This is a genomic window from Vibrio sp. 10N.222.52.C3, from assembly GCF_041474195.1.
Classification (GTDB): Bacteria; Pseudomonadota; Gammaproteobacteria; order Enterobacterales; family Vibrionaceae; genus Vibrio; species Vibrio crassostreae_C.
The window spans coordinates 1-53,830 of sequence record NZ_JBFRTQ010000041.1; the positions used below are offsets into that span (position 1 = coordinate 1).

The following is a 53,830-nucleotide window of genomic DNA, read 5'->3' on the forward strand; positions in this document are numbered from 1 at the left end:
TCTGAAATGATGCAAATCTTATATTTAATAACGCTTATTTAGTAACCTTTGTTGAGTCCCATATCAAATCAAGTGGCTGATTTTATTGGGTATCGGAGAAAAGTCTCAAAAATTATTATTTAGTTCGCTAAAGTTTTAAATTCTATTAATGGTTGTTTGTATGGAATATAACTCCATTTCGTTACTGTTGAGTAGATGGTTTTTAGCTATATATGTGAAATTTGAAGCGAGTTATCTTTCTGATTTGAAAGAATAATTAAATAGTTAAGATAAAAAAGTTGGCGAAAATCAGAAGCTTGGCATACACTTTCCTTGTAAATGACCTTATCTCATTGATTGAATAGGGTAAATGCTTTGGCGCTACTGGCGATGGTAGCAATGTTTAACATAGCTTTGAGGAAAGTTTTATGGCACTCACGAAGGCCGATTTGGCTGAGAACCTGTTTGAGACACTCGGATACAGCAAGCGGGATGCCAAGGAAACGGTGGAAGTGTTTTTCGAAGAAGTTCGTAAAGCGCTCGAAAATGGCGAACAGGTAAAACTGTCTGGTTTTGGTAATTTTGATCTTCGCGAGAAAAACGAGCGACCTGGTCGTAACCCGAAAACTGGTGAAGACATTCCAATTTCTGCTCGACGTGTTGTTACTTTTAGACCGGGACAAAAACTAAAGGCCCGTGTCGAAAATATTAAAATCGAGAAGTAGCCAAGCAATAGACCACGCCTAGCGTGGTCTTTTTGTATCTGCATAGAGTTTAAGCTAAACGCATTTCTTTAATTTTTAGTAACCTTTCTCAAACTCCATCTATTTACTGTCCGGTAAGAACTTGCTTTAGATGCGAAAACAGAGGCTAGGCCTCTGACTTTGAATCTTCACTCTAAAGGGCTTGTTGAACCTTACTTGCGATGTCTTCAGACACCCAAGGCTTCCATACCTGTGGTGAGCTTTCTAGAAAGTAATACATGGCTTCTTCGGCGTCGGCTTGGTTGTCTTCCATCCAGGCCAGCAACTCACTCATTTGTTTATTGGTAAAACCACGCTTTTCAAAGTATTGGTAGGCAAGAGGTTCGTTATTAGCAAAGGCTTCTGTGGTGATTGTGTGAACCGGTGCTGGTGGATACATGGTCACTTTAGGAGATTCACAATCAGGTTGTGTCGTACAGTTACGGAATTCCTCAATGTCAGTACCACTTCCGAAATAAACCTTCACCATTTCATACTTACCTAGCACAGGCGTAGGCGACCAGTAATATCCAAACCATGCTTTTTTGCGTTCGTAAGCTTTCGCTATCGTACCTGCTAAAGCGGCGCCTGAGCCGGGATCAACCATTTCAAAATTGTGATCTTCTAACTTAAGCGCATCGAACAGGTGACCGGAGGTAATCTGACAAGTCCAACCCGCAGGGCAGCTATAAAACGCAAACTTCTCATCATCTTCTGGGTGTTCAAACAGCTTTGCGTTTTTAATCACACCTTCAATGGTTGTAAGCTCTGGGTACTGTTCAACAAGGTAGTTTGGTACCCAGAAACCTTCTTCACCGCCGTTGACCAAAGACTTGCCCGCGTAACGTAGACGCTTATCCGCAACACCCTTATCCAACGCTTCTTTGATGCCATTAGTCCAAAGCTCTGGCGCAACATCAGGTTGACCTTTTTCAATCATTGACGTGCCCGTAGGGACGCTATCACCGGGGATTAAGTCCGCTTCACAGCCGTAGCCGTTATTCAAAATGAATTGGTCGACATGAGCAATAAGGCTCGCCGAGTTCCAGTTCATGTCTGCAATGGTGATCTTTCCGCATTCGTCAGCACTAGCGTGTACAGAAAACGCAGCAAGTAGCGCGATGGAAAGCATGGATTTGTTATTCTGCATTGACGTAATTCCTTTTCTTGTCAGAAGCTTATTCGCTATAGAAACAGAAATGTTCGACGGAGAAAAGAGACTGAGATCTAAATTTAAACGATCTGATTATTTGGGATAGGAAGTGGAGAGGCTACTCAACAAGTACTAAAAAGGGCTGCGAGTGCAGCCCTTGTGATGTTTATTGGAATAGCCTATCTATGTGTTAAGCCGCTTTAATGTGCGTTGTAATGTACGGTTGCCATGCTTGTTGGTAAAGCTCTAAAGATTGGCGTCGTAGGCTATTGATTTGTGCCGCTTCGATATCGTTGATTGGGCGATGTTCTGCAATTGCGTGACGCTCAATACCTTGGATAATTTCGTACAGCTCGTGCTCAGGACCACTTTTCACATCAGCAATCGCTTTTAAGTGAAGTTGAACCTCTGCAATGATGTTGGTTTTAGGCAAACGAACCAACAAGTTAAGGTCACGGTAACCAGAGTCAGCCGGCGATTTAAACTTATTTTTCAGCTTAACAACGTCTGCTTCACGGCTTAGCGCTTCGTAAACTTCAACCAAGCTCTCTACATCGTTCGCGATGATAGTTGCACGGGCTAAGTCGGTAATTTTTGTCACATCACCATCAAGCTCAAGGGCGATTTTTTCTTCTGCGCGAGCTTGAGATTTAACGCCAGCAAATAGCGCTTCAGAATTGGTGAGTAGGGCAGTACTTTTACAGATAGTTTCTAGTTCAGCTTGGCCTTGATGCGCTTTGCTGTACAAAATATCGAAGTCGGTGTAAGGCTGAGTCGGGCGTGAGTCGAAGGCCTTGATGCCGTAAAGGCCGCTCAAACTATGACGGAATACGTTTGAAGATACTTGGTTTTGCGCAGGAGTGCGCGTTTGATCTGTTGAACTTGTTGAAACAGGTGCTGCTGCGAATGCAGGCGCTCGGCTCAATACCAAAAGCATTAGGGCCGTCGTACGGAGAAATACACTCATTCAAACTCCAAAATACAAGGTTACAAAAAACGGGTAGTCAAAAGGGGTAACCAGTAACGCACAAGAGTAAAAACAGCTTAACTAATTTCACTACATATTAAATGAGGCTAGCTAAGACAGAAACCAATTCTAACGTTTAATATTGCTTTAAAATGTGAAGATATAGCCAAATAACCCAACCGTTAGTTCCGCAATTATCAGAACTTTGAACTTAGCCAGTTTCTGATTTTATCGAAATCAATTTAGTACTTTAAACCAAGCTAAGGTTGCTCTTACCTCTCTATACTGTACCCTTGCATTATGACTGTTTAACATGAACGAAAGATGAATAATCCTGAATTTTGGCACAATAAATGGGCAGCCAACCAAATTGGTTTCCACCTCGAAGATGTAAACCCACTTCTGATTAAATTTTGGGAAAAGACTGAGCCTAGCTACGAGAAGAGTGTGTTTGTTCCACTTTGTGGCAAAAGTGAAGATCTGATTTGGCTAGCTTCAAAGCATGAAGATGTTCAAGGTGTCGAGTTAAGCCAGATTGCGGTTCGCGCATTTTTTGCAGAGCACCTTTATACCCCGACTGTGACTCAAATTAGCGGTCAGCACGAGCTCTACCAATTCGATGAACTGAACATCTACACAGGCGATTACTTCACAGCGCCAATCCAGCCTGTCGATACCATTTATGATCGCGCGTCTTTAGTCGCATTGCCTGAAGAGATGCGAGTGCAGTATGTAGAGCGTTTGAAACAACTGCTGAAACCGGGTGGTAAAGTCCTTCTGGTAACTCTAGATTATGACCAAAGCGAGATGGCAGGGCCTCCGTTTAGCGTACCTAAACTAGAGATCGATCAGTTGTTCTCAGGATACAAAATCACATTGTTGAATCAAGATATAGCGGACGATGAACATCCGAAGATTGCTAAGAAAGGCTTGTCTCGATTCAGTGAAGAAGTGTATTTGATTGAGTCAGACGCTTAAGTTCAGTTTGCTTAGTTAAGCCAACAGATAACACCAACAAAAAGACGGGCTCGATCGCCCGTCTTTTTATGGTTCAGATTTGAACTCGTGATTGTTCAGAATTGAATAGCAGGTTAGTAAATCACTTTTACTTTTGACGCGCTCTCAATGGCATCTTCAATCGCTGTTTCTGTGCTGTTACGACGAGTAAGCGCCACACCAAGACGACGGCGACCATCGATATCGGGTTTACCAAACAAACGAACTTGCGTTTGTGGTGCGTCTAGCGCCTCTGTAAGACCTTCAAAACGAATGTTGGTTGAAGTGCCTTGGCCAAGGATAACCGCTGATGCACAAGGGCCGTATTGCGTGATAGATTTGATCGGCATACCGGTAAACGCGCGTACGTGCAGTGCGAATTCCGATGAGTCTTGAGACATCAGAGTCACTAAGCCAGTATCGTGTGGGCGAGGGGAGACTTCGTTAAAGATAACGTGATCGCCTTTAACAAACAGCTCTACGCCGAAGATACCGTGACCACCTAGTGCATTAACCACTTGTTCAGCCGTGTATTGCGCGGCTTTAAGTGCGTTGTCTGACATCACTTGTGGCTGCCATGATTCACGGTAATCACCGTCTTCTTGGCGGTGACCGATAGGTGCACAGAAGTGAACACCGTCGACTGCGCGAACGGTTAGAAGCGTGATCTCGTAATCAAAGTCGATGAAGCCTTCAACGATCACACGACCCGCACCAGTACGACCGCCTTCTTGTGCGTAGTCCCAAGACTTCTGAATGTCTTCTTCTGTTTTGATAACGCTTTGACCTTTACCTGAAGAGCTCATTACTGGCTTAACAACGCAAGGCATGCCCACGAATTCAACAGCGGCAGCGAAGTCTTCAAAGGTGTCTGCAAAGCGGTAAGGAGAAGTGCTCAGTTTTAGCTCTTCTGCAGCTAGGCGACGGATACCTTCGCGGTTCATCGTTAGCTTAGTCGCATTTGCAGTGGGAACGACATTTAAGCCTTGCGCTTCTAGTTCTACCAACTTGCTGGTGGCAATAGCTTCAATTTCAGGAACCACATAATCTGGTTTTTCAAGTTCAATGACTGCTTGCAGTGCATCGCCGTCTAACATGTCTAATACATGACTACGATGTGCAACTTGCATTGCGGGTGCGTCTGCGTAACGGTCACATGCAATAACTTCCAAGCCTAAACGTTGGCACTCGATAGCAACTTCTTTGCCGAGTTCACCTGAACCTAATAGAAGTACACGAGTAGCATTTTCACGAGTAGCAGTACCAAACATAGAAATTCCTTCCGATCTTTTGAGCGATTGATTGAAAACGGGGTGATCATACTTATTTCAATGACAAAAGCAAACGTTTGCGCAAGTTGTTGCGTTAATTACAGGTATAAAAAAAGCAGCCCCGTTAAATAGGGCTGCTTATTTAAAATTTTGTTAATTAGATGTACTTAGATTGCTAAGTAAGTCACTGGAATGTCGGGATTAATCGCTTCTAATGTAGATTGCGTATCCGCTAGGTGACTGATGCTACCTTCGGCAATTTCAACCAACGCTGCACTTTCAATCTGTTCAAAATCGAAGCCAGCCAGTTTAAGTTGAATCAACGCCACTTGTAGAGGAGGTAAGCTCGGGTTGAACGCTGCGTTTTCAGCGTAAGCACCGGTGAAAATCTCACCCGACGTCAATTGCAGTGAAACACCACTTAGGTTTTTGGTGTAAGGGGCATGGCTGCGGTTTAGTGCTGCTAGCGCTTCTATAACAATAGGCGTTGTTTCTTCAGTCGTGTGCTTATGATCAAGCTTAGTCATTAGGCCAGTCGTCACACCTAAGTCAGCAGGGCCGAATGAGTCTGGTAGGTACTCTTGCAGAGACATTTCATCACGTTGTGGAAGCTGAACTTTAAGTTCTTTTGCTGTGGTCAGTTCGTTCATGAATTGACGACAGTGACCACAAGGGCTGAAATTGATTGTGATATCAGAGATACCTTGCTCGCCTTTCATCCAAGCGTGGCTGATTGCAGATTGCTCAGCGTGTACTGTTTGGCCAAGTTGAGCACCAGCAATTTCAAGGTTTGCACCAAAATACAGAGTGCCAGATAAACCACGCACGATTGCACCAACATAAAAGTCAGATAACGGAGCGTAAGAATAAGCTGCGGCAAAAGGAAGTAGCGCAATACGTAGCTCGTCATCCGCTAAACCACTTGCTTGCAGTAGGCTAGCAAATTGTTCTGGAGACAATGTCGCGTCAAAGTTGTCTGCTAATACGATGTCACTCAAAAGTGCTTTGATTGCTGTTGGAGCACTTTCCAGCGCCAGGGTAATACGACTGTTCATGTTGAATCCTTAATTGACCTTAGGCTTTAATTCTATGCAATGCTCAGGAATTTTCTGTGACTTTGATCACTAATATGTTGTTGTTGTTACATTGGTTTGCATAATTAGAGTGAGGTCACAGATGAAATCGATTGCAAGAGTAAAAACTACCATTGATATCCCACTTATTGGCCTAAACAGGGCGCGATTTGACTGCTATTGCCGAGTAATTGCGAGAAAAAAGCCCAAGCTATCACTGAAATAATCAGGTTATGCTTGGGCTTATTGATATCTGTAACGCCTAAAAGTCGCGAACCAGTGAATTTAGCTATTTACCAACTCATCTATTAGAGCGCGTATAAACTGTAATCAAAGTAGTTAAGAATAGAACCAAACCACGAGCGAAAATATACTCGGTGCAATGATTGAGGTGATAACCCCACAAAGAACCAATGCCAACGAACTGAATGCAGCATCTTCCTGATTCTTTTCAGCACAGGTTGCCGTGCCTAAAGCGTGAGACACAGTACCCATGGTTAAACCACGCGCGATAGGGCTCTTAATACCAGTGAGATTGTAGATTGGGTAAGCAAAAATTGCCCCAAACAGACCAACAATCAATACCAGTATTGCCGCAATTGCTGCTTCACCACCTAAATGGCTCGATACTTCCATTGCAATTGGCGTGGTGACTGATTTGCCTAACAAGCTCGCAATCAAAGTTAAGTCCGCTTTAAATGCTACTGCGATCACTGCCGTTGTTGTCATCGACATCACACTGCCTAGCGTGCACGCAAAGGTAATGATGCGCCAGTTGGCTCTGATTTGAGGTAGCTGCTCATAAAGTGGGTAAGCAAGTGCAACAACCGCAGGCTGCAGCATGTAGGTAATCCAAGTGTTGTCAGCATAGTAAGTCTCAAACGGTACTCTAAAGAACGTGAGAATCGGAATGATGATACCAATGCTGATAAGCAGGGGATTACACAGCGGTGAGTTTACTTTTTGACTTACCCAGCGAGCAAACAGGAATACCACGATGGTGAGTAGAATCCACATGATCAGTTACCTCTCGAAAGCAAGCGGTCTAAAAACCATGATAAGGACACCAACACCAGCAACGTGCCACCAACGGCGCTCGCCATAATTGGCAATGCGTTCGCGATGAGCATGTCGAAGTGATCCATCAACCCAACACTGATCGGAACAAACAGTAAGATCATTAGCCGGATAATCAAGCTTGCACCGGGTTGTACCCAGTGCGAAGGAACAATACCAATCACCATGGCGGCAAACAGAATCAACATGCCAAAAATACTGCCTGGGATTGAGGTATCCAAAAAGTGCTGTAACGCGTTACCTGCTGTAAGTGCACCTATGATTAAGGTGAAGGAGATTAAGCAGTAAACCAGTTGGATCAATCTTTCTTTCAAAGTGTTACGTCTCTTGATAATGGAATTAGCTAGCTAACTTTTCTACGTATTGATAAACCGCCTTCAAGATAGCCATTTTCTTCTCGTCGCTTTCATGTTCATGCGCGAGGTTTTCAAGGTTGAGCATGTACTCTTCTAAACGGCTTTCATAAAACTCACGACAATGGTTCGCCCATTTCAATTGCTCAGCTTCGTCGAGCGTCCATGGGAAGTTACGCGCACGGTAACGGAACAGTAACGGTTTAATACGTTCATCACCGAAGGTGATATCTAAAGCTGCCAAGTTATTTGGGTCAGTTTCGCGAATGATGTTCATCGCTGTTTTATCAGCAGGTGAGAAGAAACCGTCATAAAGGTGTGTATCAACATCATCACTCTTTTTGTACTCTCGCTCTTGTGAGTACAGGCCGATCAGTTTTTCGCGGATCTCTGGGTGTTCGCGCAGCAGTGCCAAGTTCTTCAAGCATTGTTGGCGATCAATACCGATGGTTTCAGCATTTTCAGCCGTTAGCGTTTTGGCTGGAGCAAGAATAGGGCACTTGTTTAGCTGAACCAATTTGATGGGTACGGGTAGTTCGTCTTCACCCAGTTCACTGCGTTTGGTATAGAGCCTTTCTCTGAGTTCATCAGCGTCCAGTTCTAACAGTGGGCTTGGATCTTTGGCTAAATCAACCACGATAACGGCATTTTGATTGGTTGGGTGCCAAGCCATAGGCACAATCCAACTTGTGTAGTTGCAGTCACGGCCAAACATGCCCGAAACGTGCATCAATGGTGTCATGTTTACGATATCAACCAGGTCATTCAGCTTACGCTTATGACGCATGTTGTAAAGGTAATCGAACATCTTAGGTTGCGCAGCTTTCAGCTTCTTCGCTAACTCGATGGTCGCAATAACATCGGCCATCGCATCGTGCGCGTTCTCGTGTTCAATGCCGTTTGCCACAGATAGGTGTTCCAGTTTGAAGCTTGGGTAACCTTCTTCGTTCTCTGGCCAAACAATGCCTTCAGGACGCAGTGCGTGAACAGCGCGCATTACATCTAATAAATCCCAACGAGAGTTGCCATTCTGCCAGCTCCACGCATATGGGTCGATGAAGTTTCGGTAACAGGTGTAACGCGTTACTTCATCATCAAATCGAATACTGTTGTAGCCAAGGCTTGTGGTGTTAGGTTTCGCTAACTCAGCATGGATCTTAGCGATAAACTCTGGCTCAGGGAGACCTTGTGAAGCCGCTTTTTGTGGTGTGATACGGGTGATCAGTGCAGCTTCAGGCGCAGGGAGGTAATCAGCGGGAGGTTGGCAATAGATAACCAGAGGCTCTCCAATAACATTGAAATCTTGGTCGGTACGAACACCCGCAAACTGACTCGGACGGTCTTTTGCTGGGCTAACGCCCCATGTTTCGTAATCGAAAAAGAAGTAGGTTGGCTGATTATCTGAACTCATTGAATTTCCTGAACAGCAAGCGCGGAACGTTTACTGTGGCTGAAGGTTAGTTTTGTTCAGTATCTGATAGTATGCGGTACGCGTGCAACCCAGATCACAAATAAATTGCCGGAAAACGGTGCTTTACTATTCAATCGAGTCGGTGGGGAAGGTTTTGAAACCAATTGAGGCGGTTTCTTAGTTAATACAATCTGTCTATCGTCCGTTTAATCCGATGGAGGCGAGAGTATCAACTGGACTTTCTGCTTCATGGTTAACTCTCGGTTCTTCAAATCTTTGAATATGGCCTTCCATTCTTGAAAGGTGACCACTATCGGATTAAAACTGTTCACGGGTTTGGTGACGCCATAACGTACAGTTTCAACTTCAGGTTCGAATGTACCAAATAACTTATCCCAGATAATAAGAACGCCGGCGTAGTTCTTATCAATGTATTGCGGGTTTTTGCCGTGATGTACTCGATGATGCGAAGGGGTATTAAAGATGTATTCAAGTGGCCCCAAGCTTCGTATCCATTGTGTATGGACGAAGAACTGCAAACCTAGATTGAGAAGCACCACAAAGATGACCCACTTAGGGGCAAAACCTATGATGACCAACGGTATCCAGAAAAGCCACATCCCAGCAAGTGGATACATTAAGCTTTGACGGAAAGCCGTACTGAAGTTCATGCTTTCTGAACTGTGGTGTGCCACGTGTGCTGCCCACATCCAGCGAACACGATGGCTTGCTCTGTGGAACCAGTAATAGCAAAAGTCTTGCAACACCATCAATACAACAAAACTCAGCACGCCCATTTCAATGTCCATTAAGCGCCAACCAAACATCCAGAGATACAGCTGCACGACCAATAACCCGGTGAGCAAATCGGAGAGTTGATGCATTCCCGCCAGCGTGAAATTACACATCACTTCTGAAAGCTTATAGCTGGAATTATCTGGTAGTCGACTTTGCTTCTGACCGATAAAATACTCAGCCAACATGCACACCACGAACAAGGGCGCTAATACCAGCAGTAGCCATTCTGGGTAATTGATTAATGCGTCGATATTCATGTTTTATCCTTGTTGAGACGCCATACGCGTTCTTAGTATCAAGTTTACTTAGACTTGCTCGCCTGAAATTCAGTTAGCAAAATTTCGCTACCAGCGAGCAAAGTGATCTTCTGTTAGGCCAAGAACACCATCGAGTTGATGTGTCACTCCATTGTTGTCTTCAATCGAGCCAGAAAAGTGACCAATGAACTGACGAAAGTTACTTTTTAACAGCCATAAATTGAGCTTTTCGCTGCGATTATTTAAGGGCGTAAAGGTCAGGTTTATACGTCCATCTTGTGATGTTATCTGCCAAGGTAAATTGGTGTCTTGGCGACTAAACGCAAACTGTACCGGGTTAAGTAAGTGCCGAGTTCCATTGATCCATAAAACGTTCTCGCAGCCTCCGGTTTCATTGACGCCTGCTGCGAGGTTCAAGCCAATATCTGTCCCATTGGATTGCGTGTTGATGCTTGCCCAGCGCCAACTGGTTTCACGTCTCATGTAACCCGCTGAAAAGTCATAACCGGCACGAGCTTGTTCGAGAACGAGTGATTCTCCCTTGATTTGGATTTCACCGCTGATGCGCAAAGCATTGTGCTTTTGGGTGTAAGTCCAACCTGAATAACCCGTTGGGCTGCACATCGCCATGGGCAAGCTGTCGGTTTCAGGCTCTAAAGAAATATCGGCCTTGATGAATTTCGTATTCAAGCGAACTCGCCATTGTCCGCCCTCGATATAGAAAGCAATGCTTTGATCTGCAATGCTTGTCTTTCCTTCAAATGGTGAAGGCGTTACATGCTTATCAAACCCTAATGGCCTCAACCAAGATGACTCTTGCAGATGGTTGTTTTCTATGTCGTACAGATAACAAAATGCCGAGCCTAAGTAGCGAATATCCGCGATAGCGACGCCGATAATGTGTGTGTCGGTGACGATGCTGACAAACTGGAATTGCTTATAGTGGAAGTGCTTCTGCCAAGGGTTTGCTTTTGAATCCATCGAGTTTCGGTAGTCAAAGTTCTCGATGTTTAGGTGTTTAAGGATGCCATCGAAATGCCCAATGATCGGCTGACCATTAGAATTAATCAAACTGTGTGGGGCTGGGTTGGTTTTTATCATTGCGATGGTTCACATTATTTTAACAACTAAAGCCATTGTGCGATGAGTAGCGTAGAATTGGGAGGTCATATTCGGACAAGAGCGCGTTACCAATCACGATTTTGTCAGCATGTGTTGTTAAGGCTGAGTAGTCATGTTGATGGGAATGGGCTCGATATAAGGAGAGACGATTGGAGATTATCGCGGAGTATAAGCCAACCGGACATAGGCACCAGTTGGGTACATTAGATATCGCGCTGCTGTTGAATACGCTAGAGCAACGAGGTATCGATATTGAAAGGCTACTCAATGATGTGGGTTTGCCGAACATGGATTGGCGAGGTCCGAATGGAAAACTGACTTACGCTGACAAGCTTTCGTTGTTTAGCGCGGCTAATCAGAGTTTTCCTCACGATGGTTTGGGGCTTTGGTTGGGAGAGCACGCTAGCTTGAGCCACTTTGGTGTGTTGGGTTATGCGCTATCAACCAGTCAAAATGTCGGGGAGGCCATCAAGTCGGGCTTCAAGTATTTGCGCCTGAACGGTCCTATCTTCTCGGTTAAATTGTTTCTAGATTCCGAGCAAGCAGTGATTCAGATTGAGAACACATTGGAAGTGGGCGATCTGCTTCCTTTCTGCAGTGAATATTTCTTGAGTTCAATCGTCTCTTTATTCAAAGAGCTGACTGGTCATGAGTTGGATATTCATATTTTGGCTTTGCCTTATACACGCACTAATTACGCCAAGCTCTATGACGATCGTTTCCAGTGCCCTGTAGTTTTTGAGCAGAGCCATTGTGAACTGCGTTTTGATGTATCGGTTTTGTCGCAAACCTTATTGACTCATGATGCAGCGACACTGAAGCGCTATCTTGCGTCTTGCCAGTCGATAATGGAAACGTTGGACTCTGAGCATCTGCTGACTAACCAGATCAAAACGATCTTTTATCAAACCGCAGGCAGTTTCCCGAATATTGAACAACTCGCGGATGAGTTTGGTTGTAGCTCTCGTACACTCAGGCGAGAGCTAGTGACCCATGAATCCAGTTACCAAATATTGCTTACCGAAGTTCGAGTGGAGCTGGCCAAAGAGCTATTACTCGGCACAACCATGAGCATTGATGACATCGGTGAAAGGCTCGGTTATAGCGACCCTGCAAATTTCAGAAGGGCGTTTAAAGGTTGGCTCAATAAAACGCCCGCTCAGTTTCGTGATGGTTTAAGTTAAGGCGTTACTTGCTAAAGAACTGTTCTCTGAAATCGGTGACTTGCTGCTGATAGTAACTGTCCCAATCTTGTTGAGTCCAAGTGGCATAACTTGATGAACGTTGAGAGCCTAAGGTCGCTTTGAGCTGATCCAGTTGCACGTGATAACTCATCACGGTTTGTTGCTGTTGTGCGACTTGTTGTTCTCGCGCGGCAATGTTGCTGGCCTGCGCTTCATCTAAGTAGGCATCTTGAAGGTCGGCTTTGACTGATGCTACTTCAGCAGGGCTATAGCTGCTGGGTATCAAAGATACTGCCAGTTCATATTTTTGAAGCTGTGTTTCGGCGTTTAACGTGCCCGTATTGTTTTGCCATTCACTAAGCAAATCTTGATAGTTGGCCAAAAACTGGCTCGCTTCGTTCTCTTCAAGGGTGTTGGCGTCAAGCGTAAAATCCAGATGAGCAAACTGGTCAGCGAATAGCTGGTGGGCCAACTCTCCCCATACTTGCTGTGCAGATTGCTTGAATAAGGCAACACGATCTTCAAGAGTCTCTATGGATTCAAGTGGGATAGTGCTTTGTGTTAATTGCCAGTCAGCCGATAGCTGCGGATAGTCGCTCAGTAATTCAAACCATATACTCGGCAATTCTGATTTCAATCGTGCTAGTTGCTCAGTGCAGTCATCACGTTGTTGGCAAAGCTTCCAGAACCCATCGAGTTCATCGAACAAAGCCTTGCCTTCAAGCTCACTCAAGTTTTCAGCAAGAATTTTACCGTCCAGTGCTCCGGCTTGGGCTTGATTGCTGTGCGATGCGGAGTTTTCCGAACTAGCGGTTGCAGTAGGCGTGGAATTATCGTCATTAGTTGTCGTAGAAACACGCGGCTTAGGTTCTGTGTGTTGAGCAGAAGATAGCGCTGTTTCGTTCGTTTTTGATGACCACGAATAGCAAATAATGCTCGCCGTTAAGACGAGCATTAGGATTAATATAACTCGATGCATTATTGGTTCACCGAGTTACTTGATCACGGCGCTAACAGGGAAGTGGTCTGAAAGGTTGTAGTGCTTCCATAACTCACTGCTTGTTGATCTTGGGACATCCACGCGATTGTAGTTATGCGCTTTAGCGGCATACTCTGAGCTCACTACCACATAATCGAGATACTCAACGTTCTCGCCACCCGACATAGGCTCTCCCGCAAAGTTGTTGATGCGTGGGTCAAAGGTAGAAGCGGTGTAACCTGAGTATGTTGGTTCATCAGCCTGCAGGTTAGCAAACATCTGTTGATAGTCGCTTGGGAACTTGAGCTTGTTCACGTTGAAGTCACCGCTGTAAACCACAGTTTCTGATGCCGGGATATTCAGAGACTGCGCCAGTGCACGCATCTGCTTGAATTGACGTTGTCGGTAATCACGAGCGGTGTCCGTATCGAATGATGCCGTGTGGGTACCGAAAACATGGTAAGCCTGACCATTCTTGATAACTTCCGCGTAGTTAACACCTTTATCAGCAAAGCAATCTGTGCCTGTACAATCAGGGAAAACATACTGAGCTTCGTTAACGATAGGGTAGCGGCTGACAATGATCACGCCGCCGTCATAGATGTTAATCCCATCTTTATCGAGCATTTTGGTTTGATAAGGATACTCTTTTGCAAGTTCACGCAAGAATTCATCTCTGCCGTTAGCAAACACCTCTTGAAGCGCCAACACGTCGTAGCCTTTTACGTATTGAGGGAGAAGATCGTAGCGATCACCAATATGCGAAGCGATGGCAGGCAGCGCCCAGATGTTGTAGGTCATGACCTTGAGTGTATTGGCATCCGGCTCTGGTTGCTCATCCACTTTTGGAGGGGTGATGGTGTAATAAATATCATCGTAGCGCGCTGTAGAATCGGCTTTGAGGGCTAGCTCTGCGTTGACCCCGAAGGCATCGGTTGTGCTGCGATGAATATTACGATCGTCATGCAATGTTAGGTTGACGTCTGCAGCACTCAAACCATGTTGCAGTGTCGAGTTATACCAATGTCCCTTCATGGTTTGGTTGAGCGTGACACTTTCGCCCACAGCGTTTGATACCACAGTGTCAAACTCATAGGTCTTCCCAGATTTCACACCAGTCCAGCGGTTGAAACTTATCAGCTTCTTCGTCTCCCAAGGACCAATCTGTTCAACATGCTGTTGCCACTCATCACCGAGTTGAAGCAGGTCGGTACCAGTGTGGTTGGCTTGAATGGTCATCACTTGATTGGTGTTATTGGTGAGATACACGTCGGTGTCTGCGATCGCAGAGGTCGAAGCGATTGATGTGGATGCCACAAGTGCAGCTAACCAAGTCCATTGAGTTTTCATCGTTTACGTTATCCTTATTGATTGATGTCTAGAATAACGTAGTCAAGAGTTATGACATTGGAGTTATAACTCTATGGCATTTATTCAAATATGAGATATATGCCAAGGTTTTATAAAATTGATTAACCATTGAAAATTAACATATTGTCTTATCGGAATGATAAGTGGTACGCGCGCGAATAATAGGGTCAGTTAATGCTTTCGAGTCGGTGGAACAGCCAATATTGGCGTGCTTAAGTGAAAACTGTGTGTCGCGGTAAAGTGGAGGTTGTGAGCAACAAGAAGGGAATATGGACACAGCTTAGAGCTATCAGCATAAATTTTGCGATTGTTCTGTAATTTACTCTTGTTCAGTAAACAGAAACCTCAAAAACAGGTATGATAGTGCCGTTTTTAATCCTGAACTGGGAAAGTCATGGCAAAGTTAACACTCCAAGAGCAGATGCTTAAAGCTGGCTTGGTAAATGAGAAAAAATTAAAGAAGGCGAAGAAAGGCTCTAAAAAGTCTCGCGTTCAGTCTCGTGAAGCAAAAGCGGCAGCTGAAGAAACTAAACTGGCGCAGCAAGCGAAAGACAAAGAGCTAAACCAACAGTTGAAAGAACAACAGTTGAGCAAAGAAATTAAAGCTCAAGTGAAGCAACTGATTGAGATGAACAAGATCGAACAGAAGAACGGTGAGATCAAATACAACTTCACCGACGGTACGCTAGTTAAATATCTTTACGTAGAAGAGCTGACTCAAAAGCAACTAAGTAAAGGCATTCTAAGTATTGCTCGTCAAGGTGAGAGCTATGTTGTTATTCCAACAGCAGTAGCGAACAAGATTGCTATGCGCGACGAAGAATCTATCGTTGATACGCAGGCAGGTAGCACAGACGAAGTAGACGAAGATGACCCGTACAAAGACTTCGTGATCCCAGATGATCTAATGTGGTAATCCGTTTTACCTAGCTCCATTTTAATGGTTAGCTAAGTTTACAGGATCTAAGAATGCAGCGAACAATCACTCGATTGGCGCTGCATTTTTTTTGGCGCGAAATGACTTCAACAAATCTTGAATAAAGCTTAGTGTTCTGACATGCCGTAAACAAGGCTATCATTGGCACTTGCATGATCGATAAAATCGGTATTAGCGCGCTGTTCGTGTTGGTCATAGCCATCGAAGTAACAGTCGCCAATTTCATTGCGCGGGCAAACGTGAATGTGGTCTTTGATGACCAGTTCGGTAGAGCAGCATGGGCAGTGTTTTACATGTCCAGTGAGTACCGTAGATCGATTTGGTTTCATACATCCTCCTGATAGGCACTGTAATCTGATTGTCTATTTGCATCCTAAGTTACGCAAATTAGTGTGTCGTTATGATTTCATTTTTAAGTCAATGAAAAACGATTCAGAAAGTGAATACTTAGCGGCTAATACAGATGTATGACTGAGAGAATGTAAGACGAATCAAGCCCAGAGCAGACGCAATGGGCTTGGAATAACAGCTGAAACTTTCTATGGGCTTATGGCTGCATTGGGGTAAGCGTTAGCTGAGCGCTGTTATAACCCAGTTGCGCTAGGGCTGCAGGGTCGAAGTCAGTCAGAACCTTGATGTCACCAGCGTAGTAGGGTGTGTAATCGCCTGAAGGTGTCATGGCGTTAAATGAATCAATAGAGTGCTCGGTACCAATATCGATCATTCCAGAATATTGTGACTCCGCACTAAACTGGCCTGAAACATAGGTGTAGAAAGGACGGACACTGGCACCTGCGGCGTACTGCATGCTACTTAAACCATTGGTGTTGATTGCCCAGCTCCAATCCCACCATTTCATCTCTCCAGGAATATAACGGTGATCCCATTGGTAGCGGATATTGGCTTGATCTTCGCTGGTGGTTCCCATGGTAAAGGTGTGAGAGACCGTCGGGCGGTTTGTTGGGTGTGAGCTTAGCGCATTGCCGCTATAACGAAGGAAACCTGTGAAGTTCACGTCGTAACTCATGCTGGTTTTGATACGGTATGGGTAAGTGATGGTAGAGCGTAAGAACTCTACTTGAAAAGGAAGTACTGAGTGAGCAGGCACGGTGATGATGGCTTCCAGTTCTGTTGGTTCAAAACGAGCACCATTGTTGGTATCGGAGAAACGTTGGCCATCTTCTAGCGCTACTCTTACTTCTGTCTTTCCAACTTGTGGCCAATGAAAGGTTTCATCAATGACGACTGAATCAGCAAGGTCGAAGCGTTGGGTTTTACTCCATTGTGTGGATTGCTCAAAATGAAGGTCAACGACGATTTGTTTAGACTGATCGTCGTCATTGATTGCATAAGCCGAGACGGTTTCAATCAGTTCTTGGTCGGTCTCTGTCATAGAACCGTGTAAAAACGATGTGTTATCGAGCGTGTAAGCGAAGTTATCAACAGTGATGCTTGTCTTCTCATCACAGCGATCACCGGCACAGCTTCCATCGTTATTGCCTTTAATCTCCCAACCATTGTTAAGCGGTTTTATTGCCATGTCTTGGCCGACGTAACGCGCGCTATCGCCTCCAACCCAAGCGTAACCGAGGTTATGGGCCAAGTAACTCAGTGGCCTGATAAAGTTCGTGTTGTCGCTGACTAAGGCGCGTTGAATATCAAGGTTATTGTTCGTTTCGATAGCTTGCGCTTCGTAGTAAGGCAGGCCTGCGTCTGGGGTATTGGGGTAGCACCAAGTATTGTCACTTGGTTGTCCTTGTTTGATGAGCCCGTGGTAGCCAGACCCCATGATCACCCAGTCATTTTTAAGGCCAGCAATGTCCCACACATTCATGCGAGATAGTAGGGCGGTTTTGTGTTCTTGAGCTTCTGTATTACTGAGCGGACGATAATCGGAACGGCAGATATCTTCACCGAGGTTATCCAATACGATTTGGTCTGAATATATCTTGGCATGAGTGGCAAAAGAGATGAAACAGAGGGCAGAGCTAAATAGAACGGTTTTACTGACGTTAAGCATGAATAAGTTCCTAAATGCCATTATTTGGCTATTTTTATTAGAATCGAGTTATTAGATTTTATTGATATTATTTAAAGCCGAGGGGCTCTAGCGGGGTGTACTTTGTCATATAAAACAATGCCAAAAATACTGAAATGAATTGAAAATAAATACTTATAGATATCAGGAGGTTGTACTGATCAACTTGTTGTTTGATAAAGACTTATCTTGATGACTTCAATTAGTTTCAACAATCCAATCTATGGGTGATTAATTGTTGAACGTTTCTGTTTTTGAAGCCTCGTTATTTGGTATGTTGGCTTGGAAAATTTAGGCCAGCAAGATGGATTAGATAGGTTTATTGTTTAAAGGAGGGGGAAGTACTGAGTAAGCCAAATAAGGAGGGATGTTGTGATAAGCAAGATCGAAAAATGCAGCCAACAACCGTTCGATTGCTGCTGCATTTTTTATTGTTCGAGTTAACTTAATTGGAAGAGATTAAGCATCCCTGGTTTTTCGCGTTTGCTGTTCCAACCCATAAAGTTGTAAATGTTGTAACGAGCAAAGCCAATCTGTTCATGCAAAGCAAAATCTGTGACCGCAAAGTTGTACCACAATGGCAACCATGAAATTTGAGCAGCCATATAGTCGGCTCTCACTGGAATAACATTCAAGCCGAAGTGGTTGAAGTAGAGCTCGCTACGACGAATATGTAGGCCAGATGAAACCAACACAATGTTGTCGAATTTATGATGCTTCATTAGGTCACTAGTCAGCTGAGCGTTCTTCCAAGTGTTGACGCTATTTGGCTCTTGAATGATGTCACCCATCGGAACGCCAAGTCTCAGCAATTGTTGCTGATAAACTTCTGCTTCGGCAACACCGTTATTTTGTGCATCGCCACCACTGATGATCACTTTGCATGTGGTTTGGGTTTTGGCGCAATCTTTATATTGGCTGGCGGTTTCACTGATTCGGCCAAAAGAGAAAAAGGCTGGCTCGAACTCTTGCGTGCTTTTAATTAACTGCGTTCCCGCACCCAGAAGAACAATGGCGTTATTGTCAGACCATTGGATATCAGGCTTATTTTCGTAATCGGCTTGCAGATCGTTCAGTAAATAACGAGGAATTAAACCTGAACCAATCAGCACAAATGACGATATAAGAACAAGAGATAAAAACAGAGAGGTTTTTCGCCACTGAAGTAAACGTGTAAAGCCTACGAATAGCAGAAGAAGTAATAATATAATAAAGCTCATGAGGATCCTGTTATCGAACTGGTGCCAAGATGATGTGACATACTGAAGCGGTGCATCATATATCAGTTATGTTAATCATTTATAGGTAACTCATTGTATTATTGAACAAATGCACGATTTCTTTCTATCAAGAACAATCATCGATGAGAGCATTCGAAAAATCGCTTTATTATTGTTCGATAATCCCATTTTAAATATAGGTATATAAATCAAGAGGGTTATTTAAACCTTATTTCGTGTTATTTGATTTATCTGTTCATCGGTTTCCGTTTCTTCAACTCGTTAACTCAGCTTTCATATTCTTAAACTACCAAATCTTCAAGCTCTTAAATGATCGAGCTCTCCAGTTTTCAAGATCTTAAACTATCAAGCTCTCAAGTTTTCAAAGTAATGCTGAACAAATTTAACGAACACTTGGTGTTTCTTTGCCGGATAAATAACTTGCGGATAGAACAGATAAATACTGTTGCCTTGTTGCAGACATTCATCAGGCAGCACTCGCTCTAATTCTCCCAGTTCGACCTCTTTCGCAACGTAGTAACTTGCAATACGGATGATGCCACTGCCTGCCATGGCTTGTTGCTTAAGCAGGTGGTTGTCATTACTTGAAAGCCAGCCGGACACATCAATATTTACCGATTTTAAAGGCCACTCGGTTTGGTGCAGAGTTGCTAAGCATTGATGATCACTTAAGTCACTCACATTGGTAGGGCGACCAAATTGGTTAAGATAACCGGGAGTCGCGACTAAATCATGTTGATAGCTAATCAAGTGTTTCGCCACCATGTTGTCAGGTGGCGTATTGGTGGCACGAAACGCGATATCGATATCATCTTGATTGAGATTAAAGTTGGTGTAGCTACTGTTTATCTCGAAACGAATCTCAGGGTATTGCTGCCTAAACTGTTGGCAGATATCGAATAGATATACCTCAGTAAACATCTTTGGCGCAGTGAGGCGTAATAGGCCTTTGACGATGTCGTGTTGCTCAGAAACACTGCGTTCAAGCTGTAAGACTTGCGAGCGAATCGTTAAGCCTTGTTGTAACGCGCGTTCGCCTTCTTGGGTTAAACGAACACTGCGAGTGGTTCTGACCAAAAGCGGGCACTGTAAATCGTTCTCTAAACGTTTGATCTGTTCAGAAAGGTAGCTCTTAGAGATACCGAGCTTTTCGGCTGCCTTGGTAAAGTTGAGTTGCTGAGCAAGTTCTACAAACAGGATCAGTCGTTCTATTCTTTTGTGTTCGTTCATTCGCGCGTTCCTACCAATCTATTGTTCGTCATATCAAACAATCATTTCGTAACTAGCATATTCTGTTTTTTAAAAAGAACAATATGATAGAGGCATATTTCTGGTCAGCAAATCTTCTAAGCGAGAATCGATATGACGAACAGCACTGAATCTACAAACAAAACGAATGACAAAAAACGTATCCCATTATCAAATTATCTACCGAATGTTGGGCAAATTGCCTATGGCTGCATGGGGTTAGGTGGTGGATGGAATGATAATCCAGTGACGAGTGCGGATGTTGCTCAAACACGAAGCGTAATCGGCACCGCACTAGAATCGGGCATTAACTTATTCGACCATGCGGATATCTATACCTTCAGCAAAGCTGAGCAAGCCTTTGGTCAAGCATTACAACAAGCGCCTGATCTGCGTGAACAGATGTTCATTCAATCTAAGTGTGGGATTCGTTTTGAAGGCGAGGGCAATGTTGGTCGTTATGATTTCTCGGCTGATTGGGTAGGCCAATCGGTAGACGGTATTCTCAATCGATTGAATACTGAAAAGCTTGATGTGCTGTTATTGCACCGCCCTGATCCTTTGATGGAACTCGATGAGCTAGCAAGAACGTTAGAGAACTTAAAAGCGCAAGGTAAGGTCGATTATTTTGGTGTGTCGAACATGAACAGCCATCAAATTCAGTACCTGCAATCTGCGCTTGGGCAACCCATCGTCGCGAATCAAGTTGAGATGAGCTTAGCCAAATTGGATTGGTTGAATGATGGGGTGATGATTAACTCGCAAGGGCACCATCAATCAGACTTCGCCGCAGGCACTCTTGAACATTGCCAATTGAATAACATCCAACTGCAAGCTTGGGGCTGTTTGGCACAAGGCCGATTTGCTGAGCAAGGTTTGTATTCAGAACATGAAAACGTGAAAAAGACAGCGCACTACGTGGCTCAGTTAGCGAACCAATATGGCGTAGAAAGTGAAGCGATTGTGTTGGCATTTTTGCTTCGTCACCCTGCTCGTATCCAACCTGTAATTGGCACCACAAATCTAGAGCGAATCAAAGCTTCGGCAGTCGCGACTCAGATAAACCTGTCTCGTGAAGAGTGGTACAACCTATACGTGTACTCACGTGGTCAAGCACTGCCATAAGGAATGAATATGTTGAATCAAAAGATCGCGCAACAACTGGTGTCTAACGCTCTAGACATTGCTGAGCGTAATCAACAAGCAATCGCGGTGAGCGTGTGTGATACGCACGGTGAGTTACTGGCGTTTATTCGCATGGATAATGTGAGTGTTCAAGCCGGATTGTTAGCACAGAACAAAGCTTATACATCTGTAAGAGATAGACAGCCAAGCGGTAACTTAGGTGCTTGGGCGAGAGAAACTGGTAAAGACATAAGTTACTGGACTGACCCAAAGATCACTGGCTTTAAAGGCGGTGTTCCCATTGAATTAAATGGGCAGGTGATTGGCGCTATTGGTGTCAGCGGATTAAGTGAAGACGACGATGAAGCACTTGCCGAAAAAGTCATTCAACTTGTGTTCTAAGCTGTTGCTCGTGAAGTAATGGAAGTTAGAAGTAACAGATAATAAAAAACCGATGCATGTGCATCGGTTTTTTTGTTTAACGAGACTCAAGTGCTTGAATCAATCGAACCCATTAAGCGTTCGCTTGTTCCAGATCTTGTTGCTTGTCTTTCTTGCCTAATAGGCGGCTTGTGATCGTACCGGCTGTCATAGCACCAGATACGTTAAGCGCCGTACGTGCCATGTCGATAAGTGGCTCGATAGAGATAAGCAGTGCTGCAATCGTTACAGGAAGGCCCATAGCAGGAAGTACGATAAGCGCCGCGAACGTTGCACCGCCACCTACGCCAGCAATACCGAATGAGCTCACTGTGATAATAGCAATCAGAGACAGAATGAAGTTGATGTCCATTGGGTCGATGCCAACCGTAGGTGCAACCATGACTGCTAGCATTGCAGGGTAGATACCCGCACAACCGTTTTGACCAATCGTTGCACCGAAAGAGGCAGACAGGTTAGCAATCGCTGGTGGCACGTTTAGCTTAGTGATTTGAGCTTCAACGTTCAGTGGAATCGTTGCTGCAGAACTACGAGACGTGAAAGCGAACGTCAGTACAGGCCAGATCTTTTGGAAGTACTCTTTCGGGTTTACACCAACAAAAGAAACCAACACACCGTGTACGACGAACATCAGTAGAATCGCAACGTAAGATGCAACGATGAAACCCAGTAGGCTGAGGATGTCAGAAGCACTTGATGTTGCAACTACCTTCGCCATTAACGCTGCGATGCCGTATGGCGTTAGTGCCATGATCATCTTAACTAAGCGCATAACGATAGATTGTGACGCTTCAACGAAAGTACGGATTGGAGATTCTAGTTCTTCTTTCTCTGCCATCACTTTACGAGCAGCGATGCCCGTTAGCACACCAAAGATAACAACCGCGATGATAGACGTAGAGCGAGCCCCCGTTAGGTCTGCAAATGGGTTAGTCGGAATAAAGCTGATCAGCATTTGTGGAATTGTTAGGTCTGAAACGCTACCGATGCGGCTTTCAAGTGTTGCGATACGTGCTGTTTCGCGAGCGCCTTCTGTTAAACCTTCAGCAGACAGGCCGAATGCTTGCGTTACAACAATACCAACAATCGCAGAAATCGCGGTTGTTGCTAACAGTACAGAAATGGTGATACCAGAAATCTTGCCCAGTGAGCCGCCTTTTTCAAGCTTCACTACTGCTGCAATCATTGAAACCAATACTAATGGCATGATCACCATTTTCAGTAGGCCAACATAACCACGGCCAACAATATTTACCCAGTCTAGTGTTTCGTTGATGACCGGATTGCCTTCACCAAATAACAGCTGTAGACCAAGACCAAATGCGCTACCAAATACTAAACCGAGTAAAACGAGGCGAGAAAGTGTGTTTTCTTTTTTCTGCTGTCCGTAGAGAAAAAAGAGGATACCAGTGAATACCGCTAAGGCAGCGATAGCTGAAAATGACATTTGTTTTCCTTATGAATCTCTTTAAATCGATAGGGCGCTTAGATATATGGGCGCAAATACTGTTAGCTACAGTAGCGACCTGTAACAAAACGTAAAATAAGGAAAAGTAATTTATTAGAACGATTAGTAATATCCACTCAATAGGATGGGTGGATATTCAACATTGTGATGAATAGGTGAGCTTTTTAGCGATATTTTGCCAATAAATTGAGCATGTCACTTGACGAGTAAATTTCGATATTTTGGAAATTATTTTCGAATAACCGGAACAACATTGCTTTGGCTACGTCTTCCGACTGAATAGGGCGTAGGTTTTTGAACTTACCAAGCATAAATGGAGACAGCAGAGGAAAGACACTTTGCAGGAGTTTTTCATCAGCTCTAGGTTCATCACGCTCACCCACCAGAGGCCCAGGGCGTGCGATGAAAAGCTGCTTGAAGCCAATACGTTTTAAATTTTGTTCCATTTGTCCTTTACAGCGAAGGTAGTGCGAATAGGAATCTGGTGAAGCGCCATAGCTAGAAACGACCGCTACGCGTTGAACCCCAAGAAACTTCATCGACTGTGCGACTTGGCTAACCAGTTCCACATCGATTTTGCGAAGCGCTTCTTTTGATCCTGCCTTTTTCTTAGTCGTACCTAAGCAGATAACGCCAAGATTAGGCGTCGCATTCGTGTCATCCCAACTGGTAACTTGCAGGTCGCTGTGAATGAGTGTGTGGAGCTTGTTGGAATCAAACTGTGAATCTAACGCTCGGCGAGATAGGGCATAGATATGATCAACGGCGGGTTCATCGATGAGAAACTTCATCACATGATGACCAATTAACCCGGTTGCACCAGCCACCACGACCGATGTTTTGTCTCCAGAAATGCTCATTTTAATCCCTTCTTCACTCCACAAGTGCTTGTTTAATATAAACAGTGTTTGAATTTTAAGCGAATAAAAGTTTGTTAAACGAGTGGTCAGTAGTATGTGGGGAGTCGCCTGTTTATGGAAAAAGAGATGATTTAGTTTGGCTCGACGCATAAGTACGGTCTGAAGCATAAGTACGATATGAAACATAATGGCGGTGGGAAAGATAAATGCGGTTTGAAACTTAAGTTAGGCGTTAAACATAACAAAGCCCGCTGGGCGACGGGCTTTGTTACTTTTCTTTCTTCTTACTAGGTAAAGGACAGTGGGATTTTCCTTACCTTTTTGCTAGCTTTCTTACTTGATTTATTTGGTTTTCTTTTACTTGAATTTGGAATCATAACACCTCCTAAATCGTTGTTCTGTTTTGTCTTTCTTCGTGTAGCGTCAGTGTTGTGGGCATTCACTGTATGGGTACTTATCAATAGAGAGATTAATAAGTAATTTAGATAAGGCATAAACGATGCCAAAATGTAAGTTATTGATAAATCTATTATCAGTATTATTTGTGTTTTAGGGTTCGTCAATTTGACTGTCAATCTGAGAAAAAACCAGTGTGATCTGTTTAAATTAAGAACACTCTCTGCGGTTTCTGCCACATAGCCATAGATACAGCCTTGCTTAACACGTAAACTGAGTCGTAATTCACATAGACCAAGGACGTGCTATGAACCTCAAGCTTGATACTCTTGCTCCCACTCAGATTTATCACCTGATGACACAAACCGTTGTTCCTCGCCCGATTGCGTGGGCATTGACGGAATCTTCTGACCAAGAGTACAACCTCGCGCCTTTCTCTTATTTCACGCCTGTTTCTAGTAATCCGCCGTTACTGATGTTATCGGTTGGGAAGAAGCCGTCCGGCGAAATCAAAGATACCACTCGTAATGCCCTAGAAACGGGTAAGCTAGTGATTCACATTGCTTCTTCAAGTTCTGCCGAAACCATGACGGCGACAGCAGCTACCCTTGAACATGGTGATTCGGAAGTCACCGCGAATAACATTGATCTGGTTGAATTTGAAGGCTTCTCTTTACCGAGATTGAAAGAGTGCGCGGTCGCTTTTGGATGCACCTTGTACGAAGTAAAAGAGGTTGGAGAAGTGCCACAAAGCCTTATCTTTGCTCAAGTCGAAACCGTGTACATTTCCGAAGACGTGATCGACAAAGAGAGTGAGCGTCTTAAGATCGACGCGTTAGCACTTGATCCTTTATCTCGATTGGGTGGCGGTGAATACGCCACGCTTTCCAATGTGTTTTCTGTCGCACGCCCTAAGTAGCAGCCCTATATCAACGTACCCAGAATAAGCGTTTTTAAAAACTATGTTAGATACCCAATACTCGCAGTACATCCAACACCGAATTGACCAAAAAACCAAGCCACTCGGTGCCCTTGGTTTACTCGAAAAAGTCGCACATCAACTGGCATTGATTCAGAGCCAAGGCAAAGAAGCGGCGGTTGAACACATCGAATTGAATAAGCCAAGTATCATCATTTTTGCTGGCGACCATGGCATTGCTGACGAAGGCGTGAGTATTGCCCCAAGTGCCGTCACACAACAGATGGTGTTGAACTTCTTAAGCGATGGCGCGGCGATCAATTGCTTCTGTGCGGTGAATAATATCGATATCACGGTAGTCGACACGGGGATATTGTTGCCTGTGGAATCAGACAGTGACATGTTGATCTCTCAGCGTTTGGGTACGCGAACCAATAACTTTGCCAATGAAGCGGCAATGAGTTTAGAAACGGTTGAACGTGGGATTGAACTGGGTACAGATCTTGTATCTAAAACCATTTCGAATGGCACCAATATCATCATGTTTGGTGAAATGGGTATCGGAAATACCAGCAGCGCATCAGCGATCTTAAGTGCATTAGCGAATCGTGCTGCAGCGGAGTGTGTTGGCCTAGGCACTGGCATCAACAATGAACAGCTTGCACGTAAAGTGGCTGTGGTTGAGCAAGGTGTCGCGCGTTGCAAAGGTTTAGAGCTTACAGATCTTAAAGATATTAAAGGGCTTAAAGATATTAAAGAGGTACTCGCACAAGTCGGTGGCTATGAAATCGTTCAAATGGTCGGTGCTTTCCTTGGCGCTTACCAAAACAAAACCCCAGTATTAGTCGATGGTTTTATCGTGTCAGTCGCTGCGTATGTTGCGACCTTAATTGAACCGAATTGCCGTGACTACATGATCTTCGCGCATCGCTCAGAAGAGTCAGGACACAAAATTCTATTAGAACTTCTAGACGCTGAGCCGTTGCTTGATCTTGGCTTGAGACTAGGCGAGGGCACGGGCGCTGCACTAGCCATGCCAATCATCCGAGCGGCCGCTGAGTTCTATAACAACATGGCGAGCTTCGAGAGCGCCGGAGTCACAGTTTAATGAGTGATACGCCGAACAGATCTTTGAAAGATCGCGCTGCTTATCAGTGGGAGCTGTTTTCGTTGGCTATGGGCTTCTTTTCTCGTTTGCCAATGCCAAAGAATACGCCCTATTCAGAAGAGCGTATGAACCGTTCTGGTCGTTACTTCTCAACAGTCGGCTTGTTGCTTGGCGCCTTGTGCGGCGGTTTGTTCCTGTTGCTTGATACTGTGTTACCAAGCTCGATTGCCATCTTTTTGATGATGAGTTTTAGTTTGATGCTGACCGGTGCTTTCCATGAAGACGGCTTAACTGACATGGCGGATGGTATTGGTGGCGGCATGACCCTAGAACGCCGTTTGACCATCATGAAAGACAGTCGAATCGGTACTTATGGTGCGTCTGCTCTGATTATGGCTCTGCTTGGTAAGTGGGTGCTGTTGAATGAACTCATAAGCATGACGGGACTGTTTATGGTAATCGTGACCAGTTATACCTTTAGCCGCGCGATTGCTGCATCGCTAATTTACGACATGCCTTATGTCAGTGATTTAGATACCAGTAAAAGTAAACCATTGGCCAACAAGCAAACCAAAGGCGAACTTGTCTTCTTGTTGCTGGTAGGCGTGCTGCCTAGCCTGTGGTTTGGTCTTGAATTCGCTTTGGTTTTATCTGTCGTCGCCTATCTGTTCAGAACAGGTTTTAAAACGTGGTTAACGGCTCGAATTGGCGGCTTTACTGGGGACTGCTTGGGTGCGGCTCAACAGTTAATGGAGTTGCTGACTTACCTTGTATTCATTACTGCATTTTACAATGGCTTTCTATAACGGCTTCCTATGACCAACACGAATGAAACTATTCAAGCTAATCAAATTAATCAAACAAGTCAGCGAAACAGCCATTTGGTATTGGGCGGGGCTCGTTCTGGTAAGTCTAGTTTTGCAGAGCAACAAGCATTATGTGCGCTTGAAGCATGTTCAAATGGACGCCTCAATTATATTGCGACAGCGACATATCTTGATGATGAAATGCGAGAACGAATCGCGCACCATCAACAACGTCGTGGCGAGCAGTGGATTGAGCATGAAGTACCCGTCGAATTAGCCGAAAAACTGCAGTCTTTTGAGAAAGAAGATGTGGTATTGATTGATTGCCTAACCTTGTGGTTGAACAACATCATCTTTGAACTGGGTGACGACGCAACTAATGAGCAGGTTGAAGCCGTGGTTGAAGTATTGGTCAAAAGCGTCGAGCAAAGTCCGGCGCAAATTATCATGGTCTCTAACGAAGTCGGTTTAGGTGTGGTGCCGCTGGGTAAAGTGTCTCGCTTGTTTGTGGACAATGCAGGACGAATGAACCAAGCGCTAGCTCGCGTCGTTGAGCGCGTCACGCTGGTTGCTGCCGGATTGCCGCTGCACTTAAAACCATCTAATCACTTGCTTGATATTCAAGGCTAGGTCGCACACATGGTCAATGGAACAACCAAAAACATCTATTTGTTAAGACATGGCAAAGTCGAAGGAAAAGCTGCGCTCAATGGTTTATCTGATGTGCTGGTCAACTCTGATCTTCAAGAACAGATATGTGAGGCACTAACTACACAAGACATTACCTTTGATAGCGTGGTTAGCTCTCCACTAAGACGATGTGGTGATCTCGCGAGCTTGTTTGCAGAGCGTATGTCTGTGCCTTTATCAGTTGCATCGGGTTTTCAGGAAATGAACTTCGGTGAAGTAGATGGTGTCCCATTTGATGAACTTGAAGACAAGTGGGGAATGTTAGAAACCTTTTGGAAAGACCCTGCTAATCATCAATTAACTGGCGCAGAAAGTTTACAGAGCTTCCACGACAGAGTAACTCAAGCTTGGTCGCAACTTTTGAATGATTCAAGTGACAACATATTGTTGGTTACTCATGGTGGTGTGATTCGCATACTGCTAGCGCACTGCCTTAATATTGATTGGAAAAACCCGAGTTTGTACTCGAAGTTATCGATAGAAAACGCATCGATAACGCATATTCAAATCACTCAGTTTGCGCAGAGCTTTATCAGCGTTAAATCGATAGGGATACCTGTTCTCTGAGTGTTCAAAAAACACAGTTTAAGAATTAACAATCTTTTAGATCTGTAAATAGAAACAGAAATATAAATAGAAGTATAAAGCGGCGTTCACAGCCGCTATACCTGATTGGTATTACTACCTACGTGAAAGGAATTTAGTCATGACAACACCAAGTTGGGATCTAAGCATTGCTTATAGCGATCTTAATGATGCAAAAATCGAACAGGACATTGAACTCATTCAGCAGTGCATTGAGCTGTTGAACCTACACGTTGAAAAGCGTCATATCATTCTAGCGATGCAAAACGCGATTCAGACTTCAGAAGCGGCAGGCACGTTACTGAGTACAATCAACACCTTCGCTAATTGCCACGCATCGGTCGACGCGACACACACAGAAGCGAAAGCATTGCTTGGTCGTGTAGCGAAGCTGAACTCTGAAATGTCTCAAGCGTTCAGCCCTTACGAAGATACGCTAATTCACGCAGAACCAGAATTTATTGATGCAGTATTAGAGCATGATAGTGCGGACGTAGCAGGGCAGCGCTTTGCGATTGAAAGCTCTCGTAAGTTATCAAGCAGCCGACTCAGTGTTGCTGAAGAGCAGTTATTGGCAGCGATGAAGGTTGATGGTCGTGACGGATGGGGTCGTTTATACGATAACCTAACCGGATCTTTAAAACTGTCGCTAAAGCTGGACGGTGAAGAGGAAGCCCTAGGCTTTTCACAAGCCGCGAGCCTGTTGTACGGCAGCGAATTCGACAAACAAGAACCAGCATGGCGCGCGGTTCAAGGTGCGATGAAAACGCACCAAGAGTCTTTTGCTTCGATTCTAAATGCATTGGCGGGTTGGCGACTGACTGAAAACAAAAAGCGTTCGAAGATTAGCGATGTGCATTTCCTAGATCCAAGCCTACACGGCAGCCGCATTGTGCCAGAAACGCTAGACACCATGATGTCGGTAGCGAAAGCTAATCGAGCTGTTGGTCAGAAAGCAGGTTTGTTAATGGCAAGAGTTCACGGGCTAGATGAAATGAAGCCTTGGAATCACTTAGCTGCGATGCCGCCGCTGGGTGACGCTGAATCTAAGGTTTACCCATTTGATGAGGCGATCGACGTGATCAAAACTGCGTTCGCTGAAGTAAATCCAGAGATGGCTGATTTTGTCGCTTTGATGGTTGATAATGGTTGGATTGATGCCGCACCAGCAGCCAACAAACGTTTAGGCGCTTACTGCACCAAGTTTGCTGCTACACGCACTCCGCTTGTGTTCATGACATGGAGCGGTAGCCGCTCAGATTTAATGACATTGGCACACGAGTTAGGCCACGCGTTCCACAACTGGGTGATGAAAGACATGCCGTTGTGTCAAACACGCTACCCAATGACGCTAGCAGAAACCGCTTCGATCTTTGCTGAAAATATCGTTCGAGACCATTTGTTAAAACAAGCACAAACACGTAATGAGAAACTTGAAATGCTGTGGGAAGAGCTTTCTTCTTCTTTGGCATTAATGGTGAACATTCCCGTTCGTTTTGAGTTTGAAAAAGCCTTCTACGAGCAGCGTGAAAAAGGCGAGCTAACGGCTCAGCAGCTGTGTGACTTGATGGAAACGACTTGGAAAGAGTGGTATGGCGATGCAATGACAGAAGCTGACCCTTACTTCTGGGCGAGCAAACTGCATTTCAGCATCTCTCAAGTAAGCTTCTACAACCACCCATACTTGTTCGGTTACCTGTTCAGTAAAGGTGTTTACGCTCAGCGCGATGCGAAAGGTGAGCAATTCTACGGCGATTACGTTTCGTTACTTCGTGATACGGGCAGCATGATGGCGGAAGAAGTCGTTCAAAAGCACTTAGGAATGGACCTGACTCAAGCTGATTTTTGGCAACAAAGCATCGACATGGTCAAAGTTCAAATCGATGAATTTGAAAGATTGCTCGATCAGGAAGATTAATTGATCTCAATCTGTTCATAGCAGGTAAGAGCTGTGTTAGCTTACGTGGCTCTTATCTTGCTGGCATAACCTGAGATAAGCCTAAACAACCAAAAGTCTCTTTAAATAGAGAAAGTTATTTGGAACAGATGTCGGTTAGTAAAGTCAGCAGGTAATATAAAAATATATGGGTAGTATTTGTGAGTGATAACGGAGTTTCTGTTGATAAGTGCGATCCTAGCAACACAATTTCTATGTACAATTTATTAACATACGGCCGTGCAATTAAGGAGTAGCGCATGACGAAGACCCTCTTTCGCCAATCATTTCTTTTTGACAGCCTAGATCTTGAGCAAGAAGTGTTTGCAGGACAGACCGTACTGGGTAACGGTGTTCAAATTAAGCTTCATCAACGCGGTGTCTTGGAAGTGATTCCCGCGGATTTTAATTCTGAAACCAAGAACATCATTTTTTCAACCGGTGTTCATGGCGACGAAACTTCACCAATGGAGCTGATCGATAAGCTCATTGAGGATATTGAAACAGGTTTCCAAGTAGTAAACGCGAGATGCTTGTTTATCATAGCTCACCCAGAAGCCACTAACGCGCATACTCGTTTTCTTGATGTGAACATGAATCGTCTGTTTGATGAAAAGCAGTACGAGAGCAATCGAGAAGTGGATATCGCGAAGAACTTGAAGTTCTTGGTGACTGAGTTTTACAAAGAAACGGAACCTGCCACTCGTTGGCATCTAGATTTGCACTGTGCAATCCGTTTATCTAAGCATTACTCGTTTGCAGTGAGCCCTAAAGTTCGCCACGAAGTACGCAGTAAAGAGCTGTTTGATTTCATTAACAGTGCGCACGTGGAAGCAGTGTTGTTGTCAAATGCGCCAACCAGTACATTCAGTTGGTACAGTGCTGAAAACTTCGAAGCGCAAGCACTGACAATGGAACTAGGGCAGGTCGCGAGAATTGGTGAGAACCAACTTGATAAGCTAACGGCTTTTGACTTGGCGATGCGTAACTTGATTGCTGAAGTTGAGCCAGAGCATTTACCTAAGCGAACCATCACTTATCGCGTGAGCAGAACCATTGTTCGTTTACATGATGACTTCGATTTCATGTTCTCAGATTCTGTAGAGAACTTTACCGCGTTCAAGCACGGTGAAGTATTCGGTCATGATGGTGATAAACCGTTAATGGCTAAGAATGAAAACGAAGCGGTGGTGTTCCCTAATCGTAATGTTGCTATCGGTCAACGAGCAGCCTTAATGGTGTGTGAAGTTGAAACGCGATTCGACCATGGTCAGCTTGTGTACGATTAATATCGACTCGGGTTTAAACGACGAAAACAACCGCTCAACTGGTTGAAATATCAAGGTTCACATTACGGTGTGAGCCTTGAGTTTATTTGGGGATACAGGTAAGGTTACGCGAACATTTTCAAAGTAGCTTGATATGGATTTCCAACAACTTCTTCACCAAAAACAGCGCAAATGGACTAGAGCCATTTATCTGATGGCAGCACTGCTTGTCGCGCTGAGTGCAATTTACCTAATGGTTGGCGATCTCTTCATTTCCCCTCTGGACACCTTGTCCACGTTAGAACAAAAACTACTGATTGATTTACGCTTACCTCGATTATTAGCAGCTATTGCTATCGGGGCAGGGCTAGCAGTATCTGGCGCAAGCTTACAAGTCTTATTAGGCAACGTATTGGCTGAGCCCGGTGTGCTCGGTATTTCTGGTGGCGCAAGCTTGGCGATGGTTATCGTACTGTTCTTCTTGCCGTTTGCTCCTACACCAGAACTGTTCATGATTGCCGCCGTTTTAGGCTCGCTCTGTTTCACCGTGATACTGGTGAGCATGGTAAAAACGATGCGACTCACCACGGCTAAATTACTGCTGGTGGGTGTCGCGTTAGGCATTCTTTCTGGCGCGATGGTGACATGGGCGTTCTATTTTAGTGATGACTTAAGTCTACGCTTATTGATGTATTGGCTGATGGGCAGCTTAGGTGGCGTCACTTGGTATCAACACTCGCTCACGTTGGTGATGATCCCCGTGATTATTTGGCTGTGCCTGCAAGGTAGTAAGCTAGATAAGTTAATGATTGGCGAAACGCATGCCGCACAGTTAGGCGTAAACGTACCGAGATTACGTTGGCGTCTAATCTTTGCTGTGTCTATTTTAGTAGGTTGCGCAGTAGCGTTAGGTGGCGTGATCAGCTTTGTGGGTTTGGTGGTGCCACACTTACTGCGTTTAGCGATTGGTACTGACAACCGATACCTTCTTCCTTTGTCTGCCGTGGCTGGTGCAGCATTGCTGGTATTTGCTGATATCTGTGCAAGAACCTTATTAGATTCCGCAGAGCTGCCTTTGGGTGTGATGACCACCAGTATCGGTGCGCCTATCTTCATTTGGATGTTAATTAAAAATCATGATTCAAATTAAGAGCCTGAGCGTCGGCGCTCGTTTATTACCACTATCATTTGAGCTCAAGCAAGGGCAGGTGACTCACGTTATCGGCCCTAATGGCAGCGGTAAAAGTACCTTGCTCGAAGCGATATCTGGAATTGGTGATGGTTACAAAGGCGATATAAAGATCGACGGGCAGGATTTGTCGGAGCTGTCTTTACAAGATTTATCATTGCATCGTGCTTACTTGTGCCAAAGCGCAAGGCCAGCCTTCAACTTAGAAGTGTTCCAATATCTTGCATTGTCACTGCCAAGCTCCTCACACGGCCTTGATGCTGAAATCAACGCAGCTTTGGAAGAAATCAGCCAGATGCTAGACATTGCAGACAAACTTCATCGCTCAATTCAGACACTGTCTGGTGGTGAATGGCAACGCGTACGTTTGGCGGGAATGTGCCTGCAAATTTGGCCGACACTTAACCCATACGCGAAGCTGCTGATCCTCGACGAACCCGCAGCTCCGTTGGATATTGCTCAAGAAGCCTTGTTGTACAAGCTTATCGAACGAGTGGCTGAGAAGGGCATCGCCGTGATCATGGCTAACCATGATTTGAACAGAACACTAAGACACGCAGACCAAGTGTTGTTGCTCGATAAAGGTGTACTTCAAGCATCAGGCTCAGCTGATCAAGTGCTTACCCCTGAGCAGCTAGAGTCCGTGTTCAACACCGAAGTCAAAAGTATCTCAGTCGACAATCAGACCTATCTGCTGTTTGGTTAACTTAAGCTCATCAATACAAGGCAATCTATATGTTTAGATATATTCAACGACGACGAATCAAGAAAGTAATCAAATCACTTTCTGCAAAGTTGGTGAAAGCGTACGGAAGCAGTGACTTTTTCTCTATTGGGCAAGTAGAAACGAGTTCATGTGAATTAAGTAAGCGCCAACAACTGGTTGCCTTAGCATTGTTTGCTGATCCACAAGACCTTGCTGCTGAAATTGCTCCAGCCATTCAATTGCTGCGTAATAATGTGTCTAATGACTTCTTCGGTGGTGAGGAATATAACGCGCGTGATGTACTTAATTTGTTGGGCGGTGGCGGTTGGAAGGGCGGTCGTATGGACGATGATATGTCGAATCGATTTGGCATGAATAGCCGCTATTAGTTTAGCTCGTTCAAATTAACGTTTAATGATTTATCCATTTATAAACGTATACGCTCAATAGCTTAGCGACTTTACAGCAGTCTCAACAACGTAATAATAATGATGATAAAAAGCACTCAATATCATTATTTATGCGAGCGTTTCACTCCAATTAATTCAATGAAAAAATACCTTCCTAGCGATCTATTTTCTTAGGGAATGCGTAATTTTTGTCGGTAAAAATTGATAATTCGAACCAATATCACCTATCTACAACGCATTTGTTTGAGTTGTGTGATGCTGATTCCTATCAATATAAAATCTGCTGTTATTGATAAAATTGACGTATATATTTTTCGTTGTTCTTTAAGTCAGAAACTATAAACCTTCGAATTACAGTGCTGGTTGGTTAGTAACCAATTGGTTTTGTGTTTAGGGTAAAATAATAGAGAGTGGGAAAGTGACAACAATAAATAATAATATTCTAAAAATAGCAGTGGGTATGGCTATGCTATCGAGTGTGCCGTCAGTGGCAAATGCTCATGGTTGGTCTGAGTTTCCAAGCGCGCGTCAGAACACGTGTTACGAGCAAGGCGGGATTTGGTCGGGTACACCACCTAATGCTGCGTGTGCTCAAGCAAAAGACATTTCGGGTTCATACCCGTTTGTTCAACGTAACGAGTACGCGAAAAATGTCCAAGATTTCAATAATATCAATGCTGTAAAAGCGGCGATTCCTGACGGCACGTTATGTTATGCCAACGATTCGCAAAAACGCGGCATGGGTGCGCCTCATACTGGTTGGACTCGTACCGAGCTAAATACTGGTACGTTTGAATATGTATTCAATGCGACAGCGCCACACAACCCTTCTTTCTGGGAGTTCTACCTAACGAAACCAAACGCGGACCTAAGCAAAGGCCTAGCGTGGGGAGACTTAGATCTTATCCAAGAAGAGGGTAACGTTCCGGTTAATGGCGGCAAGTACCGCATTAATGTCACTATTCCTTCAGACCGTTCTGGCGATGCGATTCTATTCGTTCGCTGGCAACGTGATGATGCTGCGGGCGAAGGCTTCTACAACTGTTCAGACATCACTATCGCGGGTGGCACAACCCCTCCACCAGAGCCGGGTCCAGAGCCTGATCTAGTGCGTGGTGACCTGTTTGTTTCTGACCAGTTTGGCACGCCAGAAATTGGTGATACGGTTAAATACGACATCATCAACAAGTATGGTGAAGTAGCGCGAAGCTTCGACATCGTCATTGATGCTTCAAACGTTAACGATTGGGCTCGTTTGTTAGCTTCAGAAATTAATGGCTGGCACGAAGAGTTTAAAGATGGCGCGATCTTCATTGGTGACTGGCATGCTGAAATGCAGCACTACATGTACTTCCAAAACGATCCTTCACGTAACTTCTTCAACTCAAAAGATAGCCGTGCTTCTGGTCAGTTAACGTTGATTGATGGTGGCGACGGTGGTGTTGAACCATTGAAAGGTGACATCTACGAGCTAGTGAAGAGTGACAATGTAGTCAATGCTGGCGATAAGGTTGTGATTGCAACAAGCGAAGCCGCGACATTGACTCAAACTCAAGGTTCTTCAGTAAGCATCCAAAATAACGGCACGGCTTCTATCGTAGTTGATACCACTGGCATCACTGCAAACGAAACTTTATCGTTTATGGCTAGCTCGATTGAAAGCGACAGTGTTGAAACCTTCACTTTTGAAGTAATTGCCGATGACGGTGGCGTGACACCAGACCCAGATCCAACGCCGGATCCTGATCCGACTCCTGACCCAGACCCTACGCCAGATCCAGGTACGTGGGACTCATCAGCGACTTACCTTGGTGGCGAAGTCGTGACTTACTCGAACCAGTCATGGAAAGCACAATGGTGGGTTCAAGGTGGTACTAACCCTAAAGCGACTTACGAAAATGACAAATGGGGCGTTTGGCGTCCAGCTCAATAACTCCATAGGTTTCACGATATGGGCACACCTGAGGTGCCCATATCTAATGACCTCGAGTTTAACTAACCTTGATTCTACGAATTTACTTCTTCAGAACATCCAGATACATTCCTCACGTCAGCCCCAATAAAAACAATTTCATCTAACCTATTGTTAAATATTTACTATTTGTTAGTGTGTCTAGGTGCACATTGAGGATGTGTTTCATATTTAGCGAAGAAATATTAGGAGTTGCGATGAGTATTATAGTGAGACGGTCTGAACCGTCAGATGCAAAGGGAATAAAAGAAGTTTACGAATGCACTAATGCTTATACCGGTACGCTGCAACTCCCAAATCCATCTCTGGAAAGCTGGCAAAAACGAATCTCTAATATGCCTGATAACGTGTATTCGTATGTCGCGATGATCGACGATGAGATTATTGGCAACTTGGGAATGGAAGTGTGTGTGAACCCAAGAAGACGACATGTTGCTTCATTTGGTATGGGTGTTAAAGACGATGTGTTAGGCAAAGGTGTGGGTAGTCAGCTGCTCGCGACCGCGATCGACTTGTGTGATAACTGGATTAACATCAAACGACTTGAGCTAACGGTCTATACCGATAACGAAAGAGCGATCAGCCTGTATAAGAAATTTGGCTTCGTGATTGAAGGGGAGTCAGCAGGATTTGCCTTTAGAAACGGCGAATATGTAGCGGCTTATCATATGGCTCGACTGGTATAGCATTTAGCTGCAATTAACACTCGGCTACAATTAACACAAAGCTGCATTTAACACAAAGCTACAACTGACACTCGGGTACAATAAGCACACAGCTACGATTAACACAGTTAGAATTAACTGACAGATAATAAAACGCCACGTTATTTAAACGTGGCGTTTGCTATTTTAGTGAGCTGCTCGTTTTAACAGCTTCATACTCAGTGCAACTTAAGCCGTTAGTGGCTCAAGGTTCGCAGGGCGGTAGTGTACTGATTTTAGTACTTTACCTTGGCGAACTGTCTTGCCTTCAGATACGAAATCTTCCGCACACTTAGCGATGATGTATTCGCCTTTTTGAACCGCCATCAGCTTGATGTTCTGCTCAGCATAGAAAGCTTCTGTTTCAGCGTATTCAGTTTCGTTGCGACATACTTTGCTCATGTTGCTTGAGTGTACTTCGTCCCAGCAAGGTAAGAAGTCAATTGAGCGGTTTTTAGAAACATTCAATAGCAGGTCGATCAGGTAGCTGATTGCTAGGTTGTCTTCAACCTTAGCTTGACCAAGGTGAACCAAGCGTCCCATCAAAACATAAACGCTGTCTACAATAGCGTCCGCTTGTTCGATTTTTGAGTCAGCTTCTGCAAGTTCTGTTAGTTCTTCGATCGCTAGAGAGGTGTGTAGCGTATCGCCTTTTTCGTCCATTGTTTCAGGAGCAGCAACAGGCAGATCAAAAGTACTGCGGAACTCTTCAATGTCGCGGTAAAGGTGATCGTAGATTTCTTGGCTTAGTTGAGAAAGGTTCATTTTCCTATCCATTCTGTTTCGTTAATGGATTATTTTACCAAAGCTAGGAATAGGGTGCTAACGCAAAGTCGAAGAAGTCGACTTTTATTCATTGGACCAATGAGGTATTTTGCATACAAACTAATTGATTATTATGTTTTTTTACACTTTACTCTTCTTAATATACCAAATGTTGATGTTGCCATTAACTTCGGCAGCAGTGGGACCCCATTTATGAACCAAGCCAGTGAAAGCGAAATTGTTATACGTCGCTTGTATCAAATCACCAATGATTACCGGAAGGGCTTCGATATTCAGATCGCTCAGCTGCTTATCATGGGGCTTGAACGCTTCAACCTTGATATCGGTATTTTATCTAAAGTCGAGGGTAATACTTACTTAGTTGAACACTCTGTCACACCTGAAGGGGTTGAGCTCAATAGTGGCGATATCTTCGATTATCGTTCAACCTATTGCGAAATTACCTGTAAATCGATTGGTCCTATCTGCATAGAGCATTGTGGCAAACACGATAAGTATGCGACGCATCCCGCTTACCAGTCTTTTGGTTTAGAGTCTTATATTGGCATCCCGATTTTCGTTAATGATGAGCTTTATGGCACCTTAAATTTTTCAAGCCCGGCTCCTTATCATCGTGAATTCAAAGAGTTCGATATCGACGTTATGAGGTTAATGGCCTCATGGATCGAAGTGGAACTGGTTAGAAGACAGCAAGAACGAAAACTCAAAGAGCTGAATGAGAAGTTAGAGTACCAAGCTCTGTATGATCCTCTGACCCATTTGCCAAATAGACGTTGCTTGTTCAAAACGTTGAATGCAGAAGTGGAGCAGTTAAAAGGATCTTTAGGAAAGGGAACCTTGGCCGTTGTCGACATCGATTTCTTTAAACAGGTCAATGACACTTATGGCCACCAAATGGGTGATGTTGTTTTAAAGAAAGTGGCGAACGTGCTGAGCAATAACACTCAAGAAGGTGAGTTTGTGGCGCGTTTTGGTGGTGAAGAGTTCATTCTTTGGTATCCAAATAAAACACCAAGTTGTGTTGAAGATAAGTTCATGACTCTTTTACAAGAGATGAAGAAAATCACACTGGATAGAAAGCCAGTCACTATATCAATCGGTGCGTGTCATTTTGAGTTGAGTACAGGGGATACCAAAGGGGAAAGGGTGTCGGCGTTAGATAAGCTCATCAAAGTTGCCGATGAATGCCTGTACATTGCGAAACAAAATGGACGAGATCAGTTCATTTCCCGTCCATATCATCAAGAACGCTCAGGAATATAAGCCATCTTGTTAGCGATTAACTGAACTATTAGCTGAACAGGTAAGGGAACAGTTGACGACGTTCTTCCGGTGTTAAGGATTCAACTCTCGCGATGTTGGTATCAGGAATCGCTTCAGGGTTAGGGTAGTGCTTCAACACTTTTTCCATACTCGCTTCACGAATCAAATGGTAAACCGGATACGGAGAGCGGTTAGTTAGGTTTTCATCGTCTTCTGGATCTGCACCACCAAAGCAATAGTCTGGGTGGAAGGTTGCCACTTGGTAAATGCCTTCCCAATCTTCTTGCTTGATCAACGCTTCAATCCAATCAATGAACATGTTGTAGTCGAAGAAATCTTGCAGCATGTTAGGTACAACCACTAAAGTTGTCTCCAACTCGGCGACTGGCGTGTTATCTAACTCTACGAAATGCGTCATGATGTCTTGCAACAACGTTTCTTCCGTATTTGCTTCACTCACAAAGATCTTAATCTGTTTATTACGTTGTGGCTTGGCTGCGAATGGACACAGGTTTAGGCCAATAACGACATCGTCTAACCACTGTTTTACTTGGTCGTGGATGGTTTGAAGATCTGTGCTTTGAGTGTTCGACATAACAGGTTCCGAAATGAAATTTTGCGTAGGATATCAGAACGGACGTTAATCAAAAGCAATAATTGAGTTACAACCTCAGTCGTACTTATGCTTGTGCGAGTTTAGAGGCCGATACTTGAAGTTGTTTTAATTGGTAGACCCAAGCAAATATCGCAACATAGAAGATTGAACCGCCCGCAATCACGCCATTCCAACCGAACAGTTGCCAGCAATACAAGAGTAAGAAACCACCTAAGCTCCCGCCAATATAATAGTGAACCAAGTAAAGTGCGGTTGCTGTCGCCTTAGCGCTCGGCGCTTTTTGACTTACCCAAGAGTAGGCAAGGGTATGGGCGAAGAACGCGCCGCCACTAATCAATAACAAGCCTGCTAGCATGAACGGGACTTTGTCGACGGCAGAAATTAGCATTCCGATTAAGCTAATACACACGCCCATCAATATACCGTTTAACGGGTCAAAGCGAAGTGTCCATTTGTTGGAGAGCTTAGAGCTTACCGTACCGGCCAAGTAACATAGGAATATCAGTGAAGCTAAACCAACAGGCACTGAGTGAGGTTCGGATACCAACCTAAAGCCCATTACTGAATACAGGTTAACGAATAGCGCGAAGTTAGCGCCACCAATCAACATCGCGAGCCACAAGGCACGGTTTCTTAAGTGCATCACAACCGAGCGGTTGTGATGAAAGAACAGCCCTTTTTGAGGTTTGAAGTTCTGTTGGTCAGGTAGGCGATAGGCAATAAAGAGTGCACCAAGCAATGAACCGACAACGAAAAACAGTACAGTTGCATGCCAATCGAAATAGTCTGTAATTAAGCCGCCTAATACACGTCCGAAGATTCCACCCAATGAGTTGGCCGCAATATAACCTCCAATCGCGACAGCAAAGGCTTTGGGTGTTAACTCCTCAACCATATAGGCAACCGCCACACCAGCAAACGCCGCCACAGCGATGCCCATAAATGCGCGGGCAATAACGAGTTGCAACAAGGTAGTCGTGAACACCATGCTTAACCCTATTAATGGGATAGCGAACAGACTGAACAGAATAATGGGTTTACGACCAAAGGTTTCAGAGGCAATTGCCCAAGGTACCAAGCTAATCGAAAGGCCGAGTGTTGTAGCAGCAAATAACCAGTTGATCTGAGTTTCAGATACTTGGAAGTGCTCCGCCATGTGCGGCAAGATAGGCTGAAAGAGGTAAAGGTTACAGAAAATGATAAATGAACCAATCGCCAATGATTGAGTGATACGTTTGTATTGAGGACTGCCTTTATCAAACATTTACGTTGTGCCTGCGCGAGTTAGTAAGCTATTTGTGAACAAGTTATCAGTACAGGTGTGATTAAAGAAATATATTAAAAATATCACCTCTATATATTAAATATATCGCCATGCTTGAATCAAAACCACTTCGACATTTTCTGGCTGTTGCTCAGTTTGGTAACTTCACCCAGGCGGCCAAAGCGCTGCATATCGCACAGCCTGCATTGAGTATCTCCATTAAAAAACTAGAACAGACACTAGAGTTGATTCTATTTCGTCGAGGCGATAAATCCGTCACTTTAACGGAGGAGGGCAAAGTACTGTTTGAGCATGCAAAGCGAATCGCCCAGCAGTTTGATGATGCTCAGCTCGCGATGAATGAACTAAAGGGGCTAGAAAAAGGCGAGGTTCGATTAGGCGCTCCAAGTATGATGGGCAGTTACTTTTTCCCCCAAGTAGTGATGGCATTTAAAAGCCAATACCCAAACCTAAAGTTGACCTTGATTGATGCAGGCACCGCATCTATTCGTGAAATGCTGTTAAACGGCGAACTCGATATTGGCGTAATTAATCATGAGAACGTTCCAGATGATTTGGAAACGGATCATCTGTTAAGCTCAGAAATGTTAGCTGTAGTTGGCAAAGATCACCCACTGGCAACGCAACCATCCATCACCTTTGAAGAATTTTTTGCTCAAGAGCTGATCATGTTCAAATCGGGCTACTTCCACCGCGATTTTATCGATGCGACTTGTAAGAAGTACAATCTCGATATGACCATTGCGTTCGAAACCAATTTATTGCCAATGATTCTTTCTATCGTGAAGCGAGAGTTTGCCATCACCGCGTTGCTTAGCTTGGTGACAGAATACGAGGAAGATGTCGTAGGCGTGCCATTTAAAGACCCTGTGAAACTGAACCTATCTTTGGCGTGGAGAAAGGAAGGGTATCTGTCAAAAGCAGACCGAACCTTTATTGATTTCGTTAAGCGGTATGTGTGATTTAGTAAGATTTAAATAAACAAAGCCCGAACATCCTAGATTGGATATTCGGGCTTTGTTGTATAGAAGTATGACTGGCTCAGAGCACGTTAGGTGTTCTTTGAGTTATACATCTTATCGAAGTTTTTCTGATTCCAGCCGACCATCACTTGATCGCCGATTTTAAGCACGGGGATAGAACGAGCACCCATTGCTTGCAATTCTTTACGGCCACGCTGCATCTTTGCATTCGTCAGGCGGTAAACAATTTTCTTAGAGTCTAAATACCTTTGGGCATCTTTACAGTGCGGGCATTTGTCTGCGACGTACAATACAACACGTTTCATTTTTTCATTCTCTTGGTGAATCTCGCTAAAGTGTAACGAATCCTAGGTGATTAGAAAAGTGTGATCAGTTACACTATGCGGCTCAATTTTCAAGACCACAACGTATTGTCGTGGTGTAACTTGTACGGTCTTTCAGCATGCATCCTTCTTTACGCTATATTCAAGGCTATCCTAAGCACATTCTTGATCCTGTTACTCAACTTGTAGAGTCGGGTAAATTGGTGCCTTGGTTTGAAGCTCGCTACCCAAAGAATCATGAAATAAAAAGCGAGAAAGCCCTGTTTGACTATGCGATTGAGATAAAAAATCGCTACATGAAAAAAACACCACCGATCAGCAAAGTGATTTACGACGGCAAGATACACCTAATCAATAATGCGTTAGGTCTGCATTCTTACGTTGCTAAGAATCACGGTGGAAAGATCAAATCAAAGAATGAAATTCGTATCGCCAGTGTTTTTAAAAATGCACCAGAACCTTTGCTAAGAATGCTGGTGGTACACGAACTGGCGCATATCAAAGAGAAAGAGCACGACAAAGCCTTTTACCAACTATGCTGTCACATGGAACCGGAATATCATCAACTTGAGTTGGATGCCCGTTTATTCATGATGTATTTAGATTTAAAGAAGTAGCCCAATGAGCCAATCACAAAATAGAACGACGCTAAGCCTGTCGAAAAACAGCACTTCATCAGCAAAAACAAAAGACAACCAAGCTGATGTTAAGCCAAGTACAGCTAAGCCAAGCAGCGACAAGCGTATTTCTACAAAGAACACATCTGATAAAAGCCGCAAGAATAGTGCACCTAAAGGCGCGGGCAATAACAAAGCAAAGCGACCTTTTGCAAAAGATAGCAGAGGTAAACCGGGTGCCAATAAAGGATCATCGAATAAGGGTTCTTTCAATAAAACGGCTTTTAACAAGAACGCAGCTCAGAAAAGACGCTCGGCTGAAAAACCTCAAGGTGGATTGCACCCAAGAAACCAGCACACTGGCCGCTATAACTTCGAGTTACTAGTTGCAGCCTTGCCTGAGCTAAAAGAGCATCTGATCAAGAATCCGGTTGGCGAAGACACCATTAATTTCTCTGATCCATTGGCTGTTAAGCTACTCAACAAAGCTTTGTTGGCGCATCACTATGGCGTTAAACATTGGGATATTCCTGCTGGTTACTTGTGCCCGCCAATTCCTGGTCGTGCAGACTACATTCACAGAGTGGCCGACATCCTTAATAGCGATGGCCAAGGTGAACCCTATAACCACGCGTCTGTGAAAGCATTAGATATTGGTGTCGGTGCAAACTGTATCTACCCAATCATTGGTGCGACAGAGTATAAGTGGCGTTGTACAGGGACAGATGTTGATTCAGTCTCCATCAAAACAGCGAACTTCATAGCGGAAAGCAACCCTAATCTAAAAGGTAAGATCCGCGCTCGCCTACAAGCTGACTCTGAATCTATCTTTAAGGGCGTGATTAAGGATAATGAACGTTACGATGTCACTATTTGTAATCCTCCATTCCACAGCTCTCTTGAAGAGGCTGAAAAGGGGTCACAACGTAAACTGGATAATCTAGCGGCGAACCGTGCTAAGAAAGCCGGTCAGTCATTCAAGCCTGAAACGAACAAGAAGCCAGTTAAGTTAGATAAATCAACTAAGCAAGCTAAACCAACCTTAAACTTTGGTGGTCAAAAAGCCGAGCTTTGGTGCCCAGGTGGTGAAGCCGCTTTCATTATGAAGATGGCAAGAGAGAGTCAACTTTTTGCTACTCAAGTTTTGTGGTTTACGACATTGATTTCTAAGAAAGACAACGTCGATATGGTTCGTTCAGAACTGGGCAAGCTGCGAGCGAAACAAGTGAAAGTCGTCGAGATGTCACAAGGCCAGAAGGTAAGTCGCTTTATCGCATGGACCTTTATGGACGATGAGCAAAGACAAGAGTGGATCGCGCTAAAATAGGGGCTGCACTTAGTTAAGATATTAAGCTGAAATACGGACGGGCTTGTTGTTAACGCAACAAGCCCGTTTTTTTTGTGTTTTGCATATAACCTAAGCAGAAAGCAACTCATCTAACTTACTCTGATATTTCTGCTCTAGAGCTTTGTTACCTGCTTTGTTTTCGAGATCGACCAAGATTTTAAGCGATGGAATTTGATAGCCATAACGCTGGTGGAATTTGAATAAACGGATTCGAGCGTCATTGTAATCGGCGTCACTCACTTCAATTTTTGATAACTGTAGTATCGATTTTACGCGGTTTGGATCGTGGTCAATCGCTCTGCTGAAGTAGTACTTCGCTTGGTCGGTATTGCCAGCCTTAAATGCGCAAAACGCGGCGTTTTCATAACTTGCAGACACCAAGTAGTAGTAGGGTTGGTCGATGGCGCGATTGAAGTAATTATCGGCTTGTTCGTATTCGCCCTGTTTACACAAGAAGGTACCGTAGTTGTTCAATACATTGCCATTTCTTGAATCAAGACTGAGTGCTTTGCGGTAAGTGCTTCTCGCTTCATCTACTTCACCCACTTGTTCGTAGTAATGCGCCATTGAAAGCCGAGCACGGTAGTAGCTAGGTGCGTGTTTAATCGCGAGCTCAAGGTTTTCACGCGCTCTCACCATATTGCCTTGTCCCATATAGCCCAAACCTAATTCGATTCGAGATTCAGACATCGCGATAGGATCACTTTCAATCTTTGGCGGTCCTTCAGTGACAGAGACACAACCGGCCAAGGAAAGCGAGGCAAGTAGTACCACACTTGATAACGAAAGAGGGCGGGACAACGAAATCGGATTTGAAAATGATGGCTTGGCAGGCATGTGAAGCTCCTTATGAACACCAACCCATCATATGAAATCAAACCCATTGAAGTCGTAAATCTATCATGGAATGCGACCCACACACCATAAAAAAACCGCGTCCAATTCGTCGTTTTATCAACAACATACTGAACACGGTTTATGTGTTTGTGAATCGGAAGAAAGAACTTAATCGTCTTTGGTAAAGTTGTCTTCGCTGAAATGATCCAGATCGTAAGGCGTTTGTTGGTAAACGCAGTAGTTTAGCCAGTTTGAGAACAACAAGTGTCCGTGGCTGCGCCAGCTTGCAACCGGTTTGTTGTCTGGATTGTTATTCGGGTAGTAGTTGATTGGTATCACAGGCTCCATGCCTTCACCCAAATCTCGAATGTACTCATTGTGAAGTGTGTGAGAGTCGTACTCAGGGTGACCCGTTACAAACACGTTTCGCTTATCTTTGGTTGCTGCTAGGTATACGCCTGCAACATCAGAAGTTGCAAGAACATCAAGGTCAGTATGTTCCGCTAAGTACTCTTGAGAGAAGTCCGCATAGCGAGAGTGCGGAGCTAAGAATGTATCGTCGAAGCCACGTAAAATAGGGTGGTATGGGTTATGTATCTCGTGATTATAAACACCAGACAACTTCTCTTTACGCGTGCGTTTTGGCAAATCATACAGTAATTTCAAACCAGCCTGAGCCGCCCAACACACGTATAGAGTTGAAGTAACGTGCTTGTTTGCCCATTCCATGATGGTTTTCAGATGGTCCCAGTAGATAACATCTTCAAATTGAACCAAGCCAAGCGGCGCACCAGTGATGATCAATCCATCAAAGTTTCTTCCTTTGACCATTTCAAATTGGCGATAGAAGTTATCAAGGTGTTCAGTCGGTGTGTTTTTACTTGGTCGATCATCAATGCGCAGCAGCTCTACATCCACTTGCAATGGGCTGTTCGATAGTAGGCGTAAAAATTGAGTTTCAGTTTCAATCTTCTTCGGCATTAGGTTGAGGATCAAGACTCGAAGTGGACGAATTTCCTGTGTCGATGCTCTTGATAACGGCATCACGAAGATGTTTTCTTCACGAAGAACATCGGATGCTGGCAATTGGTCTGGAATGCGAATAGGCACAGCTTTCTCCCTAAGCTAGATATGTAGACGTCTATACATCTAAATCTATAGTAGTTTGATACGCTTGTCGATATGCAAAATGGATAGATGTAAATTATTTGTGTTTTCTATCAGAAGCCATCCCTGCGCTTCGAGGGGAGTCTCATTGTATTCAGTGGTTATCGGAGTCTTGTGTAAGTAGTTGGTTTTCGGATGCTGAGCAAAGGCAGTTATCAGAGCAACTCGTTACTATTTACGATAAACTCATGTTTTCGAATTAGCCTGTAAAGTGACAGATGAAGTTAATACTCATTCGAGGGTTGCCCGGGTCTGGGAAATCAACAAAAGCAAAAACCTACGATGCATTGCATGTCGAAGCGGATATGTATTACGTGAATGAGCAAGGTGAGTACCATTTTGATCCTAGGCAGCTGCAACAAGCTCATGAGTGGTGTCAAAACACGGCTGAAAATGGATTAAAGCAAGGGCTTGATGTGGTTGTTTCGAATACCTTTATTAAGCATTGGGAAATGAAAGCCTACCGCCAACTTGCACTCAAATATAAAGCAGAATTGGTTATCGAAGTGTGCCGAGAGCAATATGGCACAATTCACGACATTGAGCCGTCAGTGATTAAGCGTATGGCGAGAGACTGGCAAGAATAGCCTCGTTCTTCCTCTGCTTGCGTGGCTGAATGGCAAATAGAATTAAATTAATAGAACAACTTCAAGGTAACGATTGAAATGGCAAAGCGCTCTGTTGTGGTCGACATGACTTCTTATGGTATCTATTCCACATGGGATTCAAAATCTAAAGATCTTCCAAAAATCCAAGAGTTCACCACCACCGTTGATGCTGAAATCGACGTAGAGTTTGGCTATATCCTGAATATCAAAAAAGCCAAAGGTGAGAAGATCCGTTACTGCATTTATCACCCAAACATCACCACAGACAAAGGTGAAGTGCTCGAACCGTTTGATGGTGAGGAGTATGTCGGTAACAATGACTGGGATTTCTACTTAGGTGACACTATCTGGGCTCCTGTCTCGAACAAGCTAGGAAAGTGGCGCATGACGGTTGAGCTAAAAGGCAACATCATCGCCGACAAGACATTCGACCTAGTAGCAAAAGACGAAGGCCAATTCTGGAAGCGTAGAGGGTTTTAGATTCGACCTTCTATGTTCACCTAAATAGCAAAAAGCCGAGCATCGTGTTGATGTCTCGGCTTTTTTCATTGTGCTAGATAGAAGTGACTACCCAACTAATGGATTCGATTATTGCGTTACGTAAGCCACAACAAACTCAGTGATTGCGACCATGTCTTTCACTGCAATGTACTCTTCAGTGGTGTGAACTTTCGCCATACCAGTAGAAAGGTTAACTGTTGTCAGGCCTTTTGCGTTGAAGTTGTTTGCATCGCTACCGCCGCCAGTGCGTTTAGTGTTCGCTGTGACGCCAAGCTTCTCAAACGCCGATTTGATAGAAAGAATGTGCGGATGATCGTCTGCAATAACGAATGCATCGTAAGCACGAGTTGATTCGATTTCTACTTCAGCGCCGAACTGCTTAGCACTTTCTTGGAATGTAGAGATCATATGTTCAACTTGAGCCGTTAGCTTTTCGCCGTTTAGAGAACGTGCTTCAGCCACGACTTTAAGCTCTGGCATTACGATGTTAGTCGCTTGACCACCTTCAACAATACCAACGTTTGCTGTCGTTTCTTCATCGATACGAAGTAGGTTCATCTTAGTGATTGCGTCTGCAGCAACCTGAATTGCGCTGATGCCTTCTTCTGGTGCTAAGCCAGCGTGAGCAGGGCGGCCTTTGATGTTAGCTACAATCTTCTGTTGGCCAGGCGCTGCGTTTACGATGGTGCCAATTGGGCCGCCTGTATCAAGTACGATTGCGTGCTCAGATTGAATGTAAGACATGTCGAAGTTCAAAGAACCGAACAGACCGCCTTCTTCGAATACAGTAAACGCAATCTCGATAGTTTTGTGCTCTTGGCCTTCTGCTTTGATGCAACGAACCGCTTCCATGATAGCTGCGATACCAGACTTGTCGTCACCACCTAGAATTGTGTTGCCTTTTGAACGGATGATACCGTCTTCGATGATTGGCTCAATGCCGATGCCTGGCGTTACTGTGTCCATGTGGCAGCTGAACACTGTGCTACCTGGAAGAGTGCCATCTAGACGAGCGTAGATGTTGAAACCGTTAGATACTTCTTCAGGAACCGCCAGTTTGTGAACTTCAAAACCTAGTTCACCGAGTTGCTCAGCCAAAGCTTCAGCAATCGCTTTTTCGTTACGAGATTCACTATCAATTTTCACTAGATCGCAGAAATGTTCTACAAGACGTTGTTCATTAATTTGGGTCATTGTTAATTCTCATTATGCTTCCGCTTGTTCAAAAAGAAGCCGCGGAGGTAGGAACAGGAAAATCACTATAACGCCAATGAGGTAGATGATTGTCTGAGTTAAATCAAGAAAGTTGCCTGATTATTCTAATTAATGAGAAAAACCCAATTCAGATCCACCAGTGCGCAGGATTTTAATCTGTATATCTGTCGGGTATAATGTTTGACCGCTCTTAAAAAACGTCAATAAAATTGGAATTCAATCAATAATGGCCCTGATAAATGAATAGAAACAATGTGTTAGGTTCATTCCTTTTCGTGGTGCTGATGAGTATTGTGCTGGGGCTGTATTTGCTCTATCCAACTTATGACGACGATTTAAAGCATATTCGCCCTGAAAACCCGAGTGTTTATAGTCCAGAGAAAGAGTTATCACTCTCTCAATATGGATCTGCGTTGATCGATATTCTCGATGTATCTCGTGGTGACCCTAATTTAGCTTCCCTACAACTTGAGGCTCTCCAAGCCAAGTTCCCAGACCAAGATAAAGCCATCTATCGTGCTTACGAATTGATGATTTTGTCCAACCTCGCGCAACATAAGTTGGATACCGAAGCGGTTTCCGAATACGTCAGGCAGATTAAAGCACTCGCACAACACGAACATATGGGTTGGCTAAAGGCCCAATCTCTCGTTGAATTGGCGATTGAATACATCAGTAAGGGTGAGCTAGCGGAATCTGAAATCCAAATCAGAGCAGCGATAGATATCGCAGAATCGCTTCACTATGAAGAGTTGTTGATTAAGGCCTATAACACGGCTGGTGTCATCAATAACATCCGCAATGACTTTCCTGAAGCTCAATACTTTTTCCATAAAGGTTTAGACCTTGGTAAGAAGTACCCTCATCACATCTACAACAGCAAGTTAGTGTCAAATATGGCACTGCTTTATATCTATTTGGAAGACTGGCCTAAAGCGCTCAAGCTGATTAAAAGAGCCAAAAAGCTCTATTACAAGAGTGGATTACTCGAAGCGTCTACCATCGGCGTGCTGCATGTGAATGAGTCTTTTGCTTATCTGCGCAGTGGTGATTTAGTCAAAGGCCGAGAAGCATATCAAAGTGCGGCTAAGCTAAATGGCGATAACGTGAGTGAACGATACAAAATCATCCTATTAAAAGCAGAGAGTGATGTGTTGTTGGCGGAAAAGAACTTTGAGTCAGCACGACAAGTCGCAAACTTGTGTCTTAGATACCCAGGCGTGGACAAATACACACTTCAATTGGGGCAGTGTTACCTAAATAGAGCCTTAGCGAACATTGGTTTGAACCGAGATAATTTTGTTTTTGCTGATCTAAAGCGATCGTCTGCAATGTTCGATGTTGTGGGGACTCGCAGCTGGAAGGTCCTCGGCTTAAGAACACTTGCTGAATACTATGATTCAAGAGGCGACAGCGAGAACGCACTTCGCTACTTCAAGCTCTATTACAAGGGTAATAAAGCGCTGCTATTTGATAAGCGCCAGAGTGATATCTTTTTACTCGAGCAAGATTTCGCTACGGCATCATTAGCTCAAGAAAACGAACTGCTTAACGCAGAAAAAGAGTTGGGTGAGCTGACATTAGATAAGCAGCAATTACGGAATCGAATCGTCGTCGCTTTGGGTATCATGGTGATGATAAGCGCCACGTTACTATTGATAAGGTTACGCTCGATCCAGAAGACCAACAAAGAACTACTTAAGCAATCAACAAGATGCGAACTGACAGGCTTATACAATAGGCGTTACTTAGAGCAACGGTTAACTCAGCCGATGCCACATCATTTGTCGTCGTTTGGGTATACGCTCGCTATTCTAGATTTAGACCGCTTCAAACAAGTTAATGACACTTATGGCCATGATATTGGTGACCAAGTGCTGGTGGAAGTCGCTAAGCGTTTAGAGAAAATCTTATCAACAAACGATGTAGTGGCAAGATGGGGTGGGGAAGAGTTTGTTTTGTTGCTGGCTGGGAATCAAGATCCTAATAAAGAGCTTGAACTGATAAGACAAGCGATCGCTGACCGACCGATTGAAACGCATTCTGGCCCATTAGAATTAACCACATCGATTGGTGCGACGACTCATCTAACGGGGCAACAGTTGAATAGCCGTACCTATAAGAAACACTTGAAATCGGCAGACGATGCTTTGTATCAAGCTAAGCAGTCAGGGCGCAATAAAGTCGTTATCATTTGAGTTCCTAAACTTAGTTAATCCCCTGCAATCAAGAAACCTGAACTTCAATAACTAAGCGAATAAGAGTGCTTATCTGAACTAATACGGCTATTTACTCTTATTCGCTTAATTCATACTGTGATTTGGCTTGGTGGGTTACTTAGCGACACCTTGAAGCATCTCAACCAATTCGCCTTCTGTCGCTGGTTCACTAGCGAGTTCAATCACTGCCGAAGCACCGCCTTTTAACATGTAGGCTTGGGTTCCGCAGTGGTCATAGTGGAACCATTTACCATCTACGCATACGTCGGTATAACATCTTGGGTCTTGTTTAAGTTCCATATCAATTTCCTTATTAACATTTGCCTAACGTTTTTCAGACTAGTTGATCACAAATCTAGGTAAATTGATCTAAATCAATCTAGAGTGTAATTGATGATTTAATTATCAAAATAAGAGAGGTGTGTCTAGCGAAGGAGCGACCTCTCGTTGGGCACTGCGCTCAAAGGTCGTGATTCTGGTTGGCAACTCTCGCTCTTTTGCTTGCCAGGTGATGCTTTTCTACATACGCTAGCTACTCTCTTAATCCCTATACAGACTTGATTGTGTTGGAAAATGACTAATATCTTTATCGTTGTAATTGTTCTGGTTGTGTTCTTTTACTTTATTCAAAAGTATGTGGTGAAACACGATGACACCAAAGACCACGCTTATCAGAAGAAAGGCGCGTTAATGTCGGCGCAACAGGCGACATTCTATAATGCGCTAAAATCAGCTGTGGGCAACCATGGGGAAGTGTTTGCTAAAGTCAGCATGTCGAACGTACTTGTTCCTGCTAAGACGAACAATAAGAAGAATTGGTTTATCACCAACAACAAGATCTCACGTAGTTACTTCGACTTTGTTGTTTGCGACCCGCGAACGCTAGAGCCCCGCGTTATTATCGAACTTGATAACGGCAAAGAGCTCAATAAAGGGAAAGTCGATCGCGAAAAGCTACTAATTCACGTGTGTAAATCGGCAGGTTTACCTCTGATTGGTGCTTCAATTAAACACAGCTACCAAGTGAGCCGTTTGAAGAGGTTACTGGCAGCCCACATCGATCTAATCGAACCATCCAAAGAAGTGCGATTTTGTAAGAAGTGTGGTAGCCCAATGATCATCAAACTGGCAAGCCAAGGCGATTACAAAGGCCGACGCTTCTTCACTTGTAGCCGCCAGCCAAACTGCACCTATACCGAAAACTACAACGTTGTATTCGATGTTGAAGAATAGTTGGTATCGATAGTAATGCATCCGGTTGGACTCGATTCAATCGCTTAGATACGAATAAGTTATACAAACTAAAAAGCCGAGCATTGATTATGCTCGGCTTTACTAATATTAAGTGGATTGGTTTAGACTAAAACGCGTAACGCATACCGAGCTGTAGCTCATCTTCGTCGTTATCGCCTTCCCCACCTTCGCCCTCGTCTAACATGTTAAACTTATAACTACCAAAGAAGGCCACATCGCCAATATAACGTGCGTATTCTAGACCGATAAAGTTAATGTCGTAATCTGCAATATCGTCAGCTTCAAAGTAGCTGTAGGTCAGGTTGACGGTGTTGACACCAAACGAGTATCCCAAGTAAGCATCGGCAGAATCGTAGTCTGAATCTTTTACGTCTAGACCTGAAATACTACCAAATTGATAGAGTGCGGCGAACCAAACCCCCTGATCGTTGGTGTACTTAACCGCACCAATATAGGCATCAGAAGTTTCTGTCCCAACGCCATAGGTTTCATCACTTGACGCATAACCGACGCCAATATCTAACCCAATCGAAGTGCTGCCGGCGACAACTGCACCGAAGCCGTCACTTTGTGCTGATTTACTATCTGAATTGAAATTGCCATCAATTTGAAAGGTGATGTTGTCGCTTGTCAGTTCATAACGTAAAACATTTTTTGCTCGATCAGCAGTCGACACCGTGTATTCATTGATATAGCCGCTGAAGGTTTCAGCCATATCCGTCCAATCGGTTAAGTAGGTAACGGCATTATTTTGGTGGCCATAATAGACGTTACCGTGATTGGTTTGAACACCCGTATATAAGAATCGAGTGTTAATGCCGATATCATCTGATGCGCCATCTTCAGACTCTGTTAGTTCGAATTCATATTTCCCAAAAAAGGAAACATCGTCCGACGCTTTTTGTGTGCCATCGACACTTAAGCGGACACGTGATCTATCACTATAGGTGCTACTATTACCAGCACTTTTATTCGCATCAGAGAAATTCCCTCGAACTTCTGCGCGGCCGCCGATATTGAATACTGTTTCATCTGTCTCATAAATGGTCGCCGCCGATACGGCAGATGTCGATAGTATGCTCACCACTGCAATGGCGATATGTGATTTTTTCATAATTTATTCCCTATTTTTCACACTTGTATTTATCGTAAACCATAAATTCACGTATAGCATTGAATTTAGATTATTGATTCCTACAGGTTATGAATATAGGCGCGCTTTACCATTATGCAAATTTCATTATGTATTACTGTGCTGTATGTATTCAAAATAGCTATGATGTGTGGGGTTGGGTTTTGAATTGCTTATAGATTGTTGCTCTTGAGGGAGATTAATTGTAGCTGATGTTTTTCGACTATAGAGTGCTATCGTATTTATGTATGTTGGTAATAACCCGGCCACTTTATATGAAAAATCCGAATTTAGTCATTGCGGCCTAGTAATTCGATGACGACGATTACAAAATCGTGGTGATTTTTATGAATGATGTATTTCAGTGAGTTACAAAGCCTCTGCGTGCCTTTCACTTATAATGATCAAAATACTACGGTAACCCAATGGGCAAGCAAAATTTTTGACACTAAATATAGGCATTGATCTATACCTGTATGGTTACTGTAAAGGCCAAGAAAAACGGTATAGACAACAAAAATCCCAAATTGAACACATTAGGTTAGTTAATTGGTTGTCATCAAGGATTAGAATTTTTTCTAACTAAACTTTGTTTTTCAGCGGTTTGACGATAATCTGGGTGTAAAATCGACATGTTGTTATGTCTTTGATTGCAAAGTGAGCAAACGAATCGCAAGATGCCAGTTAATACTTGCACCATCTGTTTATCATGGATATCATCGTTGGCGTTCTAAGGGAATGCGTCCGTAGCTCAGTTGGTTAGAGTACCGCCTTGACATGGCGGGGGTCGGTGATTCGAGTTCACTCGGACGCACCATTCCTTCTTTAGTTTTTATTGCATAACTATTGAGTTTGTCACAATGGTAGTAATAAGAAATTAGAACATCGCCCGCTT

General features: G+C 44.0%; 52 protein-coding genes and 1 tRNA gene. 27 read left to right on the forward strand and 26 right to left on the reverse strand.

What is annotated here, in order from left to right; all coding sequences use genetic code 11:
• Positions 1-407: 407 nt before the first annotated feature.
• Positions 408-704, forward strand: coding sequence for an integration host factor subunit alpha (gene ihfA / locus AB4517_RS07855; RefSeq protein WP_004734853.1), 297 nt, complete (start codon positions 408-410; stop codon positions 702-704).
• Positions 705-876: 172 nt separating this feature from the next.
• On the opposite strand, the gene AB4517_RS07860 is transcribed toward ihfA, so the two are convergent.
• Both AB4517_RS07860 and AB4517_RS07865 read right to left on the reverse strand, forming a co-directional pair.
• Complete coding sequence (locus AB4517_RS07860; RefSeq protein ID WP_372148155.1) at positions 877-1,872, reverse strand: ABC transporter substrate-binding protein; 996 nt, start codon at positions 1,870-1,872, stop codon at positions 877-879.
• A gap of 193 nt (positions 1,873-2,065) precedes the next feature.
• Entirely contained in the window at positions 2,066-2,842 is a 777-nt protein-coding gene (locus tag AB4517_RS07865) for a RelA/SpoT domain-containing protein (RefSeq protein ID WP_017059130.1), read from the reverse strand.
• A 324-nt stretch (positions 2,843-3,166) separates the two neighbouring features.
• On the opposite strand from AB4517_RS07865, the gene AB4517_RS07870 reads away from it, so the two are divergent.
• Positions 3,167-3,820 (forward strand): thiopurine S-methyltransferase, encoded by a 654-nt coding sequence (locus tag AB4517_RS07870; protein ID WP_372148156.1) that lies wholly within the window; start codon positions 3,167-3,169, stop codon positions 3,818-3,820.
• A 113-nt stretch (positions 3,821-3,933) separates the two neighbouring features.
• Here the strand turns inward: AB4517_RS07870 and purT are convergent, their stop codons facing one another.
• The 7 genes from purT to AB4517_RS07905 form a co-directional block, all read right to left on the reverse strand.
• A complete protein-coding gene (gene purT, locus AB4517_RS07875) occupies positions 3,934-5,109 on the reverse strand; it encodes a formate-dependent phosphoribosylglycinamide formyltransferase (protein WP_004734863.1) in 1,176 nt (391 codons plus the stop codon).
• A gap of 167 nt (positions 5,110-5,276) precedes the next feature.
• Positions 5,277-6,164, reverse strand: a complete 888-nt coding sequence (gene cdd, locus AB4517_RS07880; RefSeq protein ID WP_372148157.1) for a cytidine deaminase — start codon at positions 6,162-6,164, stop codon at positions 5,277-5,279.
• A 357-nt stretch (positions 6,165-6,521) separates the two neighbouring features.
• On the reverse strand, positions 6,522-7,199 hold the full coding sequence (locus AB4517_RS07885; protein ID WP_372148158.1) for an LrgB family protein: 678 nt from the start codon (positions 7,197-7,199) through the stop codon (positions 6,522-6,524).
• Between the two features lie 2 nt (positions 7,200-7,201).
• Positions 7,202-7,573: a CidA/LrgA family protein gene (locus AB4517_RS07890; protein ID WP_004734867.1), complete on the reverse strand. Its 372-nt coding sequence runs from the start codon at positions 7,571-7,573 to the stop codon at positions 7,202-7,204.
• A gap of 25 nt (positions 7,574-7,598) precedes the next feature.
• Entirely contained in the window at positions 7,599-9,023 is a 1,425-nt protein-coding gene (gene sbcB / locus AB4517_RS07895) for an exodeoxyribonuclease I (RefSeq protein ID WP_372148159.1), read from the reverse strand.
• A gap of 206 nt (positions 9,024-9,229) precedes the next feature.
• On the reverse strand, positions 9,230-10,078 hold the full coding sequence (locus AB4517_RS07900) for a sterol desaturase family protein (RefSeq protein ID WP_372148160.1): 849 nt from the start codon (positions 10,076-10,078) through the stop codon (positions 9,230-9,232).
• 87 nt (positions 10,079-10,165) lie between these two features.
• Positions 10,166-11,179, reverse strand: coding sequence for a DUF2804 domain-containing protein (locus AB4517_RS07905; RefSeq protein WP_017070924.1), 1,014 nt, complete (start codon positions 11,177-11,179; stop codon positions 10,166-10,168).
• 170 nt (positions 11,180-11,349) lie between these two features.
• Here AB4517_RS07905 and AB4517_RS07910 point away from each other — a divergent pair, with 170 nt between their 5' ends.
• Positions 11,350-12,384: an AraC family transcriptional regulator gene (locus AB4517_RS07910; RefSeq protein ID WP_065584233.1), complete on the forward strand. Its 1,035-nt coding sequence runs from the start codon at positions 11,350-11,352 to the stop codon at positions 12,382-12,384.
• Between the two features lie 4 nt (positions 12,385-12,388).
• Here the strand turns inward: AB4517_RS07910 and AB4517_RS07915 are convergent, their stop codons facing one another.
• Positions 12,389-13,339, reverse strand: a complete 951-nt coding sequence (locus AB4517_RS07915) for a hypothetical protein (protein ID WP_017070922.1) — start codon at positions 13,337-13,339, stop codon at positions 12,389-12,391.
• 39 nt (positions 13,340-13,378) lie between these two features.
• Positions 13,379-14,713, reverse strand: a complete 1,335-nt coding sequence (locus AB4517_RS07920; protein WP_137002063.1) for a sphingomyelin phosphodiesterase — start codon at positions 14,711-14,713, stop codon at positions 13,379-13,381.
• A 415-nt stretch (positions 14,714-15,128) separates the two neighbouring features.
• On the opposite strand from AB4517_RS07920, the gene AB4517_RS07925 reads away from it, so the two are divergent.
• On the forward strand, positions 15,129-15,650 hold the full coding sequence (locus tag AB4517_RS07925) for a DUF2058 domain-containing protein (RefSeq protein ID WP_010441213.1): 522 nt from the start codon (positions 15,129-15,131) through the stop codon (positions 15,648-15,650).
• Between the two features lie 128 nt (positions 15,651-15,778).
• Here AB4517_RS07925 and AB4517_RS07930 read toward each other — a convergent pair whose 3' ends face one another.
• The 4 genes from AB4517_RS07930 to AB4517_RS07945 all read right to left on the reverse strand — a co-directional run bounded on the left by AB4517_RS07930 (position 15,779) and on the right by AB4517_RS07945 (position 20,180).
• Positions 15,779-16,000, reverse strand: coding sequence for a hypothetical protein (locus AB4517_RS07930; protein ID WP_017059142.1), 222 nt, complete (start codon positions 15,998-16,000; stop codon positions 15,779-15,781).
• Between the two features lie 218 nt (positions 16,001-16,218).
• On the reverse strand, positions 16,219-17,691 hold the full coding sequence (locus tag AB4517_RS07935) for an aerolysin family beta-barrel pore-forming toxin (protein ID WP_017070919.1): 1,473 nt from the start codon (positions 17,689-17,691) through the stop codon (positions 16,219-16,221).
• A gap of 458 nt (positions 17,692-18,149) precedes the next feature.
• Positions 18,150-18,929, reverse strand: a complete 780-nt coding sequence (locus tag AB4517_RS07940) for a YdcF family protein (protein WP_372148161.1) — start codon at positions 18,927-18,929, stop codon at positions 18,150-18,152.
• Between the two features lie 366 nt (positions 18,930-19,295).
• Positions 19,296-20,180: a LysR family transcriptional regulator gene (locus AB4517_RS07945; protein WP_017059145.1), complete on the reverse strand. Its 885-nt coding sequence runs from the start codon at positions 20,178-20,180 to the stop codon at positions 19,296-19,298.
• 132 nt (positions 20,181-20,312) lie between these two features.
• Between AB4517_RS07945 and AB4517_RS07950 the strand changes: the two genes are divergently transcribed.
• Positions 20,313-21,323 (forward strand): aldo/keto reductase family oxidoreductase, encoded by a 1,011-nt coding sequence (locus AB4517_RS07950; protein WP_017059146.1) that lies wholly within the window; start codon positions 20,313-20,315, stop codon positions 21,321-21,323.
• 9 nt (positions 21,324-21,332) lie between these two features.
• Positions 21,333-21,725 carry a heme-binding protein gene (locus tag AB4517_RS07955; RefSeq protein ID WP_372148162.1) on the forward strand — a complete coding sequence of 131 codons (393 nt, stop codon included), beginning with the start codon at positions 21,333-21,335 and terminating at the stop codon, positions 21,723-21,725.
• A gap of 112 nt (positions 21,726-21,837) precedes the next feature.
• Here AB4517_RS07955 and AB4517_RS07960 read toward each other — a convergent pair whose 3' ends face one another.
• Complete coding sequence (locus AB4517_RS07960) at positions 21,838-23,211, reverse strand: L-cystine transporter (protein ID WP_017059148.1); 1,374 nt, start codon at positions 23,209-23,211, stop codon at positions 21,838-21,840.
• Between the two features lie 185 nt (positions 23,212-23,396).
• Positions 23,397-24,092, reverse strand: coding sequence for an NAD-dependent epimerase/dehydratase family protein (locus AB4517_RS07965; protein WP_372148163.1), 696 nt, complete (start codon positions 24,090-24,092; stop codon positions 23,397-23,399).
• A gap of 703 nt (positions 24,093-24,795) precedes the next feature.
• Here AB4517_RS07965 and AB4517_RS07970 point away from each other — a divergent pair.
• From AB4517_RS07970 to AB4517_RS08025, 12 genes are all read left to right on the forward strand, one after another.
• Complete coding sequence (locus tag AB4517_RS07970; RefSeq protein ID WP_017099714.1) at positions 24,796-25,407, forward strand: flavin reductase family protein; 612 nt, start codon at positions 24,796-24,798, stop codon at positions 25,405-25,407.
• A 43-nt stretch (positions 25,408-25,450) separates the two neighbouring features.
• Complete coding sequence (cobT, locus tag AB4517_RS07975; RefSeq protein ID WP_372148164.1) at positions 25,451-26,515, forward strand: nicotinate-nucleotide--dimethylbenzimidazole phosphoribosyltransferase; 1,065 nt, start codon at positions 25,451-25,453, stop codon at positions 26,513-26,515.
• A complete protein-coding gene (locus AB4517_RS07980; RefSeq protein WP_372122270.1) occupies positions 26,515-27,321 on the forward strand; it encodes an adenosylcobinamide-GDP ribazoletransferase in 807 nt (268 codons plus the stop codon). Before cobT ends, AB4517_RS07980 begins: the two co-directional genes overlap by 1 nt.
• Positions 27,322-27,330: 9 nt before the next feature.
• Positions 27,331-27,951 (forward strand): bifunctional adenosylcobinamide kinase/adenosylcobinamide-phosphate guanylyltransferase, encoded by a 621-nt coding sequence (gene cobU, locus AB4517_RS07985; RefSeq protein ID WP_372122268.1) that lies wholly within the window; start codon positions 27,331-27,333, stop codon positions 27,949-27,951.
• Between the two features lie 9 nt (positions 27,952-27,960).
• Complete coding sequence (gene cobC, locus AB4517_RS07990; RefSeq protein WP_017059155.1) at positions 27,961-28,578, forward strand: alpha-ribazole phosphatase family protein; 618 nt, start codon at positions 27,961-27,963, stop codon at positions 28,576-28,578.
• A 139-nt stretch (positions 28,579-28,717) separates the two neighbouring features.
• Positions 28,718-30,514, forward strand: coding sequence for a M3 family oligoendopeptidase (locus AB4517_RS07995; RefSeq protein WP_372148165.1), 1,797 nt, complete (start codon positions 28,718-28,720; stop codon positions 30,512-30,514).
• 278 nt (positions 30,515-30,792) lie between these two features.
• Entirely contained in the window at positions 30,793-31,821 is a 1,029-nt protein-coding gene (locus tag AB4517_RS08000) for a succinylglutamate desuccinylase (protein ID WP_372148166.1), read from the forward strand.
• A 133-nt stretch (positions 31,822-31,954) separates the two neighbouring features.
• The gene (btuC, locus tag AB4517_RS08005; RefSeq protein ID WP_102427811.1) at positions 31,955-32,950 is read left to right on the forward strand and encodes a vitamin B12 ABC transporter permease BtuC; all 996 of its coding nucleotides are present in this window, start codon (positions 31,955-31,957) and stop codon (positions 32,948-32,950) included.
• Positions 32,937-33,695, forward strand: coding sequence for a vitamin B12 ABC transporter ATP-binding protein BtuD (btuD, locus tag AB4517_RS08010; RefSeq protein WP_136978782.1), 759 nt, complete (start codon positions 32,937-32,939; stop codon positions 33,693-33,695). The genes btuC and btuD overlap by 14 nt, the downstream gene beginning before the upstream one ends.
• A gap of 29 nt (positions 33,696-33,724) precedes the next feature.
• On the forward strand, positions 33,725-34,084 hold the full coding sequence (locus tag AB4517_RS08015; protein ID WP_102320089.1) for a DUF6559 family protein: 360 nt from the start codon (positions 33,725-33,727) through the stop codon (positions 34,082-34,084).
• A 487-nt stretch (positions 34,085-34,571) separates the two neighbouring features.
• Entirely contained in the window at positions 34,572-36,038 is a 1,467-nt protein-coding gene (locus AB4517_RS08020; RefSeq protein WP_372148172.1) for a lytic polysaccharide monooxygenase, read from the forward strand.
• A gap of 236 nt (positions 36,039-36,274) precedes the next feature.
• Positions 36,275-36,763, forward strand: a complete 489-nt coding sequence (locus AB4517_RS08025; RefSeq protein WP_372148167.1) for a GNAT family N-acetyltransferase — start codon at positions 36,275-36,277, stop codon at positions 36,761-36,763.
• A 207-nt stretch (positions 36,764-36,970) separates the two neighbouring features.
• Here AB4517_RS08025 and AB4517_RS08030 read toward each other — a convergent pair whose 3' ends face one another.
• Positions 36,971-37,546 (reverse strand): nucleoside triphosphate pyrophosphohydrolase family protein, encoded by a 576-nt coding sequence (locus tag AB4517_RS08030; RefSeq protein WP_017059167.1) that lies wholly within the window; start codon positions 37,544-37,546, stop codon positions 36,971-36,973.
• A gap of 213 nt (positions 37,547-37,759) precedes the next feature.
• Between AB4517_RS08030 and AB4517_RS08035 the strand changes: the two genes are divergently transcribed.
• Positions 37,760-38,830 carry a diguanylate cyclase domain-containing protein gene (locus AB4517_RS08035; RefSeq protein WP_372148168.1) on the forward strand — a complete coding sequence of 357 codons (1,071 nt, stop codon included), beginning with the start codon at positions 37,760-37,762 and terminating at the stop codon, positions 38,828-38,830.
• Positions 38,831-38,858: 28 nt separating this feature from the next.
• Here AB4517_RS08035 and AB4517_RS08040 read toward each other — a convergent pair whose 3' ends face one another.
• The gene (locus AB4517_RS08040) at positions 38,859-39,425 is read right to left on the reverse strand and encodes a DUF1415 domain-containing protein (protein WP_102449906.1); all 567 of its coding nucleotides are present in this window, start codon (positions 39,423-39,425) and stop codon (positions 38,859-38,861) included.
• Positions 39,426-39,510: 85 nt separating this feature from the next.
• Positions 39,511-40,710: an MFS transporter gene (locus AB4517_RS08045; RefSeq protein ID WP_372148169.1), complete on the reverse strand. Its 1,200-nt coding sequence runs from the start codon at positions 40,708-40,710 to the stop codon at positions 39,511-39,513.
• A 110-nt stretch (positions 40,711-40,820) separates the two neighbouring features.
• On the opposite strand from AB4517_RS08045, the gene AB4517_RS08050 reads away from it, so the two are divergent.
• Positions 40,821-41,693, forward strand: coding sequence for a LysR family transcriptional regulator (locus AB4517_RS08050; RefSeq protein ID WP_017065533.1), 873 nt, complete (start codon positions 40,821-40,823; stop codon positions 41,691-41,693).
• 89 nt (positions 41,694-41,782) lie between these two features.
• Here AB4517_RS08050 and AB4517_RS08055 read toward each other — a convergent pair whose 3' ends face one another.
• Entirely contained in the window at positions 41,783-42,019 is a 237-nt protein-coding gene (locus AB4517_RS08055) for a glutaredoxin family protein (RefSeq protein WP_016786183.1), read from the reverse strand.
• 137 nt (positions 42,020-42,156) lie between these two features.
• On the opposite strand from AB4517_RS08055, the gene AB4517_RS08060 reads away from it, so the two are divergent.
• Entirely contained in the window at positions 42,157-42,654 is a 498-nt protein-coding gene (locus AB4517_RS08060; protein WP_004734935.1) for a YgjP-like metallopeptidase domain-containing protein, read from the forward strand.
• A gap of 4 nt (positions 42,655-42,658) precedes the next feature.
• Complete coding sequence (rlmF, locus tag AB4517_RS08065) at positions 42,659-43,981, forward strand: 23S rRNA (adenine(1618)-N(6))-methyltransferase RlmF (RefSeq protein WP_017066172.1); 1,323 nt, start codon at positions 42,659-42,661, stop codon at positions 43,979-43,981.
• A gap of 90 nt (positions 43,982-44,071) precedes the next feature.
• Here the strand turns inward: rlmF and pilW are convergent, their stop codons facing one another.
• Together pilW and metA are read right to left on the reverse strand one after the other, a co-directional pair.
• On the reverse strand, positions 44,072-44,839 hold the full coding sequence (gene pilW / locus AB4517_RS08070; protein ID WP_017065536.1) for a type IV pilus biogenesis/stability protein PilW: 768 nt from the start codon (positions 44,837-44,839) through the stop codon (positions 44,072-44,074).
• A gap of 168 nt (positions 44,840-45,007) precedes the next feature.
• Positions 45,008-45,949: a homoserine O-succinyltransferase gene (gene metA, locus AB4517_RS08075; RefSeq protein WP_017059174.1), complete on the reverse strand. Its 942-nt coding sequence runs from the start codon at positions 45,947-45,949 to the stop codon at positions 45,008-45,010.
• A gap of 275 nt (positions 45,950-46,224) precedes the next feature.
• Between metA and AB4517_RS08080 the strand changes: the two genes are divergently transcribed.
• Entirely contained in the window at positions 46,225-46,593 is a 369-nt protein-coding gene (locus AB4517_RS08080) for an ATP-binding protein (protein ID WP_372142564.1), read from the forward strand.
• 78 nt (positions 46,594-46,671) lie between these two features.
• Entirely contained in the window at positions 46,672-47,094 is a 423-nt protein-coding gene (locus AB4517_RS08085) for a DUF3859 domain-containing protein (protein ID WP_019824122.1), read from the forward strand.
• Between the two features lie 108 nt (positions 47,095-47,202).
• Here the strand turns inward: AB4517_RS08085 and AB4517_RS08090 are convergent, their stop codons facing one another.
• Positions 47,203-48,309 carry a M20/M25/M40 family metallo-hydrolase gene (locus AB4517_RS08090; protein ID WP_017065539.1) on the reverse strand — a complete coding sequence of 369 codons (1,107 nt, stop codon included), beginning with the start codon at positions 48,307-48,309 and terminating at the stop codon, positions 47,203-47,205.
• 260 nt (positions 48,310-48,569) lie between these two features.
• On the opposite strand from AB4517_RS08090, the gene AB4517_RS08095 reads away from it, so the two are divergent.
• Positions 48,570-50,528: a diguanylate cyclase domain-containing protein gene (locus tag AB4517_RS08095; RefSeq protein WP_372148170.1), complete on the forward strand. Its 1,959-nt coding sequence runs from the start codon at positions 48,570-48,572 to the stop codon at positions 50,526-50,528.
• Between the two features lie 135 nt (positions 50,529-50,663).
• Here AB4517_RS08095 and AB4517_RS08100 read toward each other — a convergent pair whose 3' ends face one another.
• Positions 50,664-50,849 carry a hypothetical protein gene (locus AB4517_RS08100; RefSeq protein ID WP_017059179.1) on the reverse strand — a complete coding sequence of 62 codons (186 nt, stop codon included), beginning with the start codon at positions 50,847-50,849 and terminating at the stop codon, positions 50,664-50,666.
• 273 nt (positions 50,850-51,122) lie between these two features.
• On the opposite strand from AB4517_RS08100, the gene AB4517_RS08105 reads away from it, so the two are divergent.
• Positions 51,123-51,782 (forward strand): DUF2726 domain-containing protein, encoded by a 660-nt coding sequence (locus AB4517_RS08105; RefSeq protein WP_137001053.1) that lies wholly within the window; start codon positions 51,123-51,125, stop codon positions 51,780-51,782.
• 127 nt (positions 51,783-51,909) lie between these two features.
• Here AB4517_RS08105 and AB4517_RS08110 read toward each other — a convergent pair whose 3' ends face one another.
• Complete coding sequence (locus tag AB4517_RS08110) at positions 51,910-52,917, reverse strand: porin (RefSeq protein ID WP_372148171.1); 1,008 nt, start codon at positions 52,915-52,917, stop codon at positions 51,910-51,912.
• A gap of 758 nt (positions 52,918-53,675) precedes the next feature.
• Between AB4517_RS08110 and AB4517_RS08115 the strand changes: the two genes are divergently transcribed.
• Positions 53,676-53,752 (forward strand) — tRNA-Val (locus AB4517_RS08115).
• The last annotated feature ends 78 nt before the right edge of the window (positions 53,753-53,830 follow it).

What these genes read in the sequence shown, in the direction of transcription:
- cdd (WP_372148157.1), bottom strand. Translation starts at nt 6,164, where the DNA reads ATGAACAGTCGTATTACCCTGGCGCTGGAAAGTGCTCCAACAGCAATC.
- AB4517_RS08040 (WP_102449906.1), bottom strand. Translation starts at nt 39,425, where the DNA reads ATGTCGAACACTCAAAGCACAGATCTTCAAACCATCCACGACCAAGTA.
- AB4517_RS08030 (WP_017059167.1), bottom strand. Translation starts at nt 37,546, where the DNA reads ATGAACCTTTCTCAACTAAGCCAAGAAATCTACGATCACCTTTACCGC.
- AB4517_RS07995 (WP_372148165.1), top strand. Translation starts at nt 28,718, where the DNA reads ATGACAACACCAAGTTGGGATCTAAGCATTGCTTATAGCGATCTTAAT.
- AB4517_RS07950 (WP_017059146.1), top strand. Translation starts at nt 20,313, where the DNA reads ATGACGAACAGCACTGAATCTACAAACAAAACGAATGACAAAAAACGT.
- AB4517_RS08035 (WP_372148168.1), top strand. Translation starts at nt 37,760, where the DNA reads ATGAACCAAGCCAGTGAAAGCGAAATTGTTATACGTCGCTTGTATCAA.
- AB4517_RS07940 (WP_372148161.1), bottom strand. Translation starts at nt 18,929, where the DNA reads ATGAGCTTTATTATATTATTACTTCTTCTGCTATTCGTAGGCTTTACA.
- purT (WP_004734863.1), bottom strand. Translation starts at nt 5,109, where the DNA reads ATGTTTGGTACTGCTACTCGTGAAAATGCTACTCGTGTACTTCTATTA.
- AB4517_RS07960 (WP_017059148.1), bottom strand. Translation starts at nt 23,211, where the DNA reads ATGTCATTTTCAGCTATCGCTGCCTTAGCGGTATTCACTGGTATCCTC.
- AB4517_RS07935 (WP_017070919.1), bottom strand. Translation starts at nt 17,691, where the DNA reads ATGCTTAACGTCAGTAAAACCGTTCTATTTAGCTCTGCCCTCTGTTTC.
- AB4517_RS07930 (WP_017059142.1), bottom strand. Translation starts at nt 16,000, where the DNA reads ATGAAACCAAATCGATCTACGGTACTCACTGGACATGTAAAACACTGC.
- AB4517_RS08100 (WP_017059179.1), bottom strand. Translation starts at nt 50,849, where the DNA reads ATGGAACTTAAACAAGACCCAAGATGTTATACCGACGTATGCGTAGAT.
- AB4517_RS08000 (WP_372148166.1), top strand. Translation starts at nt 30,793, where the DNA reads ATGACGAAGACCCTCTTTCGCCAATCATTTCTTTTTGACAGCCTAGAT.
- ihfA (WP_004734853.1), top strand. Translation starts at nt 408, where the DNA reads ATGGCACTCACGAAGGCCGATTTGGCTGAGAACCTGTTTGAGACACTC.
- AB4517_RS07920 (WP_137002063.1), bottom strand. Translation starts at nt 14,713, where the DNA reads ATGAAAACTCAATGGACTTGGTTAGCTGCACTTGTGGCATCCACATCA.
- AB4517_RS07885 (WP_372148158.1), bottom strand. Translation starts at nt 7,199, where the DNA reads ATGTGGATTCTACTCACCATCGTGGTATTCCTGTTTGCTCGCTGGGTA.
- AB4517_RS07970 (WP_017099714.1), top strand. Translation starts at nt 24,796, where the DNA reads ATGAACCTCAAGCTTGATACTCTTGCTCCCACTCAGATTTATCACCTG.
- AB4517_RS07955 (WP_372148162.1), top strand. Translation starts at nt 21,333, where the DNA reads ATGTTGAATCAAAAGATCGCGCAACAACTGGTGTCTAACGCTCTAGAC.
- AB4517_RS07905 (WP_017070924.1), bottom strand. Translation starts at nt 11,179, where the DNA reads ATGATAAAAACCAACCCAGCCCCACACAGTTTGATTAATTCTAATGGT.
- pilW (WP_017065536.1), bottom strand. Translation starts at nt 44,839, where the DNA reads ATGCCTGCCAAGCCATCATTTTCAAATCCGATTTCGTTGTCCCGCCCT.
- AB4517_RS08020 (WP_372148172.1), top strand. Translation starts at nt 34,572, where the DNA reads ATGCTATCGAGTGTGCCGTCAGTGGCAAATGCTCATGGTTGGTCTGAG.
- btuC (WP_102427811.1), top strand. Translation starts at nt 31,955, where the DNA reads ATGGATTTCCAACAACTTCTTCACCAAAAACAGCGCAAATGGACTAGA.
- AB4517_RS07965 (WP_372148163.1), bottom strand. Translation starts at nt 24,092, where the DNA reads ATGAGCATTTCTGGAGACAAAACATCGGTCGTGGTGGCTGGTGCAACC.
- AB4517_RS08025 (WP_372148167.1), top strand. Translation starts at nt 36,275, where the DNA reads ATGAGTATTATAGTGAGACGGTCTGAACCGTCAGATGCAAAGGGAATA.
- AB4517_RS08045 (WP_372148169.1), bottom strand. Translation starts at nt 40,710, where the DNA reads ATGTTTGATAAAGGCAGTCCTCAATACAAACGTATCACTCAATCATTG.
- AB4517_RS07925 (WP_010441213.1), top strand. Translation starts at nt 15,129, where the DNA reads ATGGCAAAGTTAACACTCCAAGAGCAGATGCTTAAAGCTGGCTTGGTA.
- AB4517_RS08110 (WP_372148171.1), bottom strand. Translation starts at nt 52,917, where the DNA reads ATGAAAAAATCACATATCGCCATTGCAGTGGTGAGCATACTATCGACA.
- AB4517_RS07870 (WP_372148156.1), top strand. Translation starts at nt 3,167, where the DNA reads ATGAATAATCCTGAATTTTGGCACAATAAATGGGCAGCCAACCAAATT.
- AB4517_RS08080 (WP_372142564.1), top strand. Translation starts at nt 46,225, where the DNA reads ATGAAGTTAATACTCATTCGAGGGTTGCCCGGGTCTGGGAAATCAACA.
- AB4517_RS08015 (WP_102320089.1), top strand. Translation starts at nt 33,725, where the DNA reads ATGTTTAGATATATTCAACGACGACGAATCAAGAAAGTAATCAAATCA.
- sbcB (WP_372148159.1), bottom strand. Translation starts at nt 9,023, where the DNA reads ATGAGTTCAGATAATCAGCCAACCTACTTCTTTTTCGATTACGAAACA.
- AB4517_RS07980 (WP_372122270.1), top strand. Translation starts at nt 26,515, where the DNA reads ATGAGTGATACGCCGAACAGATCTTTGAAAGATCGCGCTGCTTATCAG.
- cobU (WP_372122268.1), top strand. Translation starts at nt 27,331, where the DNA reads ATGACCAACACGAATGAAACTATTCAAGCTAATCAAATTAATCAAACA.
- AB4517_RS08085 (WP_019824122.1), top strand. Translation starts at nt 46,672, where the DNA reads ATGGCAAAGCGCTCTGTTGTGGTCGACATGACTTCTTATGGTATCTAT.
- btuD (WP_136978782.1), top strand. Translation starts at nt 32,937, where the DNA reads ATGATTCAAATTAAGAGCCTGAGCGTCGGCGCTCGTTTATTACCACTA.
- AB4517_RS08050 (WP_017065533.1), top strand. Translation starts at nt 40,821, where the DNA reads ATGCTTGAATCAAAACCACTTCGACATTTTCTGGCTGTTGCTCAGTTT.
- AB4517_RS07865 (WP_017059130.1), bottom strand. Translation starts at nt 2,842, where the DNA reads ATGAGTGTATTTCTCCGTACGACGGCCCTAATGCTTTTGGTATTGAGC.
- AB4517_RS08090 (WP_017065539.1), bottom strand. Translation starts at nt 48,309, where the DNA reads ATGACCCAAATTAATGAACAACGTCTTGTAGAACATTTCTGCGATCTA.
- cobT (WP_372148164.1), top strand. Translation starts at nt 25,451, where the DNA reads ATGTTAGATACCCAATACTCGCAGTACATCCAACACCGAATTGACCAA.
- rlmF (WP_017066172.1), top strand. Translation starts at nt 42,659, where the DNA reads ATGAGCCAATCACAAAATAGAACGACGCTAAGCCTGTCGAAAAACAGC.
- AB4517_RS07900 (WP_372148160.1), bottom strand. Translation starts at nt 10,078, where the DNA reads ATGAATATCGACGCATTAATCAATTACCCAGAATGGCTACTGCTGGTA.
- AB4517_RS08095 (WP_372148170.1), top strand. Translation starts at nt 48,570, where the DNA reads ATGAATAGAAACAATGTGTTAGGTTCATTCCTTTTCGTGGTGCTGATG.
- AB4517_RS08055 (WP_016786183.1), bottom strand. Translation starts at nt 42,019, where the DNA reads ATGAAACGTGTTGTATTGTACGTCGCAGACAAATGCCCGCACTGTAAA.
- AB4517_RS07915 (WP_017070922.1), bottom strand. Translation starts at nt 13,339, where the DNA reads ATGCTCGTCTTAACGGCGAGCATTATTTGCTATTCGTGGTCATCAAAA.
- AB4517_RS08105 (WP_137001053.1), top strand. Translation starts at nt 51,123, where the DNA reads ATGACTAATATCTTTATCGTTGTAATTGTTCTGGTTGTGTTCTTTTAC.
- AB4517_RS07945 (WP_017059145.1), bottom strand. Translation starts at nt 20,180, where the DNA reads ATGAACGAACACAAAAGAATAGAACGACTGATCCTGTTTGTAGAACTT.
- cobC (WP_017059155.1), top strand. Translation starts at nt 27,961, where the DNA reads ATGGTCAATGGAACAACCAAAAACATCTATTTGTTAAGACATGGCAAA.
- AB4517_RS07860 (WP_372148155.1), bottom strand. Translation starts at nt 1,872, where the DNA reads ATGCAGAATAACAAATCCATGCTTTCCATCGCGCTACTTGCTGCGTTT.
- AB4517_RS08060 (WP_004734935.1), top strand. Translation starts at nt 42,157, where the DNA reads ATGCATCCTTCTTTACGCTATATTCAAGGCTATCCTAAGCACATTCTT.